Origin of the sequence: Streptococcus sp. 3874 (assembly GCF_013276425.1) — a bacterium.
GTDB classification, from domain to species: domain Bacteria; phylum Bacillota; class Bacilli; order Lactobacillales; family Streptococcaceae; genus Streptococcus; species Streptococcus pseudopneumoniae.
Window position 1 is genome coordinate 1 of sequence record NZ_VMLA01000033.1, and the last position, 46,729, is coordinate 46,729.

At 40.2% G+C, this 46,729-nt stretch carries 44 protein-coding genes and 1 pseudogene; 42 read left to right on the plus strand and 3 right to left on the minus strand.

Going from position 1 to position 46,729, the window contains the following annotated elements; all coding sequences use genetic code 11:
• Positions 1–1,271, plus strand: a 1,271-nt coding sequence (locus HT703_RS03815) for a PspC-related protein choline-binding protein 1 (RefSeq protein WP_172929933.1), incomplete at its 5' end; no start/stop codon positions are given.
• A gap of 507 nt (positions 1,272–1,778) precedes the next feature.
• On the opposite strand, the gene queA is transcribed toward HT703_RS03815, so the two are convergent.
• Entirely contained in the window at positions 1,779–2,807 is a 1,029-nt protein-coding gene (gene queA / locus HT703_RS03820; protein WP_054392790.1) for a tRNA preQ1(34) S-adenosylmethionine ribosyltransferase-isomerase QueA, read from the minus strand.
• 150 nt (positions 2,808–2,957) lie between these two features.
• Between queA and HT703_RS03825 the strand changes: the two genes are divergently transcribed.
• The 23 genes and pseudogenes from HT703_RS03825 (at position 2,958) to HT703_RS03935 (ending at position 22,948) form a co-directional block, all read left to right on the plus strand.
• A complete protein-coding gene (locus tag HT703_RS03825) occupies positions 2,958–3,665 on the plus strand; it encodes a glucosamine-6-phosphate deaminase (RefSeq protein WP_054392789.1) in 708 nt (235 codons plus the stop codon).
• Positions 3,666–3,803: 138 nt separating this feature from the next.
• Entirely contained in the window at positions 3,804–3,980 is a 177-nt protein-coding gene (gene rpsU, locus HT703_RS03830; RefSeq protein WP_000048054.1) for a 30S ribosomal protein S21, read from the plus strand.
• A 239-nt stretch (positions 3,981–4,219) separates the two neighbouring features.
• Positions 4,220–5,155 (plus strand): HPr(Ser) kinase/phosphatase, encoded by a 936-nt coding sequence (gene hprK / locus HT703_RS03835; RefSeq protein ID WP_000115147.1) that lies wholly within the window; start codon positions 4,220–4,222, stop codon positions 5,153–5,155.
• Positions 5,148–5,936: a prolipoprotein diacylglyceryl transferase gene (gene lgt / locus HT703_RS03840; protein WP_054392788.1), complete on the plus strand. Its 789-nt coding sequence runs from the start codon at positions 5,148–5,150 to the stop codon at positions 5,934–5,936. The genes hprK and lgt overlap by 8 nt, the downstream gene beginning before the upstream one ends.
• Positions 5,937–6,363: pseudogene (locus tag HT703_RS03845) on the plus strand (DUF948 domain-containing protein).
• Positions 6,336–6,731 carry a YtxH domain-containing protein gene (locus HT703_RS03850; RefSeq protein ID WP_000517395.1) on the plus strand — a complete coding sequence of 132 codons (396 nt, stop codon included), beginning with the start codon at positions 6,336–6,338 and terminating at the stop codon, positions 6,729–6,731. Before HT703_RS03845 ends, HT703_RS03850 begins: the two are co-directional and overlap by 28 nt.
• A gap of 358 nt (positions 6,732–7,089) precedes the next feature.
• Positions 7,090–9,453, plus strand: coding sequence for a YSIRK-type signal peptide-containing protein (locus HT703_RS03855; RefSeq protein ID WP_172929934.1), 2,364 nt, complete (start codon positions 7,090–7,092; stop codon positions 9,451–9,453).
• Between the two features lie 175 nt (positions 9,454–9,628).
• Positions 9,629–10,759: a radical SAM family heme chaperone HemW gene (gene hemW / locus HT703_RS03860; protein WP_001170090.1), complete on the plus strand. Its 1,131-nt coding sequence runs from the start codon at positions 9,629–9,631 to the stop codon at positions 10,757–10,759.
• 4 nt (positions 10,760–10,763) lie between these two features.
• Positions 10,764–11,501, plus strand: coding sequence for an acyl-[acyl-carrier-protein] thioesterase (locus HT703_RS03865; protein WP_000524760.1), 738 nt, complete (start codon positions 10,764–10,766; stop codon positions 11,499–11,501).
• 10 nt (positions 11,502–11,511) lie between these two features.
• The gene (locus HT703_RS03870) at positions 11,512–12,285 is read left to right on the plus strand and encodes a TIGR01457 family HAD-type hydrolase (protein WP_000875448.1); all 774 of its coding nucleotides are present in this window, start codon (positions 11,512–11,514) and stop codon (positions 12,283–12,285) included.
• A complete protein-coding gene (locus HT703_RS03875) occupies positions 12,275–12,892 on the plus strand; it encodes a TIGR01906 family membrane protein (protein ID WP_023936061.1) in 618 nt (205 codons plus the stop codon). The genes HT703_RS03870 and HT703_RS03875 overlap by 11 nt, the downstream gene beginning before the upstream one ends.
• 210 nt (positions 12,893–13,102) lie before the next feature.
• Positions 13,103–13,504 (plus strand): Spx/MgsR family RNA polymerase-binding regulatory protein, encoded by a 402-nt coding sequence (locus HT703_RS03880; protein WP_000631259.1) that lies wholly within the window; start codon positions 13,103–13,105, stop codon positions 13,502–13,504.
• A complete protein-coding gene (locus tag HT703_RS03885) occupies positions 13,504–13,782 on the plus strand; it encodes a UPF0223 family protein (RefSeq protein ID WP_023936063.1) in 279 nt (92 codons plus the stop codon). The genes HT703_RS03880 and HT703_RS03885 overlap by 1 nt, the downstream gene beginning before the upstream one ends.
• Entirely contained in the window at positions 13,772–14,545 is a 774-nt protein-coding gene (locus HT703_RS03890) for an inositol monophosphatase family protein (RefSeq protein ID WP_172929935.1), read from the plus strand. The genes HT703_RS03885 and HT703_RS03890 overlap by 11 nt, the downstream gene beginning before the upstream one ends.
• The gene (locus HT703_RS03895; RefSeq protein WP_172929936.1) at positions 14,546–15,850 is read left to right on the plus strand and encodes an RsmF rRNA methyltransferase first C-terminal domain-containing protein; all 1,305 of its coding nucleotides are present in this window, start codon (positions 14,546–14,548) and stop codon (positions 15,848–15,850) included. It abuts the gene before it with no gap.
• 685 nt (positions 15,851–16,535) lie between these two features.
• Positions 16,536–17,414, plus strand: a complete 879-nt coding sequence (pstS, locus tag HT703_RS03900) for a phosphate ABC transporter substrate-binding protein PstS (protein WP_000746334.1) — start codon at positions 16,536–16,538, stop codon at positions 17,412–17,414.
• Entirely contained in the window at positions 17,414–18,331 is a 918-nt protein-coding gene (pstC, locus tag HT703_RS03905; protein ID WP_001070908.1) for a phosphate ABC transporter permease subunit PstC, read from the plus strand. Before pstS ends, pstC begins: the two co-directional genes overlap by 1 nt.
• Positions 18,321–19,205, plus strand: coding sequence for a phosphate ABC transporter permease PstA (gene pstA, locus HT703_RS03910; RefSeq protein WP_001201787.1), 885 nt, complete (start codon positions 18,321–18,323; stop codon positions 19,203–19,205). The genes pstC and pstA overlap by 11 nt, the downstream gene beginning before the upstream one ends.
• A gap of 10 nt (positions 19,206–19,215) precedes the next feature.
• Positions 19,216–20,019, plus strand: coding sequence for a phosphate ABC transporter ATP-binding protein PstB (pstB, locus tag HT703_RS03915; RefSeq protein WP_000109217.1), 804 nt, complete (start codon positions 19,216–19,218; stop codon positions 20,017–20,019).
• A 12-nt stretch (positions 20,020–20,031) separates the two neighbouring features.
• Entirely contained in the window at positions 20,032–20,790 is a 759-nt protein-coding gene (gene pstB / locus HT703_RS03920; protein WP_172929937.1) for a phosphate ABC transporter ATP-binding protein PstB, read from the plus strand.
• Between the two features lie 11 nt (positions 20,791–20,801).
• Positions 20,802–21,455, plus strand: a complete 654-nt coding sequence (phoU, locus tag HT703_RS03925) for a phosphate signaling complex protein PhoU (RefSeq protein WP_000946465.1) — start codon at positions 20,802–20,804, stop codon at positions 21,453–21,455.
• Positions 21,456–21,539: 84 nt separating this feature from the next.
• The gene (locus HT703_RS03930; protein WP_033605139.1) at positions 21,540–22,013 is read left to right on the plus strand and encodes an NUDIX domain-containing protein; all 474 of its coding nucleotides are present in this window, start codon (positions 21,540–21,542) and stop codon (positions 22,011–22,013) included.
• Between the two features lie 119 nt (positions 22,014–22,132).
• A complete protein-coding gene (locus tag HT703_RS03935) occupies positions 22,133–22,948 on the plus strand; it encodes an ABC transporter substrate-binding protein (protein ID WP_166731929.1) in 816 nt (271 codons plus the stop codon).
• A 19-nt stretch (positions 22,949–22,967) separates the two neighbouring features.
• Here the strand turns inward: HT703_RS03935 and HT703_RS03940 are convergent, their stop codons facing one another.
• On the minus strand, positions 22,968–24,239 hold the full coding sequence (locus HT703_RS03940; protein ID WP_000744853.1) for a PLP-dependent aminotransferase family protein: 1,272 nt from the start codon (positions 24,237–24,239) through the stop codon (positions 22,968–22,970).
• Between the two features lie 416 nt (positions 24,240–24,655).
• On the opposite strand from HT703_RS03940, the gene HT703_RS11455 reads away from it, so the two are divergent.
• The 15 genes from HT703_RS11455 to alaS all read left to right on the plus strand — a co-directional run bounded on the left by HT703_RS11455 (position 24,656) and on the right by alaS (position 42,085).
• Positions 24,656–24,802, plus strand: a complete 147-nt coding sequence (locus HT703_RS11455; protein WP_000669513.1) for a hypothetical protein — start codon at positions 24,656–24,658, stop codon at positions 24,800–24,802.
• Between the two features lie 30 nt (positions 24,803–24,832).
• Positions 24,833–25,177: a hypothetical protein gene (locus tag HT703_RS03945; RefSeq protein ID WP_000489503.1), complete on the plus strand. Its 345-nt coding sequence runs from the start codon at positions 24,833–24,835 to the stop codon at positions 25,175–25,177.
• A gap of 482 nt (positions 25,178–25,659) precedes the next feature.
• Positions 25,660–26,391 carry an acetolactate decarboxylase gene (gene budA / locus HT703_RS03950; protein ID WP_023936077.1) on the plus strand — a complete coding sequence of 244 codons (732 nt, stop codon included), beginning with the start codon at positions 25,660–25,662 and terminating at the stop codon, positions 26,389–26,391.
• A 9-nt stretch (positions 26,392–26,400) separates the two neighbouring features.
• On the plus strand, positions 26,401–27,153 hold the full coding sequence (locus HT703_RS03955; RefSeq protein ID WP_119919707.1) for a YhfC family glutamic-type intramembrane protease: 753 nt from the start codon (positions 26,401–26,403) through the stop codon (positions 27,151–27,153).
• A 115-nt stretch (positions 27,154–27,268) separates the two neighbouring features.
• Positions 27,269–28,174 carry a UDP-N-acetylmuramate dehydrogenase gene (murB, locus tag HT703_RS03960; RefSeq protein WP_000116176.1) on the plus strand — a complete coding sequence of 302 codons (906 nt, stop codon included), beginning with the start codon at positions 27,269–27,271 and terminating at the stop codon, positions 28,172–28,174.
• A gap of 159 nt (positions 28,175–28,333) precedes the next feature.
• A complete protein-coding gene (locus tag HT703_RS03965) occupies positions 28,334–29,491 on the plus strand; it encodes an ABC transporter ATP-binding protein (protein WP_000742900.1) in 1,158 nt (385 codons plus the stop codon).
• A complete protein-coding gene (locus HT703_RS03970) occupies positions 29,472–30,278 on the plus strand; it encodes an ABC transporter permease (protein WP_138700326.1) in 807 nt (268 codons plus the stop codon). The genes HT703_RS03965 and HT703_RS03970 overlap by 20 nt, the downstream gene beginning before the upstream one ends.
• Positions 30,275–31,048, plus strand: a complete 774-nt coding sequence (locus tag HT703_RS03975) for an ABC transporter permease subunit (RefSeq protein ID WP_000712740.1) — start codon at positions 30,275–30,277, stop codon at positions 31,046–31,048. The genes HT703_RS03970 and HT703_RS03975 overlap by 4 nt, the downstream gene beginning before the upstream one ends.
• Positions 31,045–32,115 carry an ABC transporter substrate-binding protein gene (locus HT703_RS03980; protein WP_172929938.1) on the plus strand — a complete coding sequence of 357 codons (1,071 nt, stop codon included), beginning with the start codon at positions 31,045–31,047 and terminating at the stop codon, positions 32,113–32,115. Before HT703_RS03975 ends, HT703_RS03980 begins: the two co-directional genes overlap by 4 nt.
• A gap of 252 nt (positions 32,116–32,367) precedes the next feature.
• Complete coding sequence (locus tag HT703_RS03985; protein WP_054392781.1) at positions 32,368–35,160, plus strand: DNA methyltransferase; 2,793 nt, start codon at positions 32,368–32,370, stop codon at positions 35,158–35,160.
• Positions 35,157–37,088: a DEAD/DEAH box helicase gene (locus tag HT703_RS03990; protein ID WP_000203246.1), complete on the plus strand. Its 1,932-nt coding sequence runs from the start codon at positions 35,157–35,159 to the stop codon at positions 37,086–37,088. The genes HT703_RS03985 and HT703_RS03990 overlap by 4 nt, the downstream gene beginning before the upstream one ends.
• Positions 37,081–38,235 (plus strand): GIY-YIG nuclease family protein, encoded by a 1,155-nt coding sequence (locus HT703_RS03995; RefSeq protein ID WP_000129156.1) that lies wholly within the window; start codon positions 37,081–37,083, stop codon positions 38,233–38,235. The genes HT703_RS03990 and HT703_RS03995 overlap by 8 nt, the downstream gene beginning before the upstream one ends.
• Before the next feature lie 85 nt (positions 38,236–38,320).
• The gene (locus tag HT703_RS04000; RefSeq protein ID WP_000661302.1) at positions 38,321–38,656 is read left to right on the plus strand and encodes a hypothetical protein; all 336 of its coding nucleotides are present in this window, start codon (positions 38,321–38,323) and stop codon (positions 38,654–38,656) included.
• Between the two features lie 303 nt (positions 38,657–38,959).
• On the plus strand, positions 38,960–39,445 hold the full coding sequence (locus HT703_RS04005; protein WP_000847069.1) for an LURP-one-related/scramblase family protein: 486 nt from the start codon (positions 38,960–38,962) through the stop codon (positions 39,443–39,445).
• Between the two features lie 21 nt (positions 39,446–39,466).
• Positions 39,467–42,085: an alanine--tRNA ligase gene (alaS, locus tag HT703_RS04010; RefSeq protein ID WP_000811774.1), complete on the plus strand. Its 2,619-nt coding sequence runs from the start codon at positions 39,467–39,469 to the stop codon at positions 42,083–42,085.
• 89 nt (positions 42,086–42,174) lie between these two features.
• Here alaS and HT703_RS04015 read toward each other — a convergent pair whose 3' ends face one another.
• Complete coding sequence (locus HT703_RS04015) at positions 42,175–43,629, minus strand: alpha-amylase (protein WP_001181039.1); 1,455 nt, start codon at positions 43,627–43,629, stop codon at positions 42,175–42,177.
• Positions 43,630–43,808: 179 nt separating this feature from the next.
• Here HT703_RS04015 and HT703_RS04020 point away from each other — a divergent pair, with 179 nt between their 5' ends.
• The 3 genes from HT703_RS04020 (at position 43,809) to HT703_RS12095 (ending at position 46,505) form a co-directional block, all read left to right on the plus strand.
• The gene (locus HT703_RS04020) at positions 43,809–44,558 is read left to right on the plus strand and encodes an ABC transporter ATP-binding protein (RefSeq protein WP_000569210.1); all 750 of its coding nucleotides are present in this window, start codon (positions 43,809–43,811) and stop codon (positions 44,556–44,558) included.
• Entirely contained in the window at positions 44,539–46,173 is a 1,635-nt protein-coding gene (locus HT703_RS04025) for a hypothetical protein (protein ID WP_001237593.1), read from the plus strand. Before HT703_RS04020 ends, HT703_RS04025 begins: the two co-directional genes overlap by 20 nt.
• Positions 46,174–46,244: 71 nt before the next feature.
• Positions 46,245–46,505, plus strand: a complete 261-nt coding sequence (locus HT703_RS12095) for a hypothetical protein (protein ID WP_000590367.1) — start codon at positions 46,245–46,247, stop codon at positions 46,503–46,505.
• Positions 46,506–46,729 lie beyond the last annotated feature (224 nt).

Sequence of the window (46,729 nt, forward strand, 5' to 3'; positions counted from 1 at the left end):
ATCCAGAGAATGGTCATGTTACCGAAAAGGTTACCGTAGAGAAAAAAGAAGCCACGGATACAGTTATCAAAGTTCCAGCTAAAAGCAAGGTTGAGCGTGAAGTCCTTCCTACAAGTGTCATCCGTTATGAAAAAGATGAGACTAGAGACCGAGGAGCTTCTATTGAGATGGTTGACGGAGAGGATGGCTATGTAACCACAACGACGACCTACGATGTTAATCCAGAGACTGGTAAGGTTAGCGAAAAGGTTACTGTTGATAGAAAAGAAGCCACGGATACAGTTATCAAAGTTCCAGCTAAGAGCAAGGTTGAAGAAGTTCTTGTTCCATTTGCTACTAAATATGAAGCAGACAATGACCTTTCTGCAGGACAGGAGCAAGAGATTACTCTAGGAAAGAATGGGAAAACAGTTACAACGATAACTTATGATGTAGATGGAAAGAGTGGACAAGTAACTGAGAGTACTTTAAGTCAAAAAGAAGACTCTCAAACAAGAGTTGTTAAAAAAGGAACCAAGCCCCAAGTTCTTGTCCAAGAAATTCCAATCGAAACAGAATATCTCGATGACTCAACTCTTGATAAAGGTCAAGAAATAGAAGAAGCAGGAGAAATTGGTGAAATTACGCTTACTACAATCTATACTGTAGATGAACGTGATGGAACAATTGAAGAAACTACTTCTCGTCAAATTACTAAAGAGATGGTAAAAAGACGTATAAGGAGAGGGACGAGAGAACCTGAAAAAGTTGTTGTTCCTAAGAAGTCATCTATTCCTTCATATCCTGTATCTGTTACATCTAATCAAGGAACAGATTCAGCATTAGAACCAGCTAAACCAGTTGCTGCAACAACAGGCTGGAAACAAGAAAATGGTATGTGGTATTTTTATAATACTAACGGTTCCATGGTAACGGGTTGGGTACAAGTGAATGGTTCATGGTACTATCTCAACTCTAACGGTTCCATGGCAACAGGTTGGGCACAAGTGAATGGTTCATGGTACTATCTCAACTCTAACGGTTCCATGGCAACAGGTTGGGAGCAAGTTGATGGTTCATGGTACTATCTCAACGATAATGGTTCTATGGAGATAGGTTGGCTACAAAATAATGGTTCATGGTACTACCTCAACAGCAACGGTTCTATGAAAGCCAATCAATGGTTCCAAGTTGGCAGTAAATGGTATTATGTAAATGCATCGGGTGAGCTAGCGATCAATACAAGTATAGATGGCTATAGAGTCAATGATAATGGTGAATGGGTGCGTTAACAGATTCCTCCCTGCGACACAATTGATAATAGTATGTCTGAATATATAATTATGTATAAAAAGCTATAGATAAGGTCATCTTATAGCGACTATAAAAAGTGAACAAGCCTAGTCTTCTGTACATTAGAATTCAGGTTTGTTCACTTTTTGTTTAGTCTTTGATTTTGAGACTAAGGAGAGTCAGGGTCAAAGTAGTGAATGATTCTGAAACCACTCATAATAGTCTCTTGAGAGGACAGATAAGAGTAACAAATATGGTGCTACTCATGTATCTTGTATTTTGATTTACAAACAGCGAAGAAAATATAGGAAGCTGAAATAAAATATAGATGAATCGATTTGGAGAGTCAACGCAATCTATGGCAATATTTTCGCAGCTAGGGAGAAACATTTTAATTTTAATGTACTAGGCGTCCTCTACAGCTAGCTAGAGTTTCAATTGTAGATGTTCTTTGAAATAATATCTTAGTGATTTATTGGTATTAGAAGATTTAGAGAAATTCTTTCTCAATAAATAAACATGGCATCACCGAAACTGAAGAAGCGGTAGTGTTCTTGAATGGCATGGTGATAAGCGTCTAAGACTAATTCACGGCCTGCAAAGGCAGAAACCAACATGACCAGAGTTGATTTTGGCAGGTGGAAGTTGGTTGAAAAAGCATCCACGACCTTCCACTCATAGCCAGGTTTGATAAAGATATTGGTCCAACCAGAATCTGCTTGGATTTGCCCCTCAAACTTGGAACCAATAGTTTCCAAGGTGCGGATAGAAGTGGTTCCGACAGCGATGACACGACCACCATTTTCCTTAACAGAGCGGAGAGTTGCAGCTGCTTCCTCAGAAAGTTGATAGAACTCTGAGTGCATTTCGTGTTCGTCTAGATTGTCCACAGAAACGGGTCTAAAGGTTCCGAGTCCGACATGAAGAGTCAGATAGACTAGATGAACACCCTTAGCTTGGATTTCTGCTAGCAGTTCTTTGGTGAAGTGAAGTCCAGCAGTTGGTGCAGCAGCTGAGCCGCTTTCCTTGGAGTAAACTGTTTGATAGCGTTCACGGTCATCCAGTTTTTCGTGGATATAAGGTGGCAGCGGCATTTCACCCAGACTTTCCAAAACTTCTAGGAAAATTCCGTGGTATTCGAAGCGGACAATGCGGCCTCCGTGGGTCAATTCTTCTGTAATGACAGCGCTGAGGCGACCATCACCAAAGCTGATACGAGTACCGACCTTGAGGCGTTTGGCAGGTTTAGCCAGAACTTCCCACTCATCTCCAGCAGTATTTTTGAGCAGGAGAAGTTCCACATGGCCTCCAGTTTCTTCCTTTTGACCATAGAGGCGGGCAGGGAGAACGCGGGTGTCGTTCATAACGAGGGCATCACCAGGTTCCAGCATATCAATAATGGAGTGGAAGTGTTTGTCCTGCATTTTTCCTGTCTCACGGTTGACGATGAGGAGTTTAGAGGCGTCTCGTTTTTCAAGGGGTGTTTGGGCAATCAATTCCTCAGGTAAGTGGAAGTCAAAATCAGCTGTATTCATATATCTGTTCATTCTTTCTAAGTTCTAATCCTATCCATTATAACATGTTTCAAGTATAGACGCTCTTTTTTTAGAAATTAAATCGTTTTCACTTGACAAAAATTGGTCTATACCATATAATAAAAATAGATAGAAATGGAGGATGAAAAGATGAAAGTTATTAAAGTTGAAAACCAAATCGAAGGTGGAAAAGTTGCTTTTGAGATTTTGAAGGAAAAATTAGCCAATGGCGCTCAAACCTTAGGGTTTGCGACAGGAAGTAGTCCACTTGAATTTTATAAGGAAATTGTTGAAAGTGACCTCGATTTTTCAAATCTAACCAGTGTCAACCTTGATGAGTATGTAGGCCTTGATGGCGACAATCCACAGTCTTACCGTCACTTCATGCAAGAAAACTTGTTCAACCAAAAACCATTTAAAGAAAGTTTCTTGCCTCGTGGTGTTAAGGATCATGCTGAAGCTGAAGTTGAACGCTACAACCAAATTTTGGCTGACCATCCAGTTGACCTGCAAATCTTGGGAATCGGTCGCAATGGGCATATCGGCTTTAATGAGCCTGGTACTCCATTTGACAGTCAAACGCATCTAGTAGAACTTGACCAGTCTACTATTGAAGCCAATGCGCGCTTTTTTGACAAGATTGAAGACGTCCCAACCCAAGCTATTTCAATGGGGATTAAGAACATCTTGGATGCCAAGTCAATCCTTCTCTTTGCCTACGGTGAGTCGAAAGCAGAAGCCATTGCCGGAACAGTGTCTGGCCCAGTGACTGAGAATCTACCTGCAAGTAGTCTCCAAAATCACCCTGATGTGACCATTATTGCGGATGCTGAAGCGCTTAGCTTACTTGAAAAATAAAAAGCAATGTTCTATTGAACGCTTTCAACTCTTGTATAAATGTAAGAAAAAATCAAAATTAAACCGCATTTTTGCTTGACAATTATTCCTTTTACGTGTAGAATAAAATAGATATTGAACTTGAAGGGAGTGAAAAAAATGTCTAAAACAGTAGTACGTAAGAATGAATCTCTTGACGACGCACTTCGTCGTTTCAAACGTGCGGTTACTAAAGCTGGTACTCTTCAAGAAACACGCAAACGTGAATTCTATGAAAAACCTTCTGTAAAACGTAAACGTAAATCAGAAGCAGCTCGTAAACGTAAAAAATTCTAATTTGAAATGAAAGGCTGGAGAAATCTAGTCCTTTTTCTTTTAATACTCTTCGAAAATCTCTTCAAACCACGTCAACGTCGCCTTGCCGTAGATATGGTTACTGACTTCGTNNCTAGTTTCCTAGTTTGCTCTTTGATTTTCATTGAGTATAAATAAATACTCCAAAGCCTGCAAAAATCTGAAACTTCCTCCTACAATTTGATATAATAGAGAGAAGAACTCGATTGAAGGAGGAAATGATGTCGGTTTTAGTAAAAGAAGTGATTGAAAAGCTTAGACTAGACATTGTCTATGGCGAACCAGAATTGCTTGAAAAGGAAATCAATACAGCAGATATTACGCGACCTGGTCTTGAAATGACAGGTTATTTTGACTACTACACGCCAGAGCGGATTCAACTTTTGGGGATGAAGGAGTGGTCTTATCTGATCAGCATGCCTTCCAACAGCCGTTATGAAGTTTTGAAAAAAATGTTTCTACCTGAGACACCAGCGGTCATTGTTGCCCGTGGTTTGGTGGTTCCAGAGGAGATGTTAAAAGCAGCCAGAGAATGTAAGATTGCTATTTTAACCAGCCGTACAGCGACAAGTCGTTTATCTGGAGAGTTATCTAGCTATCTGGATTCTCGTTTGGCAGAACGTACCAGTGTTCATGGGGTTTTGATGGATATCTATGGGATGGGCGTCTTGATTCAGGGAGATAGTGGAATTGGTAAGAGTGAGACAGGTCTGGAACTTGTCAAACGTGGTCACCGCTTGGTAGCTGATGATCGGGTCGATATCTTTGCCAAGGATGAGATTACTCTTTGGGGTGAACCGGCTGAAATCTTGAGACACCTGATTGAAATTCGTGGGGTTGGGATTATCGATGTCATGAGCCTCTACGGTGCCAGTGCCGTCAAGGATTCTTCACAGGTTCAACTTGCTGTCTATTTGGAAAACTATGATACACATAAGACTTTTGATCGTCTTGGAAACAATGCAGAGGAAATAGAAATTTCTGGCGTAGCCATTCCTCGTATCCGCATTCCAGTTAAAACAGGTCGTAATATTTCTGTCGTGATTGAGGCAGCTGCCATGAATTATCGTGCCAAGGAAATGGGCTTTGATGCGACCCGTTTGTTCGAAGAACGACTGACAAGTCTCATCGCTCGAAATGAGGTGCCTAATGCTTGATCCAATTGCTATTCAACTAGGCCCTCTAGCCATTCGTTGGTATGCCTTGTGTATTGTTACAGGTTTGATTCTTGCGGTTTATTTGACCATGAAAGAAGCGCCTAGAAAGAAGATCATACCAGACGATATTTTAGATTTTATCTTGATAGCCTTTCCCTTGTCTATTTTAGGAGCTCGTCTCTACTATGTCATTTTCCGTTTTGATTATTATAGTCAGAATTTGGGAGAGATTTTTGCCATTTGGAATGGTGGTTTGGCCATTTACGGTGGTTTGATAACTGGGGCACTTGTACTCTATATCTTTGCTGATCGTAAACTCATTAACACTTGGGATTTTCTAGATATTGCGGCGCCTAGCGTCATGATTGCCCAAAGTTTGGGTCGCTGGGGCAATTTCTTTAACCAAGAAGCTTATGGTGCAGCAGTGGATAATTTGGATTATCTACCTGTCTTTATTCGTGACCAGATGTATATTGAGGGGAGCTACCGTCAGCCGACCTTTCTTTATGAGTCCCTATGGAATCTACTTGGATTTGCCTTGATTCTGATTTTTAGACGAAAATGGAAAAGTCTCAGACGAGGTCATATCACGGCTTTTTACTTGATTTGGTATGGTTTCGGTCGTATGGTCATCGAAGGCATGCGAACAGATAGTCTCATGTTCTTTGGCCTTCGAGTGTCTCAATGGCTATCAGTTGTCCTTATCGGACTGGGTATTTTTATCATTCTATATCAAAATCGAAAGAAGGCCCCTTACTATGTTACAGAGGAGGAAAACTAAATGTTAGAAGTTGCATATATTTTTGTTGCCCTTGCTTTGATTGTATTTTTAGTGTATCTAATCATTACTGTACAAAAGCTTGGCCGTGTTATCGATGAAACAGAGAAGACGATTAAAACCTTGACTTCAGATGTGGATGTGACCTTGCATCATACCAATGAATTGCTGTCTAAGATCAATGTCTTGGCAGATGATATTAATGTCAAGGTGGCAACGATTGATCCACTCTTTAGTGCTGTTGCAGATTTATCTCTATCTGTTTCAGACCTCAATGACCATGCGCGTGTCTTGAGCAAGAAAGCTTCATCAGCTGGTTCAAAAACACTCAAGACTGGGGCAAGTTTATCAGCTCTTCGTCTTGCAAGTAAATTTTTAAAAAAATAAAAAAGGAGAATCCTTATGGGTAAATTATCCTCAATCCTTTTAGGAACCGTTTCAGGTGCAGCTCTTGCCTTGTTTTTAACAAGCGACAAGGGCAAACAAGTTTGCAGTCAGGCTCAAGATTTTCTGGATGATTTGAGAGAAAATCCAGAGTATGCCAAGGAGCAGGTCTGTGAAAAACTGACAGAAGTCAAGGAGCAGGCTACAGATTTTGTTCTTAAAACCAAAGAACAGGTTGAGTCGGGTGAAATCACTGTGGACAGCGTCCTTGCTCAAGCCAAATCATGTGCTCGTCAAGCGACAGAAGTATCAAAATATCGATTCAATAATCTCAAAGAGCAATGGCAAGAAAAGGCCGAAATTCTTGATGAATCAGAAGAGATTGTGATTGATATCAAAGAAGAAAAAATCTAGATTTGATGAGACTGGGCAAAAACTCAATTCTAGGAGAAAATGAAGTAGATCTTCCCATAATCAAACGCATAGTATCAAGGTTTTTCAAGGCCTGATATTATGCGTTTTTTGATTTTCATTGAGTATTATGGTATAATGGCAGTGTTGAAAGTGAAATATTTACATTTTTTATATTGTACTGATATTTTATTAATATTAAGCAATTCATTTTTTTATGATTAGAAATCAATGTGGTAGTTTATAATCAAGCAGAGGAAAAGTTCTAAAATTTTAGTCAAGAAAGGGTTTAGTATTTTGTCAAGGGAAAATAGTAGAACTCTCTATTTTGTAAAAAATAGCTAGAAAGAAAGTTGGTAAAATGAAAGATATTTTTAATAAACGTCAATGTTTTTCGATTCGAAAGTTTTCTGTTGGAGTGGCTTCTGTATTAATAGGCATTGCTTTGTTTACACCATCCCAGGGAGTACTTGCTTCTACGGAAAATTCTCCATCTTCTGTGGATAAAAGAGAAGAAGTTCAACCTATACTAGATAATCAAAATAATCCTTCTTCTGAGTTAGATACCAGAGATGTTCCAATAGGATCTACAAGGACTACAGAACCCGTCAGATCTGGGAATAAGGAAAATAATAGCTTGACCACAAGGGATTTCGTGGCGGGTGAAGACAGATCAAGCACTCCAGCGGTGAGAGCAGCATCAAATCCTTCCGAGGTTAAAAAGTATGAATTAACTGATGAGTATGCTAAGCAAATAAAAGCAGGAGTAATCGGTTCAGAAGGTAATAAGCTTGATAGTTTATTGTTAAACGGCTCTAAGTTAAGTCCAGAAGCCTATACAGATGATGATTACTTGAAGGATAAAGAAGAACTTTATATTTATGAAAAAGGTGGGAAAAAGTATGTAGGTTATAATAGTCATCCCTTATTAGAAGATACTGATGGTGATGGTATTATTGACAGTAAAGAAAAGCCAGATGAAAAATTAAAATGGAATGTAAGTGAGCGCGATATGATTATGTTCATGGAATTATCCTACCGTGATGATAATTATATTGATAGAGTGCTGGATCATAAGAGACCCTTAACAGAGTCAGAGTTATATAAAAAGAATGGTGACAGTAAACCACGTTATGAGTATATGATGATGAATAAGGAATTGGGGCCTTATTGGGAAAGGAAGAAAAGTTACCATACCTCCAGTGGACTAGATGCTGTCTTGTATGAAACGAAGAGTGATTTCTTATATTTACCAAATGGAACTGCACAAGTATTAGCCTTTCGTGGAACAAGTGATGCGAAAGATATAGGAGCTGATATAACACTTGGATTAGGAAGCAATCCTCAACAAGGGATAGATGCAGAAAATATTATGCATGAACTAGCTAAAGATAAGAGTATTACTAATCTTTATTTGACAGGTCATTCTTTAGGAGGATATTTAGTACAACGGGCAATGGTTGAAGCTTATCAGTTGGCATATTCTGACAGCAGAGTCATGTCTCCTAAAGAACAGTTGGCTTATAGAAACGTTTATAATAATGTATTAAAAAAAGGCACAACCTTTAATGCTCCAAAAGTTGTGACCAATTTGCTTTCCAGTCGTGAATTTTGGCAAAAAGGTTTAGATAGCAAAAAAATAGCCAAGTCTGGTAAAATGACTCATTATATTGTTGATAATGATTTGGCGATAAGAAAAGGCGTCAGCAATGATAGTGATGTTGTTATAAATGTTGGACGAACCAGTGGAGGTCACAGTTCACGTTCTTATTTTGAAGCTGATATGATTAATAGACGATCAGAGTTTATATCTGGGAAACGAATTTCCTTAGATGGGACAGGTTATCAAGATAAAAACATTGCAACAGTTAAATCTGTAGAAAAAGTTGGAGAAACTGTTGTATATAGTAAACGCGGAGATGACATCATTAAGTCAATAACTGTGAGTATGAAAGATCTCGATACAGGACAGATTACTAACAATACAATTGATGAAGTGTTTAAGAAAGATGGAGCCAAATCTACAGTTGTCGTTACCCAACTTGAGCCAAGTGTACGTTATGAAAAAGATGCCACAAGAGCTAAAGGTGAAGCTAATGTAACAACAACTGGTACTTCAGGTACTAGTACAGTAACAACAACTTATAGTGTAGATCCTAACACTGGAGATCTGATTGAACATGTAGGACAACCAGTAGTTAAGCAACCGGCAATAGAAACAGTTGTCAAAGTCGCAGCCAAGGACAAAGTAGTAGAAACCCCGATTGAACCTGAAGTTGAATATGTTAGAGATGGTGAACGAGAAGTTGACACACCTAATGAACGCGTTGAAGGAGCAAAAGGTAAGACAGTTACAACAACCACTTACGATGTAGATTCAACTGACGGTCATATCACAGAACACATTGCTAATAATATAACAACACCAGCTAAGGTAACACCAGGTAAAGTCACTCCAGCAACTCCAGTCACACCTGCTACTAATGGAAATTCTGGTCAAGATACACCTGCACCTGCATCAACAACTCCAATTCCAGATGCAGTTACTCCGAATGCAAATCATGAAGATACTACAGATGCTAGTGATAATGGAACTAAGTCAAATGATTCTCAAAATGTATTACCAAATACAGGAACAGAATCAAATGCGACTCTTGCATCTCTAGAACTTCTTGGTCTGCTAGGCGGTCTCGGACTTGCTCTTGGAAAGAAAAAAGAAGACTAAAAATTTAGTCAAATGAACATTCATTCTTTTGTATTGTAAAGACAAACTAGATTGGTTCTGGGAATCGTGTTCGTCATAAAATAAAAAGAATGTTTAGATAAAGAAAGCGAACAATGCTAGGATTTTGTTAAAGGGAATTCTAAGTATTGTTCGCTTTTGTGGTATAATAAGTACTATGCAGAAAAAACCAACGTCAGCCTATGTGCACATCCCATTTTGTACCCAGATTTGTTATTATTGTGATTTTTCAAAAGTTTTTATTAAGAATCAGCCAGTCGACAGTTATTTAGAGCATCTGTTAGAAGAGTTTCGTTCTTATGATATTCAAAAGTTGCGGACCCTCTACATTGGTGGTGGGACACCAACAGCCTTGTCAGCTCCGCAACTGGAGGTGTTATTGAAGGGCTTGACTAAAAACTTGGACTTGTCTGCCTTGGAAGAGTTGACCATTGAAGCCAATCCAGGCGACTTGGACGCGGATAAGATTGCTGTTTTGAAAAACTCGGCTGTCAATCGTGTTTCGCTAGGCGTGCAGACCTTTGACGACAAGATGCTGAAAAAGATTGGGCGCAGTCATTTGGAGAAGGATATTTATGAAAATATCGACCGCCTGAAATTGGCTGGTTTTGACAACATCTCCATTGATTTGATTTATGCGCTGCCTGGTCAGACCATGGAGCAGGTCCAGGAAAATGTGGCTAAGGCCATTGGACTGGATATTCCCCACATGAGTTTGTATAGCTTGATTTTGGAAAATCATACGGTCTTTATGAACCGTATGCGACGAGGGAAATTGCCTCTGCCTAAGGAGGAACTGGAAGCGGAGATGTTTGAGTACATCATCACTGAGCTTGAGCGAGCAGGCTTTGAGCATTATGAGATTTCTAATTTCTCCAAACCTGGTTTTGAAAGTCGCCACAATCTTATGTACTGGGACAATGCTGAATACTATGGCATCGGTGCTGGAGCATCTGGTTATGTCAATGGTATTCGCTATAAAAATCATGGTCCCATTCGCCATTATCTTAATGCGGTTGAGGAAGGCAATGCTCGTATCACAGAGGAGTACCTGAGTCAAAAAGAGCAAATGGAAGAAGAAATGTTCCTGGGACTCCGCAAGAAATCAGGAGTCTCCATGGCGCGATTTGAGGAAAAATTTGGACGGTCTTTTGATGGACTTTATGGAGAAATTGTCAGAGACTTGGTTCAACAAGGTCTCATGCAAATAGACGGTGATCGCGTGCGCATGACAAAGAGAGGTCTCTTTTTAGGAGACACCGTAGCAGAACGATTTATTTTGGAGTAGGATGATGGGCTTAACTTATCAAATGAAAATGAAAATTCTTTTTGATATGGCTGACATGAACGGTCATATCAAACTTCCAGATGTGATTTTGCTGTCCCTACAAGTTTCAGGGATGCAGTCGATTGAACTGGGAGTTAGTGATAAGGCCATTTTAGAAGAGCATAATCTGGTCTGGATTATCACAGAATACGATATTGAGGTGGTTCGTTTGCCTCGTTTTGCGGAAGAAATTACCATCGAAACGGAAGCCCTGAGCTACAATCGGCTCTTTTGCTACCGTCGCTTTACCATTTATGATGAAGCAGGTCAGGAACTCATCCACATGATGGCGACCTTTGTTCTCATGGACCGAGACAGTCGAAAAATCCATGCTGTCGAACCTGAGATTGTGGCTCCTTACCAGTCTGAATTTAATAAAAAGCTTATCCGCGGGCCAAAGTATGAGTTCTTGGAAAATCCAATTAGCAAGGATTACCATGTCCGTTTTTACGACTTGGATATGAATGGTCATGTCAATAACAGTAAATACTTGGATTGGATTTTTGAGGTCATGGGAGCGGACTTTTTGACCCACTATATTCCCAAGAAAATCAATCTCAAGTATGTCAAGGAAGTTCGACCAGGTGGGTTTATTACATCGGCTGTTGAAAGGACTGGACTGGAAAGCAAGCATGAGATTACAAGCGACGGGGCTACCAATGCCCAAGCTATCATCACATGGCAAGAAATAAAAAAGGCTTAGGGAGAAATAGATGAAATATAAAGGCTATTTAATTGATTTAGACGGAACCATTTATAAGGGGAAAGACCGAATCCCAGCAGGAGAGGCTTTTGTCCATGAATTGCAAAAGCGAGACATCCCCTATCTCTTTGTGACCAACAATACAACCCGTACTCCTGAGAGTGTTCAAGAAATGTTGGCTCAGAATTTTAATATCGATACGCCTCTATCGACTGTCTACACAGCGACTTTGGCAACTATCGACTATATGAATGACTTGGGACTGGAAAAGACTGTCTATGTTATCGGAGAATCAGGGCTCAAGGAAGCCATCAAGGCGGCTGGCTATGTGGAAGACAAGGAAAATCCTGCCTATGTGGTAGTAGGTCTGGACTGGCAAGTCGATTATGAAAAATTTGCCACAGCAACTCTAGCTATCCAAAAGGGAGCTCATTTTATCGGAACCAATCCTGACCTCAATATCCCGACAGAGCGTGGTCTTTTGCCTGGTGCTGGTTCACTGATTACCCTGCTTGAAGTAGCAACACGAGTGAAGCCTGTTTATATCGGAAAACCCAATGCCATCATTATGGACAAGGCGGTTGAGCACTTAGGCTTAGAACGTGAAGAGTTGATTATGGTTGGAGATAACTATTTAACTGATATTCGAGCAGGGATTGACAATGGCATTCCAACGCTCCTAGTAACGACTGGTTTTACTAAGGAAGAAGAAGTAGCAGACCTGCCAATTGCACCGACACATGTGGTTTCTAGCCTTGCGGAGTGGGATTTTGATGAAAACTAAACTGACCTTTTGGGCCTCTATGCTCTTTCTCCTCTCCCTCTCAATCCTTATGACCATTTATCAGGCTTGGATTTTTTATCCGCTGGAAATTCAGTGGCTAAACTTAACGAATCGAGTTTATCTAAAACCAGAAACCATTCAGTACAACTTTCATATCTTGATGAATTACCTGACCAATCCTTTTAGTCAGGTCCTAGAGATGCCAGATTTTCGTTCGTCAGCAGCTGGTCTGCACCACTTTGAGGTGGTCAAGAACCTCTTTCACTTGGTTCAGCTAGTAGCTCTAGTGACACTTCCAAGTTTCTATTTCTTTGTCAATAAGATTGTAAAAAAGGGCTTTTTATCTTTATTTAGTAAAGGGCTCCTGACCCTAGTGGTTTTTCCTTTGCTGATTGGTCTTGGGGGAGTTTTGATTGGTTTTGACCAATTCTTTACTCTTTTCCATCAAATTCTCTTTGTGGGAGATGATACCTGGCTTTTTGACCCAGCCAAGGATCCAGTGATTCTGATTTTGCCAGAGACCTTCTTCCTTCATGCCTTCCTCCTCTTTTTTGCCCTATATGAAAGCTTCTTTGGCTATCTTTATCTGAAAAGTCGTAGGAAGTGAAATGAAAGCTGTTTTTAATTTACGTATATAAAAATGCATATTGTTTGAAACCATGGTTAAGAAGGAATTAATCAAATTCAAACAAAGGCAATCGTTCGCGAACAGTCTATTTTTCTTGAAAAAATAGGCTTTTTTTCTAAAAATCTCTAGTCAAGCGCTTTATTTTTTTGTATAATAGAAGTAGCAAAGTATAGATAAGAAGAGAAAAGCATGATTACACTATTTCTATCACCGAGCTGTACATCATGTCGTAAGGCTAAGGCCTGGTTAGAAAAACATAAGGTTCCCTTTGTGGAACACAATATTATGACCAGTCCTTTAACAAGAAAAGAATTGCAACACATCCTTTCCTTGACCGAAAATGGTACTGATGACATCATTTCAACTCGTTCAAAAATTTTTCAAAAATTGAATATTGATGTAGAGAGTATTTCGGTATCGGAATTGCTTCATTTGATTGAGCAGTATCCTAGTCTTTTGCGTCGTCCAATTATTATTGATGCCAAGCGCATGCAAATCGGTTTTAATGAAGATGAGATTCGTGCTTTTCTCCCTCGTAGTTACCGTAAGCAAGAACTAAAAGAAGCAAGAATGAGAGCTGGTATTAGTTAATGAACAAACAGTATAGTTACCCACTAGATTTGTCGTGGAGCACTGAAGAACTTGCTTCAGTGCTTTCTTTTTTTAATGATGTTGAAGCTGCCTATGAAGGCAAGGTAGAGGCTAAAAAGTTACTGGACTCCTATAAGCGATTCAAGGCGGTTGTGCCAAGCAAGAGTGAAGAAAAACGTTTGGGACGAGAATTTGAAACAGTCAGTGGCTATTCGCTTTACCGAGCAGTTCAGGCGGCTAAGGAAAAAGGGGAAGGAAAGATTTCTCTTGGAAAGTAAATTTGAATTTGCTAAAGAGCTAATTAAGAAAGCGGGTCAGTACATCCTTGACCACATGCAGGAAGACTTGCGTGTTGAGACCAAGTCCTCTCCAACAGATTTGGTGACCAGACTGGACAAGGAAGTTCAGGAACTCTTGGTTGGTGAGATTTTGTCCCGTTATCCTGAGGATAAGATTTGTGCTGAAGAAGGGTGTCTGCGAGCTTCGGTTCAAGAGGGCAAGGTTTGGATCATTGATCCCATTGATGGTACCAATAATTTTGTCGCCCAGCAGGAAGGTTTTGCTGTTATGATGGCTTATTTTGAAAATGGTCAGGGACAGTTTGGTCTGATTTATGATGTGGTCAAAGGAGATTGTTATCATGGTGGTGGGGTCTTTCCAGTCTGTCGAAATAATAAGCCCCTAGCTCCCTTTAAAGCCAAACCACTTGGAGATTTTCTTATTGCGGGAAATAGTGGCATGCTGGAAACCAATGAATGGGGCTTGGCTGATTTGAGTCGAGCAGTACTTGGTGTTCGTGTTTATGGGAGTGCGGCCATTAGTTTTGCCAAGATTTTGTCAGGGCGTTTGTTGACCTATGTCACCTATCTGCAACCATGGGATTATGCTGCAGCTAGTATTTTAGGGGAAAGTCTGGGCTATCGGGTTGTGACCCTATCTGGTCAACCTCTTGATTTTCAAACCAGACAACCGGTCATGATGCTACCTCTTGAGATGCAGGAGGAAATTCAGTCCTATATTTACGAAAGGAAAAGAACTTAAATGCAATTTCCAGAAGGATTTGTTGAAAAATATGAAGAGATACTAGGAGATGAGGCAAGAGATTTTCTTGCCTCTTTTGAGGAGGAAGCGGTTTCGGCCTTTCGGGTCAATCCCTTAAAAGAAGAGCAACTTTCCTTTTCTGATGCCATTCCTCAAACCCCTTGGGGCCACTATGGGAAGGTTTCAGGGAAATCGCCTGAGCATGCTACAGGTTTAGTTTATTCGCAAGAACCTGCTGCTCAAATGGTGGCTCAAGTAGCCCAACCCAGTCCTGGTATGAAGGTCTTGGACTTGGCTGCTGCACCGGGGGGCAAATCAACTCAACTGGCAGCCTATCTAGCAGGGGAGGGGCTACTTGTTTCCAATGAAATTTCAAGCAAACGGGCTAAGATTTTAGTAGAAAATATGGAGCGCTTTGGTGCGACAAATGTTGTGGTGACCAATGAATCTGCTGACCGCTTGGCCAAGGTTTTTAAGGGCTATTTTGACCTGATTGTCCTTGATGCCCCTTGCTCAGGGGAAGGGATGTTCCGTAAGCAACCAGATGCTATGGACTATTGGAGCTTAGATTATCCGAGTCAATGTGCTAGCTTGCAAAGAGAAATTCTGGAGGATGCAGTGACCATGCTAGCAGAAAGTGGTCGCTTGGTTTATTCAACCTGTACCTGGGCTCCCGAGGAAAACGAGGATATTGTCAATTGGCTACTGGAGGACTATGATTTTGATTTGTTGCCAGTAGAGCATATCAATGGAATGGTAGCTGGTATTGATCTGCCAGAAACGGCTCGTATGTACCCTCATCATTTTAAGGGAGAGGGTCAGTTTATCGCGCATTTACAATTTAAAGGTGAAAATCCAGCCCCTAAATTTAAGACAAGTAAGAGCAATCTCAGCCGAGAACAAGTTGCCTTGTGGCAGGAATTTGCCCAAAACCACCTGAAGGTTAATCTATCGGGTATCTTGCAGACGTTTGGTGACCAACTCTATCTCCTGCCAGAACTTTTGCCAGATTTAGGGAAGCTCAAGATTGCTCGCAATGGACTGCATCTGGGCACTTTTAAGAAGAAACGCTTTGAGCCCAGTTTCGCTCTTGGTCTAGCCTTGAAACCGAGTCAGGTCGAACAGTCGGTTGAAATTGGCCAAGAAGCGTTTGTCAAGTATGTGGCTGGAGAAACTGTTCAGCTGGCAGAAAGTCTGCCAAATGGTTGGTACCAAGTTTTGGTTAAAGGCAATGGCTTGGGCTTTGCAAAGGTTACTGGAAATGTTTTGAAAAATTATTTTCCAAAAGGCCTCAGATTCAAGTGAAAATGCTAGTCAAATATCTTATTCTATGTTATAGTGAAAGTATGGATTTTTTTAGTAGGATGATTCTTGATATCTTGATTGCCATCACATGTAGTTTTACTACTCAATGAAAATCAAAGAGCAAACTAGGAAGCTAGCCATAGATAGCTCAAAATACTGTTTTGAGGTTGCAAATAGGACTGACGGAGTCAGTTACAAAGCATTGCTTTAAAGTTGTAGATAGGACTGACCAAATAGGTACATACCTATAACAAGGCAAGGCTGACCTGGTTTGAAGAGATTTTCAAAGAGTACAAGAAGTTTAGTTATTAGCGTTCTTACCGCTTGTAAACTAGATTTCCCATAAAATAGAATCTTTTCCTTTTAGTTGTAAACTAGTCTGGGAGAGTAGAGAGGTTTGAGATACCTTTCTAGCTTTTGGATTATCATCTAAGGAGAGTAACCTTTTCCTTGCATTAAAAAGGGGAAAAAGAGACACGAAATGACTATAATGGGTGACAATGGGGGAAGGGATAGACAAGAGATTTTATCCACATATGAAAAAAGGAGGTTAGAAAAGAGTAATATAGCCTATATTATATAAATAATCAATTGCGCAGAAATTTGGTAAGAATTCATGCGTCAACTCATAAAGAACTACTTAAAAAATTCACAGTATTCATAATTATTTTCGAGGAGAAAAACAGTGAAAAAAAGAAAAAAGCTTGCTCTGTCTCTTATCGCTTTTTGGCTGACGGCTTGTTTAGTAGGCTGTGCTAGCTGGATTGATCGTGGAGAATCCATAACGGCTGTTGGCTCAACTGCCTTGCAACCCTTGGTTGAAGTAGCGGCAGATGAATTTGGCACGATCCATGTTGGAAAAACGGTCAATGTCCAAGGGGGAGGTTCTGGTACAGGCTTGTCCCAGGTTCAGTCTGGGGCAGTTGATATAGGAAACTCAGATGTATTTGCTGAGGAAAAAGACGGAATTGATGCTTCTGCTCTTGTTGACCACAAGGTCGCGGTAGCTGGCTTGGCTCTGATTGCCAATAAGGAGGTCGATGTTGATAACCTAACGACAGAGCAACTTCGTCAAATCTTCATAGGTGAGGTAACCAATTGGAAAGAGGTTGGTGGTAAGGACTTACCCATCTCTGTTATCAATCGGGCAGCCGGCTCTGGCTCTCGTGCTACCTTTGATACTGTCATTATGGAAGGTCAGTCCGCCATGCAAAGTCAGGAGCAGGATTCAAATGGAGCGGTAAAATCAATCGTATCAAAAAGTCCAGGAGCTATCTCTTATTTATCTCTTACCTATATAGATGATTCGGTCAAAAGCATGAAGTTGAATGGCTATGACTTAAGTCCAGAAAATATAAGTAGCAATAATTGGCCCTTGTGGTCTTATGAGCATATGTATACATTGGGGCAGCCCAATGAGTTGGCTGCAGAATTTCTCAATTTTGTTCTCTCGGATGAGACCCAAGAAGGGATTGTCAAAGGATTGAAGTATATTCCGATTAAGGAAATGAAGGTTGAAAAAGATGCTGCCGGAACTGTGACAGTGTTGGAAGGGAGACAATAATGAATCAAGAAGAATTAGCTAAGAAAATGTTGCTTCCATCAAAGAATTCTCGTCTGGAGAAATTAGGAAAAGGTTTGACCTTTGCCTGTCTTTCTTTGATAGTCATCCTTGTGGCCATGATTTTGGTTTTCGTAGCGCAAAAAGGCTTGTCGACCTTCTTTGTCAATGGTGTGAATATCTTTGACTTTCTTTTGGGAGGAACTTGGAATCCTTCTAGTAAAGAATTTGGTGCCCTTCCTATGATTTTGGGTTCCTTTATCGTTACCATTCTCTCAGCCCTTATCGCAACACCCTTTGCTATTGGTGCAGCAGTTTTTATGACCGAAGTATCACCAAAAGGGGCGAAGATTTTGCAACCAGCTATTGAACTCCTGGTTGGGATTCCTTCAGTAGTGTACGGATTTATTGGCTTGCAAGTCGTCGTTCCCTTTGTTCGCAGTGTCTTTGGTGGGACTGGTTTTGGGATTTTGTCAGGGATTTCCGTCCTCTTTGTCATGATTTTGCCGACCGTAACCTTTATGACAACGGATAGCTTGCGTGCGGTTCCTCGTTATTATCGTGAGGCCAGTTTCGCTATGGGAGCCACTCGCTGGCAGACTATCTGGCGTGTGATCTTGAAGGCGGCCCGTTCTGGTATTTTCACTGCAGTGGTCTTTGGGATGGCGCGTGCCTTTGGTGAGGCTCTAGCTATCCAGATGGTTGTCGGAAACTCCGCTGTTATCCCAACTTCCTTGACCACACCAGCTGCAACTTTAACTTCTATATTAACTATGGGAATTGGGAACACTGTCATGGGAACTGTAAATAATAATGTTCTCTGGTCACTGGCCTTGGTACTGCTCTTGATGAGTTTAGTTTTTAACAGTGTGATTAAATTGATTACGAAAGAAAGAGGAAAGAAAAATTATGCGCGCTAAGAAATTAGATAAACTTGCAACAGCTGTCCTCTATACGATTGCTAGCATCATTGTGACAATCTTGGCTTCCTTGATTCTCTATATCTTGGTTCGGGGCTTGCCCCATATCTCTTGGTCTTTCTTGACTGGAAGGTCTTCTGCTTTTCAAGCAGGTGGTGGGATTGGCATTCAGCTTTACAATTCCTTTTTCCTATTGGTCATTACTTTGATTATTTCTGTACCTCTTTCTATGGGAGCTGGGATTTACTTGGCTGAGTATGCTAAAAAAGGTCCTGTTACCAACTTTGTGCGGACTTGTATTGAAATCTTGTCCTCTTTACCATCAGTGGTGGTGGGTCTCTTTGGTTACTTGATCTTTGTAGTCCAGTTTGAGTATGGATTTTCAATCATTTCAGGTGCCTTGGCCTTGACAGTCTTTAACTTGCCTCAGATGACGCGTAATGTAGAGGATAGTTTGAAACATGTTCACCATACCCAACGTGAGGCTGGTCTGGCTCTTGGGATTTCTCGTTGGGAGACAGTGGTTCATGTTGTTATTCCAGAAGCGCTTCCAGGTATTGTAACGGGTGTCGTCTTGGCATCTGGTCGTATCTTTGGCGAAGCTGCAGCTCTGATTTATACAGCAGGGCAATCGGCGCCAGCTCTTGACTGGTCTAACTGGAATATCCTCAGTGTGACTAGCCCCATCTCTATCTTCCGTCAAGCAGAAACCTTGGCTGTCCATATCTGGAAAGTCAATAGTGAAGGCACTATTCCAGATGGAACTATTGTATCAGCAGGTTCTGCCGCTGTGCTCCTAATCTTTATCCTGATTTTTAACTTTGGAGCTCGTAAGTTCGGAAACTATCTACACAAGAAATTAACCGCTGTCTAAAGGAGAAGCCATGTCAACATATAACTGGGATGAGAAGCATATCCTTACCTTTCCTGAAGAAAAAGTAGCCCTTTCTACTAAGGATGTCCATGTTTACTATGGTAAAAATGAATCCATTAAGGGGATTGATATGCAATTTGAAAGAAATAAAATTACAGCTTTGATTGGTCCGTCGGGATCGGGGAAATCTACCTACTTACGCAGTCTCAATCGCATGAATGATACTATTGATATTGCTAAAGTAACTGGGCAGATTCTCTATCGTGGAATTGATGTCAACCGTCCAGAAATCAACGTTTATGAAATGCGTAAACACATTGGAATGGTTTTTCAACGCCCTAATCCATTTGCTAAGTCAATTTACCGTAATATTACCTTTGCGCATGAACGTGCTGGAGTTAAGGATAAGCAAGTCCTAGATGAAATCGTAGAAACCTCCCTTCGTCAGGCTGCCCTCTGGGATCAGGTTAAAGACGATCTCCACAAGTCAGCCTTGACCTTATCAGGTGGTCAGCAACAACGTCTCTGTATCGCTCGTGCCATCTCTGTTAAGCCAGATATCCTCTTAATGGATGAGCCAGCCTCAGCCTTGGATCCGATTGCGACCATGCAACTAGAAGAGACCATGTTTGAGCTCAAGAAAAACTTTACCATCATCATTGTAACGCATAATATGCAGCAGGCTGCTCGTGCAAGTGACTATACAGGCTTCTTTTACTTGGGTGATTTGATTGAGTATGACAAAACTGCAACTATTTTCCAAAATGCCAAGCTACAGTCCACCAATGACTATGTATCTGGTCACTTTGGTTAGAAAGGAAACCGTATGACAGATGCGATTTTACAGGTATCAGACCTGTCCGTTTATTATAATAAAAAGAAGGCTTTGAATAGTGTTTCCCTATCTTTCCAACCTAAGGAAATTACAGCCTTGATTGGTCCATCTGGATCAGGGAAGTCAACCCTCCTCAAGTCTCTTAACCGCATGGGAGATCTCAATCCAGAGGTGACCACAACTGGATCCGTGGTGTACAATGGTCACAACATCTACAGTCCGCGTACAGATACGGTTGAATTACGTAAGGAAATCGGAATGGTTTTCCAACAACCTAATCCTTTCCCTATGACTATCTATGAGAATGTTGTCTACGGGCTTCGTATCAATGGAATTAAGGATAAGCTGGTTCTGGATGAAGCCGTAGAAAAAGCCTTGAAAGGTGCCTCTATCTGGGATGAGGTCAAGGATCGTCTACATGATTCAGCTATTGGATTGTCAGGTGGTCAACAGCAGCGTGTCTGTGTGGCCCGTGTCTTGGCAACCAGTCCTAAAATCATCCTCTTGGATGAGCCAACTTCGGCTTTGGATCCGATTTCAGCTGGTAAAATTGAGGAAACCTTGTATGGTCTAAAAGACAAGTACACCATGCTTCTGGTAACCCGTTCCATGCAACAAGCTTCACGTATCTCTGATAAGACAGGATTTTTCCTAGATGGAGATTTGATTGAATTTAATGATACCAAGCAGATGTTCCTTGATCCCCAACACAAGGAAACGGAAGACTATATTACAGGAAAATTTGGATAAGGAGATGAAAGATGTTACGATCTCAATTTGAAGAAGATTTAGAGAAATTACATAACCAGTTCTACGCTATGGGACAAGAAGTGCTCTCACAAATCAATCGTACGGTGCGTGCCTTTGTCACGCATGACCGTGACCTGGCAAAAGAGGTCATCGAAGATGACGCAGAAGTAAATGAATACGAAGTGAAACTGGAAAAGAAATCATTTGAAATGATTGCACTCCAACAACCAGTCTCTCAAGATTTGCGTACAGTCTTGACTGTCCTTAAGGCTGTATCAGATGTGGAGCGTATGGGGGATCACGCTGTAGCCATTGCCCAGGCAACCATCCGTATGAAGGGGGAAGAGCGCATCCCAGCTGTAGAGGAAGAAATTCAAAAAATGGGACGTGAAGTTAAAAGCGTTGTTGAAGCAGCACTTGATCTTTATCTTAATGGTTCTGTTGACGACGCATACCGGGTAGCCTCCATGGATGAGCAAATTAACCACTATTTTGAAACTATCCGTGACCTTGCGACTGAAGAGATTAAGAAAAATCCAGAAGCCATTGTTACGGGTCGTGATTATTTCCAAGTTATTTCCTACTTGGAGCGTATCGGTGACTATGCTAAAAATATCTGTGAATGGGTTGTTTACTTTGAAACAGGTAAGATTGTCGAATTATAAAGTATTCAAAGGATAAAATTATTGTGAAAGCTTACTTTTTAATACAGTAAGCTTTCATTGTATAGATAGTTTACTTTGTCAGAGGTGAATAATGAACTACATACAGAATATCAGAAAAAAGTTGGAAAAGATAAGATTATTTTAAATTTTACCTGTGGAATATTAAGTCAATCAGGAAAAATTTTATTACAAAAACGAGCAGATAAAGGAACGTGGGGATTACCAGGTGGTGCTCTTGAATTAGGAGAATCGGCTTTAGAAGCTTTAGTGCGAGAGTTTTATGAAGAAACAGGAGTCGAAGTGAGGGTGGAAAAACTCTTAAATGTTTATACAAAATATTCAGACAGTTATCCGAATGGTGATGAGGCTCAAGTTCTTACAATCTTGTATTTAGTTTCATCTGAAACTTCTATCTCTACAAATTTTTTTACAAGTGATGAAACTTTAGAATTAGGATTTTTTGATCATAGTGACATACAAAATATTGCAATTGTAAACCAGCAGCATCAAGATATGATAAATGATTTTTTTGAAAATAAGTTCCCAATAGATAGATAAACTAACCACTGTATTTCTATTTTTTAGTAAATATATTTTATGAAAATGCAAGAAAACACTTGACAAGTAACTTAGATATCGTTATAATTATACAAAATTAACAGAGGGGTTGTTTATTTATGAAATCAAAAAAATGGATATTTGTTTTATGTAGTTTTCTTGCAAGTTTCTTCTTAGTAGCTTGCCAGTCAGGTTCGAATGGTTCTCAGTCAGCTGTTGAGGCCATTAAGCAAAAGGGGAAATTGGTTGTGGCGACAAGTCCTGACTATGCACCTTTTGAATTTCAGTCTTTAGTTGACGGGAAAAATCAGGTAGTCGGTGCGGACATTGATATGGCTCAAGTTATCGCTGATGAACTTGGGGTGAAGTTGGAAATTTCAAGCATGAGTTTTGACAATGTCTTGACCAGTCTTCAAACTGGGAAGGCTGACCTAGCAGTTGCGGGAATTAGCGCTACTGACGAGAGAAAAGAAGTCTTTGATTTTTCAATCCATTACTATGAAAACAAGATTAGTTTCTTGGTTCGTAAGGCTGATGTAGAAAAATACAAGGATTTAACTAGCCTTGAAAGTGCTAATATTGCGGCTCAAAAAGGGACTGTTCCAGAATCAATGGTCAAGGAACAATTGCCAAAAGCTCAATTAACTTCCCTAACTAATATGGGTGAAGCAGTCAATGAATTGCAGGTTGGAAAAGTAGATGCTGTTCATATGGATGAGCCTGTTGCACTTAGTTATGCTGCTAAAAACGCTGACTTAGCTGTCGCAATTGTCAGCTTGAAGATGAAGGACGGCGACGCCAATGCCGTTGCTCTTAGAAAAAATAGTGATGATTTGAGAGAAGTTGTAGACAAGGTCATCCAAAAACTCAAGGATGAAGGAACTTACCAAAGCTATCTTGAAAAAGCAGCAAGTCTAACTGAAGTTGAAGAATAAGAAAAAGCAGAGTTGGATGTCATTCCAATTCTGCTTTTAAATAGTTTAAAACCTTTTCCAGATTGTCTAGGGACACCTTGGCAAATTGATAAGGACAGGTGCTTAAATAGGCCTCTTCAAAGAAGTCCAAGCCTAGTTGACTGTGTTTGAGATTGGCGATTTTAGGATACTGTCTCAGGTCTAGCAATAAACCATCGTGAAGAGGAAAATGAGGAAGAGGACAGGGGCTGTAAGCTAGTCTTTCCTTGATTTGTTTTTGGTAAGTTTCTTGATTATTCAAGCGAGTCAGACGATTTTTCTCAAACAATTGACTATCGATATAGAGTGATAAGGCCTTTTGCATGATGAGGTTGCTGTCGTAGTCTAGGATATTTTTGTAGGCCACAAATGCTTCTTTGATAGCATTTGGAAGAATGAGTGCTGTAATACGAAGGGCTGGAAAGAGGCTGGTCGAGAAGGACTTGATATAAATGACACGCTCCTCTGTATCAAGATAGTGGAAGGTTTGGCCCTTCTTGGAGTCCAAATCACCCAGATAATCGTCCTCTACGATATAGACATCATACTTGGCTGCTAAGTCAAGAATAGCTCGTTTGTCCTGCTCAGAATAGGAATGGCCTAGAGGATAGTGAAATCGAGGAATGGTATAGAAAAACTTAATTTTTCCTGTTTTGAAGTGGCCTTCCAGTTCCTTCAAGTCAATCCCATCAATGCCTCGTTCAATCGTTTGATAGTCCAGACCCTGAGCAATCAAGAGGCGATTCATTCGATGGTAGGTCGGTTGTTCCATCAAGATTTCCTTGGCTTGGCTAGGGAAGGAAATTTGAGAAAGGATAAACAAGGCTTGTTGGGTTCCAGAAGTCAGTACCAGTTGGTCAGCCTTGCAGTAGAGGGCTTGGTCAAAGAGGAGTTGGTGAATGGATTGTCTTAAGTCTTCTAAACCTTCTTGATTTTCATAGTAGTTGAAGAGGTAGTTTTCCCGGCCAATCAAAGTTTCATTGACACAGAGTCGGAAATCGTCATAGGCGCTGGCGTGTTCATCCGTAACCTCGATTTCGAGGTCTTGGTGTTGCCCTTGTTCTAGGACATAGTAGCCACTCTGGGGCTTGGCATAGAGGTATTGTTCGTACCGTAATTCCAGCAGGGCGCGCTGAACGGTGTCCTTGCTACAGTGAAAGTCAAGGCTTAGTTGACGGATAGAAGGCAGGCGACTTCCCGTCGGAAAGCGTCCAGACTCGATACCATTTTTCAGATAGGAAACGACCTCTTGGTACTTGCTTTGTTTCTTCATTCCAGACCTCCCTTGATTTTGTTACATTGTACCCTTTTTTTTCCTTCTTGGCAATGTCTAGGGTGTTTCTCTCGTTCACATCTAAGAGCAAATGTGGTATATTCCCATCTTTAATACTTTTTTTGAAATCAAAGAGCAACCAAATGCAGATGTGACAGTTTTTCGGAACTTTTTTCTCTTTAAAACAAAATATGTATTTTTATCTGGGGTTGGTTTGTTTTAAAAAGTTTTCATGCTAATTTCCCCGTATTACTTGCACATATTTTTAGGAAAAAACTTGAAACCGTTTTCTAGTTGTGGTATAATAGAATTGAAAAATAAAAGTATACGAATGACTTGTTAGAAAGGAGTTTTAAATCAGAAAATCAAGTTATTTTATCAGTAATATATATTTGTGACTTGAAGGAGTGTTTTTTATGAAATTTAAAAAAACTGTAACTTCAGCTCTTGTTGTATTATCACTATTTTCTATTATGTCTCCTTCTATAGTTTCTGTTAGAGTATTTGCTGATGATGTAACTACTACGGAAGTTTCTGAAATTAGTACCCAAGAACAAAAATAAATAGATGATGTAGCTAATGTTCTTGATCAAATGTTTAGAAATGGAGTTAATGAAAAAAATTTTACTGAATATGTTTATAAAAACTTTTCTCAAAAAGATATTGCTCTTGCGGAAAATAAATTAGAAACTAATATTAATAATCTCTATGACAGAGTCCCTTGGGATGAGATGGGAGGATGTATAGCGAGAAAAATACGAGAAGAATTTTTTGCTATGACCAATGTTTCGCTAATTGTTAAGTATGCGCAGAAAAAGGCTTGGTTAGAATTAGCTAAAGTGGTACTAAGATTTGTTAAAGCTAATGGACTTAAAACAAATATTTATATCATTGCTGGTCAGTTGGCTATTTGGGCAGTTCAGTGTGGTCTGGAATAATGCGTGATAAAAACTTTTTAATAAAAGATGGGATTATTAGCTTTTTGATTGGATTTGTATATGCATATTTAGTGTTACAAAAATTTATCCTTTGGAAAATCCTTTTGTTTGCATTTATTTTTGCAATTATTAATACAATATTTATGTTTGCTAGGAACAAAAAATAAATAATGATTTAGTTAAATAAAAAAAGGCCCCTAGGGAAGTGTGTTCCTTAGGGGTTGTTGTGCCAGTTCAAGTTTTGTTTCTGTCAAAATCTCAGGCTACCCGTCGGAAAGCGTCCAGACTCGATGCATTTTTCAGATAAGCTACGACCTCTTGGTACTTGCTTTGTTTCTTCATTCCAGACCTCCCTTGATTTTGTTACATTGTACCCTTTTTTTCTTTCTTGGCAATGTCTAAGGTGTTTCTCTCGTTCACATATAAAGCTAAATGTGGTATACTTAGGAGTAACATTTATAGAATAACAAACAAGAAAGAGAATGGATAAGAACGTGCAGGAACCAGTGAAATTATTTCAATACAATACCCTTGGAGCCTTGATGGCTGGCCTTTATGGTGGGACCATGACAGTAGGAGAATTGCTAGAGCATGGAGACCTTGGTTTGGGAACCTTGGATTCCATTGATGGGGAATTGATTGTCTTGGATGGCAAGGCTTATCAAGCCAAAGGCTCAGGAGAGCAACCGGAAATTGTAGAAGTATCACCAGATGCCCTTATTCCTTACGCAGCAGTAGTACCACATCAGGCAGAGGTCATTTTCCGCCAGCGCTTTGAGATGACAGACAAGGAATTGGAAGAACGGATTGAGTCTTATTATGACGGGGAAAATCTTTTCCGCTCTATCAAGATTCGTGGGGAATTTTCACATATGCATGTGCGCATGATTCCTAAGTCGGCACCAGATACCAAGTTTGCTGATGTCGCAACCCATCAACCTGAATATAGTCGTGACAATGTGGCAGGAACCATCGTTGGTTTCTGGACGCCAGAGATTTTCAATGGGGTCAGTTTGGCAGGATATCATCTACATTTTATCTCAGATGATTTGACCTTCGGTGGGCATGTTATGGACTTTGTTATCAAGGAAGGCATTATCGAGGTGGGAGCTATTGACCAGTTGGACCAACGTTTCCCAGTCCAAGACCGTCAATACTTGTTTGCTAAGTTCAATGTTGACGAGATGAAAAAAGATATTGAAAAGGCAGAATAGGAGAAGAAAATGATCATTCATATTATCATTACCATGGTGCTGTTGCTGGCTTTCTTGCTAGGGAGCGTTTGGTATGCCAAAAAGAAATACCAGACTAATCTAGCTGCCTTGGGATTGGGTGCAGTCGCTTTCTTTGTTTCTTCGCAGATTTTGGAAAAACTGGTGCATATCTTAGTTTTACATCCTCAAAAAGACGGTAGTATTGCTCTCTTGCAAGATCATCCGCTTGTCTATATCATCTATGGCCTAGCCATGGCAGCATTTTTTGAGGAAACGGCTCGTCTTATTTTCTTCAAATGGTTGGAGAAAAAGAGAAGTTTGGAAAAGGCAGACGCCTTGGCCTATGGGTTAGGGCATGGTGGTTTGGAGTTGATTTTCCTAGGTCTTACTAGTTTACTCAATCTCTACTTCGTGCTTTCGGCAGTTCAAACTCAGGATCCACAGGTCATGCAATTACTGTCTGAAAATATGTTGAAAACCATTCAGTCACTTTCGGTCTGGCAGATTTATTTGCTTGGTTTTGAGAGAATCTTGGCGCTAGGTTTCCAATTACTCTTGACTGTTTGGGTTTACCAAGCTGTTCGCCAGAAGAAATGGATTTATCTCCTAGCAGCCTATGGCCTACATGCCTTCTTTGACCTAGCACCATCTCTAGTCCAAGTTGGCTGGTTGACAAATCCAGTCTTGGTTGAAGTTGTCCTAGCACTTGAACTTGTTCTGGTTGCCTATGGGACCAAGGCAATCTTTTGTAAAAAATCATAAGAAAAAAGGGGGAAACCTCTTTTTCTTATGCAAAATCCAGACAAGGTCTTTTTATGGTCGTCAAATGTCTCTAAAAATGGTATAATGGAATGAATTTTGTAAAAGGAAGAGTGACATGTCTGTAAGAGAAAAAATGCTTGAAATCTTAGAAGGGATTGATATCCGTTTTAAGGAACCCTTGCATAGCTATAGTTATACAAAAGTAGGTGGAGAGGCCGATTATCTGGTCTTTCCACGAAATCGTTTTGAGTTGGCTCGCGTTGTCAAATTTGCTAATCAAGAAAATATCCCTTGGATGGTTCTTGGCAATGCTAGCAATATCATCGTTCGTGATGGTGGAATTCGTGGATTTGTCATCTTGTGTGACAAGCTCAATAATGTTTCTGTTGATGGCTATACTATTGAAGCAGAAGCAGGGGCTAACTTGATTGAAACAACTCGCATTGCGCTTCGTCATAGTTTGACTGGCTTTGAGTTTGCTTGTGGCATTCCAGGAAGCGTTGGCGGTGCTGTCTTTATGAATGCGGGTGCCTATGGTGGCGAGATTGCCCACATCTTGCAGTCTTGTAAGGTCTTGACTAAGGATGGGGAAATCGAGACCCTGTCTGCCAAGGACTTGGCTTTTGGTTACCGCCATTCAGCTATTCAGGAGTCTGGTGCAGTTGTCTTGTCAGCTAAATTTGCCCTAGCCCCAGGAACCCATCAGGTTATCAAGCAGGAAATGGACCGCTTGACGCACTTACGTGAACTCAAGCAACCTTTGGAATACCCATCCTGTGGTTCGGTCTTTAAGCGTCCAGTCGGGCATTTTGCAGGTCAGTTAATTTCAGAAGCTGGCTTGAAAGGCTATCGTATCGGTGGTGTTGAAGTGTCTGAAAAGCACGCAGGATTTATGATCAATGTTGCTGATGGAACGGCTAAAGACTACGAGGACTTGATTGAGTCTGTGATTGAAAAAGTCAAGGAACACTCTGGCGTTACTCTTGAGAGAGAAGTTCGTATCTTGGGTGAAAGCAAGTAGGAAGCTTTGGCTAAAAAGCTGCTGCTATGTCATGGAAAGGGGGTGAAAGCCTATCGTTAGTGCAGAAGAATGTAGGCAGTTCAATCTCCTACACGAGGTAGTAGTGGCCTGACAGAGCCCTGATCTGTTAATCTATGAAAAAGAAGGAATAAATGACAATTGAAAAAACCAATTATTGAATTCAAAAACGTCTCTAAAGTTTTTGAAGACAGCAACACCAAGGTTCTCAAAGATATCAACTTTGAGTTGGAAGAAGGGAAATTCTACACTCTTTTAGGCGCATCTGGTTCAGGGAAATCAACTATCCTTAACATCATTGCAGGTTTACTGGATGCGACAACAGGAGATATTTTATTGGACGGTGTCCGAATCAATGACATTCCAACCAACAAGCGTGACGTCCATACCGTCTTCCAATCCTATGCCTTATTTCCACATATGAATGTGTTTGAAAATGTTGCTTTTCCGCTCCGCTTGCGTAAGATCGACAAGAAAGAAATCGAGCAACGCGTAGCGGAAGTTCTCAAGATGGTTCAGTTGGAAGGGTATGAAAAACGATCCATTCGTAAACTCTCAGGAGGACAACGTCAGCGTGTGGCTATTGCCCGTGCCATTATCAACCAACCCCGTGTGGTTTTGTTGGATGAGCCTTTGTCAGCGCTGGACTTAAAATTACGAACAGACATGCAGTACGAACTGCGTGAACTGCAACAACGATTGGGCATTACCTTTGTCTTTGTCACTCACGATCAGGAAGAAGCCCTGGCCATGAGTGACTGGATTTTCGTTATGAATGATGGCGAGATTGTTCAGTCTGGAACTCCTGTGGACATCTACGATGAGCCAATCAACCACTTTGTTGCCACCTTTATCGGGGAGTCAAATATCTTGCCAGGTACCATGATTGAGGACTACTTGGTTGAGTTTAACGGCAAACGCTTTGAAGCAGTAGATGGGGGGATGAAGCCAAATGAGCCTGTCGAGGTTGTCATTCGTCCAGAGGACTTGCGCATTACCCTGCCTGAAGAAGGCAAGCTCCAAGTTAAGGTGGATACCCAGCTCTTCCGTGGGGTGCACTATGAAATTATCGCCTATGACGAACTTGGAAATGAATGGATGATCCACTCAACTCGTAAGGCCATCGTTGGAGAGGAAATCGGTCTGGACTTTGAGCCAGAAGACATCCATATCATGCGTCTCAACGAAACTGAAGAAGAGTTCGATGCTCGTATCGAAGAATACGTGGAAATCGAAGAGCAAGAAGCAGGTCTGATCAATGCAATCGAGGAGGAAAGAGATGAAGAAAACAAGCTCTAAACTCTTTGTAGTTCCCTACATGCTCTGGATCGCCCTCTTTGTCCTGACACCCTTGGTCTTGATTTTCGGACAATCCTTTTTCAACATTGAAGGCCAGTTTAGTTTAGAAAACTATAAATCTTACTTTGCGTCACAAAACTTGACCTACCTAAAAATGAGCTTTAACTCTGTACTCTATGCAGGAATTGTGACCTTTGTAACCCTGCTCATCAGCTATCCGACAGCCCTCTTTTTGACCCGTCTCAAGCACCGTCAACTCTGGCTCATGCTGATTATCCTACCTACCTGGATCAATTTGCTCCTTAAAGCCTATGCCTTTATCGGAATTTTTGGTCAGAATGGCTCTATTAACCAATTCTTGGAATTTATCGGAATCGGCTCACAACAGTTGCTTTTTACCGATTTCTCCTTTATCTTTGTCGCAAGCTACATCGAGCTTCCCTTTATGATTTTGCCGATTTTCAATGTCTTGGACGATATGGATAACAATCTCATCAATGCCAGCTACGACCTTGGTGCGACCAAGTGGGAAACCTTCCGTCATGTCATCTTCCCTCTATCTATGAACGGAGTGAGAAGTGGGGTCCAATCGGTCTTTATCCCAAGTTTGAGTCTCTTCATGCTGACCCGTTTGATTGGTGGGAACCGCGTTATCACGCTGGGAACAGCCATTGAGCAAAACTTTCTGACCAATGACAACTACGGTATGGGTTCTACCATCGGTGTGATTCTCATCCTGACCATGTTCATCACCATGTGGGTAACTAAGGAAAGGAGAGAACGATGAAAAAATTTGCCAATCTATATCTAGGACTGGTCTTTCTTGTCCTCTACCTGCCGATTTTTTACCTGATTGGCTATGCCTTTAATGCAGGCAATGACATGAATAGCTTTACAGGCTTTAGCTTGAGTCATTTTAAAACCATGTTTGGCGATGGTCGTCTCATGTTGATTGTGACTCAGACCTTTTTCTTGGCCTTTCTATCAGCCTTGATAGCGACCATTATCGGGACTTTTGGTGCCATTTACATCTACCAGTCTCGTAAGAAATACCAAGAAGCCTTTCTATCACTCAATAATATCCTCATGGTTGCGCCTGATGTTATGATTGGTGCCAGCTTCTTGATTCTTTTTACTCAGCTCAAGTTTTCACTTGGCTTTTTGACCGTTCTTTCTAGTCACGTGGCCTTCTCGATTCCTATCGTGGTCTTGATGGTCTTGCCTCGACTCAAGGAAATGAACGGTGACATGATTCATGCGGCCTATGACCTTGGTGCCAGTCAATTTCAGATGTTCAAGGAAATCATGCTTCCTTACCTGACTCCGTCTATCATTGCAGGTTATTTCATGGCCTTCACCTATTCGCTAGATGACTTTGCCGTGACCTTCTTTGTAACGGGAAATGGCTTTTCAACCCTATCAGTCGAGATTTACTCTCGTGCTCGTAAAGGGATTTCTCTAGAAATCAATGCCCTGTCTGCCCTTGTCTTTCTCTTTAGTATTATCCTAGTTGTTGGCTATTACTTTATCTCACGTGAGAAGGAGGAGCAAGCATGAAAAAACTCTATTCATTTTTAGCAGGAATTGCAGCCATTATCCTGGTCTTATGGGGAATTGCGACGCATTTAGATAGTAAAATCAATAGTCGAGATAGTCAAAAACTGGTCATTTACAACTGGGGAGACTATATCGATCCAGAACTCTTGGAGCAATTCACAGAAGAAACAGGCATCCAAGTTCAGTATGAGACCTTTGACTCCAACGAAGCCATGTATACCAAGATCAAGCAGGGTGGAACGACCTATGATATTGCCATTCCTAGTGAATACATGATCAACAAGATGAAGGACGAAGACCTCTTAGTTCCGCTTGATTATTCAAAACTTGAAGGAATCGAAAATATCGGACCAGAGTTTCTCAACCAGTCCTTTGACCCAGGCAATAAATTCTCCATCCCTTACTTCTGGGGGACTTTGGGAATTGTCTACAATGAAACCATGGTAGAGGAAGCGCCTGAGCATTGGGATGACCTCTGGAAGCCAGAGTATAAGAACTCTATTATGCTCTTTGATGGGGCGCGTGAGGTGTTGGGACTCGGGCTTAACTCGCTTGGTTACAGCCTCAATTCCAAGGATCCGCAGCAGTTGGAAGAGACAGTGGATAAGCTCTACAAGTTGACTCCAAATATCAAGGCTATTGTGGCGGACGAGATGAAGGGATACATGATTCAGAATAACGCTGCAATCGGTGTGACCTTCTCTGGGGAAGCCAGCCAAATGCTAGAAAAAAATGAAAATCTACGCTATGTGGTTCCGACTGAGGCCAGCAACCTTTGGTTTGACAATATGGTCATTCCCAAAACAGTCAAAAACCAAGATGCAGCCTATGCCTTTATCAACTTTATGTTGAAACCTGAAAATGCTCTCAAAAATGCGGAGTATGTCGGCTATTCAACACCAAACCTACCAGCGAAGGAATTGCTCCCAGAGGAAACAAAGGAAGATAAGGCCTTCTATCCCGATGTTGAAACCATGAAACACCTAGAAATTTATGAGAAATTTGACTATAAATGGACAGGGAAATATAGCGACCTCTTCCTACAGTTTAAAATGTATCGGAAGTAGGAGATAAACGTAAGAAGACGAATCAGTTAAGCTGGTTCGTTTTTTAGAAAAAATAGAAATTATGGTATAATAGTTTTAGGCAGAGAGTTATTAGTATTGTTTATAGCATCTCTGAAAATTTAATTCCAAAGGAGTTCAAAATGAGCCAGACTACGCAAATGCATATATATATAACCTAATAAAAAATGCAAAAATATATATTGAAACCTACTGAAAATTCAGTAGGCTTTTTGCGTTTCTTGGAGGTATCTAATGGCTAAAAAGTTATTAAATATCACTGAGATTGAGGATAGAACTAAGGTTTTAGTAGAAAATCTTAATAAATTGACATTTATTATTGATTTTGTTTCATTGTTTGACATTACTAAAACGACTATAACAAGAGCAAGTAAAGTGGCAACTGATGATTTTATAATAAAAAACAGATTGTATTTTCGTAAAGTTGAAAATCAGCCATTACTTGCTCTGACTGAGATTGATAAAGAGTTGGAGGGTCAGGTTCGTAAATCTCGATTTATTATTACAACAGATTTTCAAGAATTATATGCAAAGGATACACAGACAGGGCTGACTCTTGCAATTTCTTTTAATGATTTACCAGCCCATTGTGACTTCTTCTTACCTTGGAATGGTATTGAAAAGATTGATTATGATAAGGAAAATCCAGCTGATGTAAAAGCGGCAGAGCGTTTCACCAAACTTTATGACGAACTAATTTCTATCAATCCTGAACTAGCCATCACTGAAACTGATGGTAAATCATTTAATCTATTTTTGATCCGTGTTCTTTTTCTACTATTTGCAGAAGATACAAATATCATCTCCAAGGGAGCTTTCACAAATGTTATTAAGATGAGGACATCCGAAGATGGTTCTGACTTAAATGAGTGTGTTAGAAAGTTATTTACTGTTTTAGATATGCCTGAATGTAGTCGTCAGGATTTGGAGTCGTGGTTATCAGATTTTCCCTATGTAAATGGTAAGCTTTTTTCAGAGCCACATCATGACCTTATTTTCAATAAAAGAACTCGTCAATTACTCATTGAAGCAGGGGAATTGCTAAACTGGAATGAAATCAATCCAGATATTTTGGGCTCAATGATTCAAACCGTGGCAAATGCAGAAGCGAGATCAACATCGGGTATGCACTATACTAGCGTGCCCAATATTATGAAGGTCATCAAACCACTATTTTTAGATAATTTACGAGCAGCATTTACGGAATTAGAAGAACGAGCTGATTACTATATAGGAGGTGGTGACTTTAGCGAGGAACATCGTCGCAAGGAATTACGACAAATCTTACCTAAGTTAGAAGATTTACTCACTCGTATGGCCTCTATCAAGTTTTTAGACCCTGCCTGTGGTTCTGGAAATTTCCTCATCATTACCTATAAAGAACTTCGTCGTTTAGAAATTAATATCTTAGTCAAACAGCGTGAAATTCGTGACTCCTTGAATGAAAAAGCTGTTTATCAAGGAGAATTGATTGCTGATGCATCTAAGATTTCTCTATCCCAGTTTTCAGGAATTGAATTGGATGATTTCGCTCATGAAGTAGCAAGGCTATCCTTGTATGTAGCAGAACACCAGATGAATGTGGAAATGGAAGAAGCTCTTGCTGATGTCCATCCAAGGCTACTCCCCTTAAGAGAAGCTGGAAATATCGTTTGTGGGAATGCTCTAAGAATTGAATGGGAAACTGTGTTGAATGTCAAGGCAGATGACGAAGTTTATATATTTGGAAATCCGCCGTATATAGGCTCTAAAAAAATGACCTTGGAACAAAAGAAGGAACTGGAAAATGTGATTTGTTCAGAAATTTCTTCTAAAAAATTAGATTATATTTCGGGATGGTTTTATAAGGCAACTCACCTTATTTATGGTAAAAATGCTCAATATGCTTTTGTAACAACAAATTCAATAAATCAAGGTGAACAAGTTTCAATTTTGTGGAGTGTTCTTCTACGATATGGTCAAATTTCCTTTGCGTATCAATCTTTTAAATGGAACAATAGCGCGGCCCATAATGCAGGGGTTACAGTTACGATTATTGGATTTTCAAATAAAAATGATAAGAAAAGAATTATATATAGTGATAAGGGAGAAAGTTATGGAAAGAATATAAATCCCTACCTAACTTTTGCAGATGATATTATTGTATCTAATCACAATGATGCAGAGAAGTTAAATAATTTTCCAAAAATAGTCTTTGGGAATATGCCAAGAAGTAAATATCTAATACTGACAAATGATGATAAAAATAAATTAGTTCAAAGATATCCTGAAACTGAAGTGTATTTTAAAAAGTATATTGGAGCAGATGAGTATATCAATGGAAATTTTAGATATACTATTTGGATTGATCAAGATGAATATACTAAATTAGATAAGATCCAGGAATTCCATCAATTATTTGAAAATGTAAGACAAGAACGCCTGAATTCTCAGGCTGCTGGAACAAGAGAAACTGCATCCACACCATGGAAATTTGTACAACGAGGTGAATGGGACGAAGCATATGAAAAAGGCGATATAGAAGGTTGTCAAGCCATTATTGTTCCACGTGTATCATCAGAATCTCGTACTTATGTACCTATGGGATTTATTGAAGATGACACAATTGTATCAGATTCTGCCATGGTTATTTACAATGCTCCTATCTGGCTTCTTGGTATCTTAGAATCCAAAATGCACATGGTTTGGCTTCGTTCAATTGGTGGTAAATTAAAGACAGATTATCGTTATTCAGCTGGGTTGGTCTATAATACATTCCCAATTCCAGAACTTTCGGAATCTCGGAAAAGTATGCTTGAGGATGCTGTTTTTGAAATGCTGGATGTTCGAGAAGAAGAAGGTGGAACCTTGGCTGAATTGTACGGTGGAGCCAATAAGCCGATGAACGAACGTCTTCGCCAAGCACATGAAAAAATTGATGGTATCGTAGAACGTGCCTACCAGCAAAAAACTTTTGAATCAGATGAAGAAAGGCTCAGTGTCTTATTGAATCTGTACAAAGAAATGACAGAAAAGGAAGCGAAATGACCTCAAATATATTTGAAATCAATTACAATGGTACAGGTGCTAGTCAATCAAATAATGCACTTGGAATGCGTGAAATGCAGGCGCGTGTATATGCTAAGAGAACTTCTCAACACTTATTGATTAAGGCTCCTCCTGCCTCTGGTAAGTCGAGAGCTCTGATGTTTATTGCTCTTGATAAACTACATGCTCAAGGCCTGAAAAAAGCTATTATAGCAGTCCCAGAAAGATCTATCGGAAAATCCTTTCGTTCAACAAAATTGACTGAATATGGTTTTTACTGGGACTGGGAAGTGCTTCCAAAAAATAATTTGACTGAACAAGGAACCAGCAAAAGTAAGGTAAAACAGTTTGTAGACTTTATGCATTCAGAGTCGCCTGACGATAGAGTTCTAATCTGTACGCATGCCACCTTGCGTTTTGCCTTTGAACAGCTGGCTGATAGTGATTTTAATGATGTTCTTTTAGCTATCGATGAATTTCATCATGTATCTCAAGATGATAATTCAGTTTTAGGGAATGCTTTGAGAAACATATTAGCCAATTCAACAGCTCATGTAGTGGCTATGACAGGATCTTACTTCCGTGGAGATTCTGTCCCTATTTTGGCACCTGAAGATGAGCAAAAATTTGATAAGGTATCCTATACTTATTATGAACAGTTGGAGGGGTACAAATATCTGAAAAGTTTTGCTATGGGTTATAACTTTTATCGTGGTCGTTACACGGATGCTTTGCACGAAGTACTGGACACAAGCAAGAAAACTATTATTCATATTCCCAATGTAAACTCAGGTGAATCAACCAAGGATAAGTATGATGAAGTTGACCGAATTTTAGACGAACTGGGGCAAGCCGTTCCAGACCCTAAGACTGGATTATGGTTGGTTACTGAGGAAACAGGTCGTGTATTGAAGGTCGCTGACCTTGTCACAGAAGAAGGGCGTGAAAAAGTACAGGATTATCTAAACAAGATGACCAGTTTAGATGATCTCGATATCATTATCGCACTTGGTATGGCTAAAGAAGGTTTTGACTGGCCTTATGCTGAGTATGCTTTAACGATTGGCTATCGTCAGTCGCTGACAGAAATTGTTCAGATTATAGGTCGAGTAACACGGGATAGTTCCAATAAGTCACATGCTCAATTTACCAATCTCATTTCTCAACCAGATGCTCAAGATGATGAAGTTTTCTTTGCTGTGAATAATGTTATGAAGGTTATTACAGCTAGCCTATTGATGGAGTCTGTTTTAGCACCAAATTTTAAGTTCAAACGAAAAGATCGAGAAGACCAGAAATCTTCTGGTGCCGAAATGTTTGTGAAAGGCTTAAAAGAGCCTAGCACTCAAAGAACAAAGGATATCATAGAAAATGATTTGAATGACTTACGTGCTAGTATATTGCAAGAACCGCGTATCCAAACTGCAATTGCTGCGGGAACGGATGCAGAAGTCATTAATAAGCAAATGATTCCAGCCATCATTAAACAAATCTATCCTGACTTAAGTGGGGCTGAAGTTGAAGAAGTTCGTCAACAGTTTATTAGTCAATCGGTAGTTCAATCAGCTGAACGGAAAGAGGGAGTAGGGCAAACAGACTTTCTAAAAATGGCAGATAAATTTGTGAATATTGATGACTTATCCATTGATTTGATTGATCAGATTAATCCTTTCCAGAGAGCTTACGAAGTTATATCACGTGAAATTGATGCTCCGACTTTGCGTCTAATACAAGATTATATGGATGGTCAGAAGATGGAGTTTTCTGAAGAAGAACTGTTAATTCTTTATCCTCAAATTAAGCAGTTTTTAAATGAAAATGGTCGTCATCCAGATAAATCAAGTCATGATAAGTACGAACAGAGACTTGCTTATGCTTTGTTACAATTGTCTCAGATGAAGCTGAAGATGGAGAGTGGTAATGACTGATTTTAAAAACTTAAATGACATATTTAACGATTCTGATTTTGAACATTTAATAGCTCCTTTAAAACCTAAGAAAAAAATAGTTACAGATCATGAAGTAGAGAAATTTTTAGAAATTATAGATTGGGTGAGAGAAAATAATGGGCAAGAGCCACAAAAGTCTAGAAATATTAAAGAACGCAGTTTATTTTCTCGATTGAATGGTATTAGAAAATCTCCTGATAGCATCCGAAAGTTAGAACCTTATGATGAATTTGGGCTACTAAAAATAGATATCGTTGAGTCCGAGACCCCTATTTCAAGTCCTGCTAGTTTAACAGATATTTTATCAGATGAATTGTTTGAGTCGGTAAATAGTGCTGAAAAATCGTTATTTGATGTCTCACGTTATAAACGAACGATTCAAGCGCGTGATAAAATACGAACACGTAAACGGATGGGCAATTTTGAAGATTATCAAGGATTATTTACTCGTGTTCATGATGAAATTAGTGAAGGTCGCCGTCAAGTCAGAAATTCTGATGTAATAAAAGAAAAAGAAATTAAACCTGGTATGTTCTATGTTGATAATGGAGTAATGGTTTATGTTGCTTCTAAAGGAGAAGACTTCACTGACAAGAATGGCTATACAAACGCTGAACTTCATCTCGTATATGAAAATGGTACAGAAAATAAGAAGGCCTTACTCCGTTCTTTTGTCTCAAATTTACACGATAGAACCCGACATGGACGAATGGTAACAGAATTGATAGAAGATGTGATGACTGGCATTAGTCCGAGTGAACGCATTACAACTGGATATATCTATGTAGTGAAATCCTTGAGTAGCAATCCTCAAATTGCTAACATCCGTAATCTCTATAAAATCGGTTTTACACAGGATCAAATTGAAAAACGGTTAGCAAATGCAGAAAAAGAAGGAACCTATCTTTATGCTCCTGTCCGTTTAGTAGCTAGTTTTGAGGTTCAGAATTTCAGCGCTCTAAAATTAGAAACGACTCTTCATCATTATTTTGCAGACAAACAGTTAGACATAGAATTAATAGCACCAAATGGAGAGAGCTTTGTTCCTAAAGAATGGTTTTTAGTATCGCTAGATGAAATCCAAGAAGTGATTGAAAAAATTGGATTTGAAATTAGATTCAAATAAAGAAAGACACTATTTATAAGATTATTTAATATTTAGAGAACACAAAATATTTTAGACTGATTAAACTAAAAGGAATAATAGGAAAATGAAAGAACTGAAATTATTGAAATATGCTACAATTGTATTTATGGTTTTTATCTTCTTTTGGGTAAGCTTTGGGGGTTATATCTTAGGAACTCAAAGAAGTAATGAAATAGAAACAGAGCAACAAATAGGTAAAAAGGTAGAAACAGCCAAAGAGACACAACGATATGAGATGTTAGACTATGAGGCTGAACTGGAAGACGCTGAGATTTTGGGTAAGTTCTGGAATAAAAAAGGTTACTATATTGTGGTGTATGATAAGACTACAAAAGCTCCAGAATTGTTCAAGGTAGAGTTTTCTGAGTGGAAACGTATGAGTATAGGGGAAACCTATTAAACAGTGTTAGAAGGCAAAATAGAGCCTTCTGAGATGTATTAGAATAAAAGTGCTATTAGTTAAGATCATTTCCAGTTGACGCAAGCTTAAAAAAACGTTATAATAAGAAAGTTGAGAATTGATTTTCACTTGTCTTAGTCCAGAGAAATGGCGGTGCTGCGAGCCATCTAAGCTAGAAAGTCATGCTACTCAATTTAACAATTGCATAAGAATAAGAGAATGACAAGTTCATTGAATGAAGGTGGTACCGCGGTTTTTCGCCCTTCGTGATATGAGCTTGTCTTTTAGTTTTTGGAGGTGTTGATGAAAACATTTCTTGTCAAACAAAAGTTTCGTCTTGGAGGCGAACGCTTCGCTATCAAGGATGACAGGGGAGAAATCGCCTATCAGGTGGAGGGATCATTCTTTAAGATTCCTAAAACCTTTACCATCTATGATGTTAATGGTGAACAAGTCAGTCAGATCAGTAAAGAAATCTTGACCTTGCTTCCACGTTTCGAGATTCAGCTTAGGGACGGTTCAAATTTCGTTATTCGTAAGAAGTTGACCTTCTGGCGAAATAAGTATGAGTTTGATAATCTGGGTCTTCGTATTGAGGGCAATATCTGGGACTTGAATTTCAAATTGCTGGATGATCGTGATCAGATGATTGCAGAAATTAAGAAGGAACTCTTCCATCTGACCTCTACCTATACCGTAACGGTTCTTGAGGACACTTATGCAGACCTAGTCATTTCCCTCTGTGTCGCGATTGACTATGTGGAAATGCTGGAAAGCCAATCACATTAAACAAGTAAATAAGGAGACAATATGAAACAACTATCTAGTGCACAAGTACGCCAAATGTGGCTTGACTTCTGGGCGACCAAAGGTCACTCTGTAGAACCATCAGTTAGCTTGGTTCCTGTAAATGACCCAACACTTTTGTGGATCAACTCTGGGGTAGCAACCCTTAAGAAATACTTTGATGGGACCATCATTCCTGAAAATCCACGTATTACCAATGCCCAAAAGGCTATCCGTACCAACGACATTGAAAACGTAGGAAAGACTGCGCGTCACCATACCATGTTTGAAATGTTGGGTAACTTCTCAATCGGGGATTACTTCCGTGATGAAGCTATCACTTGGGCTTATGAGCTTTTGACAAGCCCTGAGTGGTTTGACTTCCCAGCTGAAAAACTTTACATGACCTACTATCCAGACGATAAGGATTCTTACAACCGCTGGATTGAAGTGGGAGTGGATCCAAGTCACTTGATTCCAATCGAAGATAACTTCTGGGAAATTGGTGCGGGACCCTCTGGACCAGATACAGAGATTTTCTTTGACCGTGGAGAGGCTTTTGACCCAGAAAATATCGGTCTTCGCCTGCTTGCAGAAGATATCGAAAATGACCGTTATATCGAAATCTGGAACATCGTATTGTCACAATTTAACGCAGACCCTGCTGTTCCTCGTAGCGAATACAAGGAATTGCCACACAAGAACATTGATACGGGCGCTGGTTTGGAGCGTTTGGTGGCGGTTATCCAAGGGGCTAAGACCAACTTTGAAACGGACCTATTCATGCCGATCATTCGTGAAGTGGAGAAATTGTCTGGTAAGGTCTATGACCAAGATGGCGATAACATGAGCTTTAAGGTTATCGCTGACCACATCCGTTCTTTGTCATTTGCCATCGGTGATGGTGCCCTTCCAGGAAATGAAGGTCGTGGTTATGTCCTTCGTCGTCTCCTTCGTCGTGCCTCTATGCATGGTCAAAAATTGGGCATCAACGAGCCTTTCCTTTATAAACTCGTTCCAACTGTTGGAAAAATCATGGAAAGCTACTACCCAGAAGTGCTTGAAAAACGTGACTTTATTGAAAAAATCGTTAAGAGCGAGGAAGAGTCATTTGCTCGTACCCTACACTCAGGTCAACACTTTGCCCAAAGCATTGTAGCTGACTTGAAAGAAAAAGGTCAATCGGTCATCGCTGGTTCAGATGTATTCAAACTCTATGATACTTATGGATTCCCAGTTGAATTGACTGAAGAAATTGCTGAAGAAGCTGGTATGACTGTGGACCGTGAAGGTTTTGAAGCAGCCATGAAAGAACAGCAAGAACGCGCGCGTGCGTCAGCTGTCAAGGGTGGCTCAATGGGTATGCAAAATGAAACTCTTCAAAACATCACTGTAGAAAGTGTCTTCAACTACAATGCTAGCCAATTGTCTTCTAAATTGGTAGCTATCGTGGCGGACAATGCAGAAGTAGAAGCTGTTTCAGAAGGAACTGCCTCTCTTATCTTTGCGGAAACGTCATTTTATGCTGAAATGGGTGGACAGGTAGCTGACCACGGACAAATCTTGGATGAGTCAGGTAAGGTTGTGGCTACTGTGACCAATGTTCAGAAAGCCCCAAATGGTCAAGCCCTTCATACAGTTGAAGTCCTTGCACCGCTTGCCTTGAACCAAGAATATACCTTGGCAATTGATAGCAATCGCCGTCACCGTGTCATGAAAAACCACACTGCGACTCACTTGCTTCACGCTGCCCTTCACAATATCCTTGGAAACCACGCGACACAAGCAGGATCTCTTAACGAAGTTGAATTCCTTCGCTTTGACTTTACCCACTTCCAAGCAGTGACTGCTGAAGAATTGCGCGCGATTGAACAGCAAGTCAACGAGAAAATCTGGGAAGCTCTTGAAGTGAAGACAGTTGAAACGGATATTGACACTGCCAAAGAAATGGGAGCTATGGCCCTCTTTGGTGAGAAATACGGTAAAGAAGTCCGTGTTGTTACTATCGGTGACTACTCTATCGAGCTTTGTGGTGGTACCCACGTTGGCAACACTTCTGAAATTGGCCTCTTCAAGATTGTCAAAGAAGAAGGGATTGGATCAGGAACTCGCCGTATCTTGGCAGTGACTGGTAAGGAAGCCTTTGAAGCCTACCGTGAACAAGAAGATGCTCTTAAAGCAGTCGCAGCAACTCTTAAAGCACCTCAACTTAAAGAAGTACCTCACAAGGTAGAAGGACTTCAAGAACAACTTCGTCAATTGCAAAAAGAAAATGCTGAATTGAAAGAAAAGGCCGCAGCTGCAGCCGCAGGCGACATCTTCAAGGATGTTAAGGAAGTCAACGGTCACCGTTACATTGCTAGTCAAGTGTCTGTATCTGATGCTGGTGCCCTTCGTACTTTTGCAGATAACTGGAAACAAAAAGACTACTCTGATCTTCTTGTCCTAGTTGCCGCTATTGGTGATAAAGTCAATGTCCTTGTAGCAAGCAAGACAAAAGACCTTCATGCAGGAAACCTTGTCAAAGAATTAGCACCAATCGTTGATGGACGTGGTGGTGGTAAACCAGACATGGCCATGGCAGGAGGAAGCAACCAAGCTAAAATCCAAGAATTGTTGGATGCAGTAGCAGGTAAATTGTAATTGAGTAAAGATCTATCCATTTGGGTAGGTCTTTTTGTGAATGCAAAAAAGCCAAATCCGATTGGACCTGGCTTGGTTATTATGAACTATTAGATGGTATTGACTGCCCAGACACTTACGGATCTAGCTGAGACTGGGAATTGTCCATAACCTTCCTCATCGATTGTAACATGACTTTGGTGGTTTCCAAGTAAGTCTATGAAAGTTTGGTTAGCCCATTCTTGGCCGACAAACATTGACTTGCTGTTTTCTTGGTTATTTGAGATAAGGACTGCGATTGGGGATTGATGTTCAGCACCTGAACGTACCCAACCGATACAGTTTGCGTCATCAAAGTAGTCTGTTTGCTCTCCATAGGCCAAATCTTTTCGGATGGCTAGGAGACGGTCAAGGACTTCTTTGAAATCTTGTTGAGCATATTGCCCTGAAATCCCATAGTAGTCGCCGTAAAAGACACATGGAAGGCCATTTTGGCGTAACAGAATGAGGGCATAGGCTGCTGGTTTGAACCATTCTTCAACGGTAGACTCAAGAGCCTGACCTCGTTGTGTATCGTGGTTGTCGACAAAAGTCACAGCCTTGTCAGGTTTGAGTTCAACCAAGCTATCTGTGAAAATGCTACGAAGATCGTAGTTGGAACCTGCTCGACTAGCATCAAAGAGATTCTGGTGGAGACGAACATCGACAAGATCGAATCGTTCTTCCGTTTTTTCAAGATAGTCTAGGTTGGCTTCCTTGTCTGGGTTCCAAAATTCACCAAAAACGTAGAAATCGTCACCGTATTTTTCCTTTATATCACGGATAAAATTGCGCATAAAGAAAGAATCAATGTGCTTAACGGCATCCAAGCGGAAACCAGCTACACCAGTCGTCTCCATGAACCAGTCAGCCCAGTCATAGATATTTTGGATGACTTCAGGATGTTTAAAGTCTAGATCAGCATACATGAGGTAGTCGTAGTTACCGTTTTCGTTATCGACCAATTCCTCGTTAGCCCAGCCCTTGTTATCCCCTTGAATCAGATAAATCCCAGACTTTCGGCGTTTGGCATCATAGTCTGTACCGGTGAAGTGGTACCAGTGCCAGTGGAAGTCATTATAGGTATCTTGGCGACCATCGAAGGTAAAGCTAGTCCAGCCGTTGATGATGAAGGGTTCTCCGAGTTCGACTGTACGGTCAACAGGATCCACCTCAATAACCTGAAAGGCTTCCCTGTGATCGGCAGCAGCCTTGTGGTTGAGAACTACATCAGCCATAGGTTGAATTCCCTGTGCTTTTAGAGCTTGAATAGCTTGAAGATAGTCTTCTTTAAAACCATACTTGGTGCGGACAGTTCCTTTTTGGTTAAACTCTCCTAAGTCGAATAAGTCATAGACCCCATAGCCGACATCTTTTTCATTGGTAGCCTTGAAAGCTGGTGGCATCCAGACATGGCTGATACCGAGATCAGCTAGGTGTGGAGCATCTTCAGCCAGACGCGTCCAGTGCTGACCGTCGTGGGGCAGATACCATTCAAAGTATTGCATGAGTGTTTGATTTTGCATGATGTTTCCTCTTACTTGTCAATCTTGTTCTTTATTCTATCATAAAGTATCTCTTGGCGCAAACGTTTGCGTAAGAATAGAAGGAAACTATTGTATCTACTTAAAATAAAGTGTTGATTTTTTTGTATCAAAGTGCTAGTATAATAGTATGTGATATAGATAAAGATAGGAGTCATCCCATGATTGAATTTCAAAATGTTAGTAAGTTGTATGGTGATAAAGAGGCTTTGAGCAATCTCAATTTGCAGATTGAAAATGGGGAGATTATGGGCTTGATTGGCCATAATGGTGCTGGGAAATCGACCACCATAAAATCCCTAGTCAGTATCATTTCGCCCAGCAGTGGTCGTATTTTGGTAGATGGTCAGGAGTTATCGGAAAATCGCTTGGCTATTAAACGAAAGATTGGCTACGTAGCAGACTCGCCTGACTTATTTTTACGTTTAACGGCCAATGAATTTTGGGAATTGATTGCTTCATCCTATGGTCTGACTAGCTCTGACTTGGAGGCTAATCTAGCTAGGCTATTGAACGTTTTTGATTTTGCTGAAAATCGCTATCAGGTTATTGAAACCCTTTCTCACGGAATGCGTCAGAAAGTCTTTGTCATCGGGGCACTTTTGTCTGATCCTGATATTTGGGTTTTGGACGAACCCTTGACTGGTTTGGATCCCCAGGCTGCCTTTGATTTGAAGCAAATGATGAAGGAACATGTACAAAAAGGCAAGACGGTCTTGTTTTCAACTCATGTCCTAGAGGTAGCTGAGCAAGTCTGTGATCGGATTGCCATTTTGAAAAAGGGACATTTGATTTATTGTGGTAGCGTAGAGGACTTGAGAAAAGACCATCCAGACCAGTCTTTAGAAAGTATCTATCTTAGCCTTGCTGGTAGAAAAGAGGAGGTTTCAGATGCGTCTCAAGGTCATTAAAAAATTAGTTGATATCAATATCCTCTATTCATCTCAAGAAGCTAATCTGGCTAACCTACGAAAGAAGCAAGCTAAAAATCCTGGAAAAAAAGTAAATGTTTCCGCTAGAGTCCTAAGTTCTTACATTTTTTCCAGTCTCTTGATGCTCATCATGTTTATAAATATAGCCATTCATTTTCCTTTTGAGGAAATACCAAGTTTTTTTAGTAGCATGGTTGCTATTTTACTGGTGCTTGCCTTTTCAACTTCTTTCACTGCATTTTACAATGTCTTTTATGAGAGTAAGGACTTGGCATCGTATAGGCCCTATGCCTTTAAAGAATCAGAGATTATAATTGCTAAAGGACTGTCTGTTCTCTTGCCAGCTCTAACTGGAATTGTACCAATCCTAGCTTATTTTCTAGTCCTCTATATTAGGCTAGCTCCTTCTCTATGGCTGGGTTTGCCTTTGATGCTACTGTCCTTGACCCTATTATTTGTCTCTGTTACTTTAGTGATGGTAGTGGCAGTACATTTCTTGGCTCAGACTAGGGTCTTCAGAAAGTATCAGTCTATTTTTTCGAATGTGATGATTGGGATAGGAGTTCTCATACCTTTAATATATGTCTTCTTTCTACAGTCGACTTCTGGACGTATTGTTGACAAAGTTAGAGACATTCCATTTCTCCTTTATCCTATTCATCTCTTTTACAAAATAGCAGTGGAGCCTTTTTCGACAGAAGCCATCCTGGGTCTGCTCGCTTGGATAGGACTAACTGTCTTCGTGCTTTACTTGAGCAAAAAGAAGGTTTTTCCTCGTTTTTATGACGTGATTCTGCTTAACAGTGAGGAGAAGGTCAAGAAAGAACGTCGCAGTAAGGAGAGAATTTCAACTACTAAAAAGGGATTTTTCCGTATGGTTTTACGCTACCACCTCACCCTCTTGGGACAGGGGACTGGCGTGATTACAGTGCTTTTTACAAGTGCTTTCCTTCCTTATCTCATGATGATCGGTCTGATTTCCAAAATCCGAGATTCTCAGATAGTTCCAGACATTCATCCTCCATACTGGTTACCCTTGTTTTTTGTAGGAGTGTTTATAGCAGTTGTCAATAACAATATCACCAGCCTACATTCAATTGCCTTGTCCTTGGAGAGAGAAAATGTTGATTTTCTTAAGAGTTTACCCTTTGATTTTGCTTGTTATGTGAAAGTGAAATTTTGGATTATATTTGCTGTCCAGTCCTTTTTACCAGTTCTGACTTTATTTGGACTTTCTCTATATCTAGGCTTGCCCATCCTTTCGATGATTTACCTCCTTGTGGCATGGATCCTTGCCAGTGTCATCCTTTCTTGCCACAATTACTTTAAGGACGTGAAAAATCTGTCAACCAATTGGAGTAGCATTACGGACCTGGTAAACCGTTCAAATCGTATAGTAGCAATAGTTTTGATTTTTATTTATAGTGCAATCTTAATGGCCCTTGTAATAGGGAGCTTATTCTTGGTTCGGTCTCTCGTCCCTGTCCTTGCCATCAGCTTGGGAGTAGGAGTTCTTATCCTCTTGCTTGCTCTTGCTATTTTTGGCTATCATTACTACCTGTCACGCATATTGGCAGAAATAGAAAAAAGATGAGCTAGTTGGTCGCTTGCTTGATAAATTCAATTCGACAAACGCTTTTATAGTTTGTTAGAATGTAGTTGTAAATGATTAAGATTGGTAATCAAAAATATATAGGGAGGAATGTTTTGAATAAGAAATATAACATAGTTCTATTTTTGTTGTTTATAGTTTATTTATTGGGATATTTTTCAATTTCAAAAACTTTCATTCCTATAATGTGTGTGATCCAAGTATTTTTGATAGAACATATATTTAAAGTTCGAAATAGAATGATGCAAATAGGTGAAATTTTAATTATTGTTGCTTCTATGATATTATTTATTGATAGTATATTGAGTTTGTAACAAAAGTCTTCTCTATAGAATCAAATTTTCCAGATACCTGCTGAGGCTGATTTATCTTCTCTCTATGCCTTCTCATCTTTATTCTACTATCTACGTCACTAAACTTGACAGACACATATTGCAGGTACAGCCTCTCCAGCTACAATCTCAAAGTTAATACTCTTCGAAAATCTCTTCAAACCACGTCAGCTTTGCCTTGCCGTAGATATGGTTACTGACTTCGT

Coding starts and splice junctions, on each gene's coding strand:
- queA (WP_054392790.1), bottom strand. CDS start 2,807: ATGAATACAGCTGATTTTGACTTCCACTTACCTGAGGAATTGATTGCC.
- HT703_RS03825 (WP_054392789.1), top strand. CDS start 2,958: ATGAAAGTTATTAAAGTTGAAAACCAAATCGAAGGTGGAAAAGTTGCT.
- rpsU (WP_000048054.1), top strand. CDS start 3,804: ATGTCTAAAACAGTAGTACGTAAGAATGAATCTCTTGACGACGCACTT.
- hprK (WP_000115147.1), top strand. CDS start 4,220: ATGTCGGTTTTAGTAAAAGAAGTGATTGAAAAGCTTAGACTAGACATT.
- lgt (WP_054392788.1), top strand. CDS start 5,148: ATGCTTGATCCAATTGCTATTCAACTAGGCCCTCTAGCCATTCGTTGG.
- HT703_RS03850 (WP_000517395.1), top strand. CDS start 6,336: ATGGGTAAATTATCCTCAATCCTTTTAGGAACCGTTTCAGGTGCAGCT.
- HT703_RS03855 (WP_172929934.1), top strand. CDS start 7,090: ATGAAAGATATTTTTAATAAACGTCAATGTTTTTCGATTCGAAAGTTT.
- hemW (WP_001170090.1), top strand. CDS start 9,629: ATGCAGAAAAAACCAACGTCAGCCTATGTGCACATCCCATTTTGTACC.
- HT703_RS03865 (WP_000524760.1), top strand. CDS start 10,764: ATGGGCTTAACTTATCAAATGAAAATGAAAATTCTTTTTGATATGGCT.
- HT703_RS03870 (WP_000875448.1), top strand. CDS start 11,512: ATGAAATATAAAGGCTATTTAATTGATTTAGACGGAACCATTTATAAG.
- HT703_RS03875 (WP_023936061.1), top strand. CDS start 12,275: ATGAAAACTAAACTGACCTTTTGGGCCTCTATGCTCTTTCTCCTCTCC.
- HT703_RS03880 (WP_000631259.1), top strand. CDS start 13,103: ATGATTACACTATTTCTATCACCGAGCTGTACATCATGTCGTAAGGCT.
- HT703_RS03885 (WP_023936063.1), top strand. CDS start 13,504: ATGAACAAACAGTATAGTTACCCACTAGATTTGTCGTGGAGCACTGAA.
- HT703_RS03895 (WP_172929936.1), top strand. CDS start 14,546: ATGCAATTTCCAGAAGGATTTGTTGAAAAATATGAAGAGATACTAGGA.
- pstC (WP_001070908.1), top strand. CDS start 17,414: ATGAATCAAGAAGAATTAGCTAAGAAAATGTTGCTTCCATCAAAGAAT.
- pstA (WP_001201787.1), top strand. CDS start 18,321: ATGCGCGCTAAGAAATTAGATAAACTTGCAACAGCTGTCCTCTATACG.
- pstB (WP_000109217.1), top strand. CDS start 19,216: ATGTCAACATATAACTGGGATGAGAAGCATATCCTTACCTTTCCTGAA.
- pstB (WP_172929937.1), top strand. CDS start 20,032: ATGACAGATGCGATTTTACAGGTATCAGACCTGTCCGTTTATTATAAT.
- phoU (WP_000946465.1), top strand. CDS start 20,802: ATGTTACGATCTCAATTTGAAGAAGATTTAGAGAAATTACATAACCAG.
- HT703_RS03935 (WP_166731929.1), top strand. CDS start 22,133: ATGAAATCAAAAAAATGGATATTTGTTTTATGTAGTTTTCTTGCAAGT.
- HT703_RS03940 (WP_000744853.1), bottom strand. CDS start 24,239: ATGAAGAAACAAAGCAAGTACCAAGAGGTCGTTTCCTATCTGAAAAAT.
- HT703_RS11455 (WP_000669513.1), top strand. CDS start 24,656: ATGAAATTTAAAAAAACTGTAACTTCAGCTCTTGTTGTATTATCACTA.
- HT703_RS03945 (WP_000489503.1), top strand. CDS start 24,833: ATGTTTAGAAATGGAGTTAATGAAAAAAATTTTACTGAATATGTTTAT.
- budA (WP_023936077.1), top strand. CDS start 25,660: ATGGATAAGAACGTGCAGGAACCAGTGAAATTATTTCAATACAATACC.
- HT703_RS03955 (WP_119919707.1), top strand. CDS start 26,401: ATGATCATTCATATTATCATTACCATGGTGCTGTTGCTGGCTTTCTTG.
- murB (WP_000116176.1), top strand. CDS start 27,269: ATGTCTGTAAGAGAAAAAATGCTTGAAATCTTAGAAGGGATTGATATC.
- HT703_RS03970 (WP_138700326.1), top strand. CDS start 29,472: ATGAAGAAAACAAGCTCTAAACTCTTTGTAGTTCCCTACATGCTCTGG.
- HT703_RS03975 (WP_000712740.1), top strand. CDS start 30,275: ATGAAAAAATTTGCCAATCTATATCTAGGACTGGTCTTTCTTGTCCTC.
- HT703_RS03980 (WP_172929938.1), top strand. CDS start 31,045: ATGAAAAAACTCTATTCATTTTTAGCAGGAATTGCAGCCATTATCCTG.
- HT703_RS03985 (WP_054392781.1), top strand. CDS start 32,368: ATGGCTAAAAAGTTATTAAATATCACTGAGATTGAGGATAGAACTAAG.
- HT703_RS03990 (WP_000203246.1), top strand. CDS start 35,157: ATGACCTCAAATATATTTGAAATCAATTACAATGGTACAGGTGCTAGT.
- HT703_RS03995 (WP_000129156.1), top strand. CDS start 37,081: ATGACTGATTTTAAAAACTTAAATGACATATTTAACGATTCTGATTTT.
- HT703_RS04000 (WP_000661302.1), top strand. CDS start 38,321: ATGAAAGAACTGAAATTATTGAAATATGCTACAATTGTATTTATGGTT.
- HT703_RS04005 (WP_000847069.1), top strand. CDS start 38,960: ATGAAAACATTTCTTGTCAAACAAAAGTTTCGTCTTGGAGGCGAACGC.
- alaS (WP_000811774.1), top strand. CDS start 39,467: ATGAAACAACTATCTAGTGCACAAGTACGCCAAATGTGGCTTGACTTC.
- HT703_RS04015 (WP_001181039.1), bottom strand. CDS start 43,629: ATGCAAAATCAAACACTCATGCAATACTTTGAATGGTATCTGCCCCAC.
- HT703_RS04020 (WP_000569210.1), top strand. CDS start 43,809: ATGATTGAATTTCAAAATGTTAGTAAGTTGTATGGTGATAAAGAGGCT.
- HT703_RS04025 (WP_001237593.1), top strand. CDS start 44,539: ATGCGTCTCAAGGTCATTAAAAAATTAGTTGATATCAATATCCTCTAT.
- HT703_RS12095 (WP_000590367.1), top strand. CDS start 46,245: ATGATTAAGATTGGTAATCAAAAATATATAGGGAGGAATGTTTTGAAT.